Genomic DNA, 55,624 nt, shown 5'->3' with positions numbered 1-55,624 from the left:
ACTCCAGGTTGAACCACTGGGGTTGCTGGTTCTGGTCGAACACCGAACCGTCCGGCAACTTGCCCACATAGCGCACCTGCACCTTGCCATTGGCTTTGGGCTGCGCACCGCTACCACTTTTCAGTTCACTGTAAAGCACGCCTTCAGGCAGCTCGTGCACGCCGGCGCGTGCCCGTTCGTTGGCCATGAAGCGCGTTTCGACGGCCTGCAGTTTTGCCACTTCGGCTTGCTCGGCGGCACTGTTCGCCTGCTCGTCGTGCTGCTGGAGAATGGCCTGCATGCGCGCTTTATCGAGCTTCAAAGGCTCGTTCTGATAAGCCTGGCGTAGGCCGTCGACCAGCGCGTCCAGCTGCAAGCCCGGCACCTCCTGGCGCAGGCGCTCACCCAGGCTGGCGCCAAGGCTGTAGGCCAGATCATGATCGTTGGCGGGGGACGGTTCGGCGGCGGCCTGGGCGAAGGGAACCACCAGGCATAAGCCGAAAACAAGATAACGAGGCATGCTCAACTCCGAACTCAATAGCTGCGAAGTATGCCAGCCTTGCTGGCGTGATTTACCTAAATATCGGCAACGATTTGTTAAGCAACTACACTTGCACGGAGCTGCAAGATAACAACTTTGCCCAGGCATGCAACGCGGCGCTAATGAGACTGTCAACATGCCCTAGCGGCGGTAGCAGCAGAAGCATAGTATGAGCCGCAATCTCGTCAGCCAGGAGGTAAACCATGTCGGCCAAGAAGAAGCCAGTAAGTACGCCGTTACACCTGCTCCAGCAACTTTCGGGCAGCCTGCTCGAACACTTGGAAGATGCCTGCTCGCAAGCGCTGGCTGATGCGGAAAAACTGCTGGCCAAGTTGGAAAAGCAGCGTGGCAAGGCCCAGGAAAAACTGCACAACGGTCGCCTGAAGTTGCAGGACTCGGCCAAGGCAGGCAAAGCCAAGGCACAAGGTAAAGCACAGAAAGCGATTGGTGAGCTTGAGTCGCTGCTGGACTCGCTCAAAGAGCGCCAGACCCAAACCCGCACTTATATCCAGCAACTCAAACGCGATGCTCAGGAAAGCCTGAAACTGGCCCAGGGCGTTGGCAAAGTACGCGAGGCAGCTGGCAAGGCATTGGACCAGCGCGCGGTGACGGCCAAATCGGCCAAAGCGGCCAAGCCTGCTGCCGCAAACGCAAAAGCGCCTGCCAGGACCGCGGCCAAAACTGCTGCGAAGCCAGCCGCAAAACCTGCAGTCAAGGCGCCGGCGAAGGCCGCTGCTGCCAAAGCCCCAGCCCGCGGCGCTGCCGCCAAGCCAGCTACGGCCAAGGCGCCCGCCAAAGCCGCCGCTGCCAAACCAGCCGCTGGCAAGGCCCCGGCAAGAACTGCTGCGGCTAAACCTGCTGCTGCCAAGGCCCCGGCAAAAACTGCTGCGGCTAAACCTGCAGCTGCCAAGGCCCCTGCCAAAGCTGCTGCTGCCAAGCCAGCCGCTGCCAAAGCCCCTGCCAAAGCTGCTGCTGCCAAAGCTCCGGCCAAAGCCGCCGCCAAGCCTGCTGCCAAACCGGCCGCTGCCAAAGCACCGGCTAAAGCAACCGCCGCCAAGCCAGCTGCTGCAAAGCCTGCCGCCAAGGCTCCGGCCAAGGCACCAGCCAAACCTGCTGCCAAGCCAGCCGCCGCCAAGCCGGTCGCCAGCAAGCCAGCTGAAACCAAGCCGGCCGCGCCAGCCACCAGTGCAGCCGTGACCAACTCTGCAGGTCCTGCTACCTCGGCACCCGCAGCACCGGCCAGCGCTCCAGCTCAGTCGCCGTCTTCGGCTTCCTGAAGCGCTGCGGCCGCGACGCGCATCCGTTCTAGCGCGTCGTGGCCACAGGCCTGGTCGGGCGCCAGCCAGGCCAGCCAATCATCTGCGGGCCCGCGCGCGCCTGTAGGCCATTGCTGCGCACAGGCTTCAAGCCGTCGCAGCAACTCTTTCTCCGCTTGCAGTTCCAGGCCTTTCACCTGTTCACGCAATGCCGCCAGGTGTGGGTCTTGCTGCGCCGCCGTGCGCCATTGCCGGCGCAGCTCGCGTAGCGGCGTTACCACTTGGGTTTGCCAAGGCTGCGCGATTGCGTGCAAGGCCTGCGCGCGCTCGGCATCCAGCGCAACCCCACGCCCTTGCAGCCACGTTGCACACAGCAGCAGGCAAACATCGCCGCCCAGCGCTTGCACGCTCAGGCAGGCCTCTTCAACGCCCGGCCTGGCATACAGGGCCAGGGCGTGATTCCACAGGTCGGTGTGCATCATTCCACTCACGCTCCGGGTCGAGGAAGCTGGTAGACTCCGCGACCATCATGATCAGACTATCCAACCTCACTTTACAGCGTGGTCCGCAGCGCTTGCTAGAAGGCGCCGAGATGACCCTGCACGCCGGTCACAAGGCCGGCCTGATCGGCGCCAATGGCGCCGGAAAATCCAGCCTCTTCGCGTTGCTGCGCGGTGAGCTGTCGCCCGACTCCGGCGACTGCCAACTGCCCGGTGACTGGCGCATTGCCCACATGCGGCAGGAGGTCGACACGCTCGACCGCCTGGCGGTGGACTATGTGCTGGATGGCGACGCGCGCCTGCGCAAGGTCCAGGCCGAGCTGGCCGTGGCCGAGACTGCGCACGACGGCACTGCCTTGGCACGCCTGCACAGTGAGCTTGAAAGCGCCGACGGCTATACCGCCGATGCCCGCGCGCGCAAATTGCTGGCCGGCCTTGGTTTCACCAACGAGCAGATGGACCGCCGCGTCGGCGACTTCTCCGGTGGCTGGCGGATGCGCCTGAACCTGGCCCAGGCGCTGATGTGCCCGTCCGACCTGTTGCTGCTCGACGAGCCGACCAACCACCTGGACCTCGATGCGATCCTGTGGCTCGAAGACTGGCTCAAGAGCTACCAGGGCACGTTGTTGCTGATTTCCCACGACCGCGATTTCCTCGATGCCGTGGTCGACCATGTGCTGCATGTCGAGCAGCGCAAGCTCAACCTGTACAAAGGCGGCTACACCGCCTTCGAACGCACCCGCGCAGAGCGCCTGGCGCAGCAGCAGCAAGCCTATGAGAAGCAGCAGGCCCAGCGCGCGCACATGGAAAAATACATTGCCCGCTTCAAGGCCCAGGCCACCAAGGCCCGCCAGGCGCAGAGCCGGATCAAGGCCCTGGAACGCATGGAAGAGCTGTCGGCGGCGCATGTCGATTCGCCGTTCGACTTCGTCTTCCGCGAGTCGCATAAAATCTCCAGCCCGCTGCTGAGCTTGTCCGAAGGCCGTCTCGGCTATGGCGACAAAGCCATCCTCGACAAGGTCAAGCTGCAGCTGGTACCCGGTGCGCGGATCGGCCTGCTCGGCCCCAACGGCGCCGGCAAGTCGACCCTGATCAAGAACCTCGCGGGTGAGCTCGAGCCGTTGTCGGGCCGGTTGGTGCTGGGTGAGAACCTGGCCGTTGGCTACTTCGCCCAGCACCAGCTCGACTCGCTGGATGACAAGGCCAGCCCGCTGTTGCACCTGCAGCGCATCGCGCCGACCGAGCGCGAGCAAACCTTGCGCGACTTCCTGGGCGGGTTCGACTTCCATGGCGACCGCGTCGACGAGCCGGTGGTGAACTTCTCCGGGGGTGAAAAGGCCCGCCTGGCCCTGGCCCTGATCGCCTGGGAACGACCGAACCTGTTGCTGCTCGACGAGCCGACCAACCACCTTGACCTGGAAATGCGCCTGGCGCTGACCATGGCATTGCAGGAGTTTGCCGGGGCAGTTGTGGTGGTTTCCCACGACCGTCACTTGCTCAAGAGCACTACCGACGATTTCCTGCTGGTGGCCGATGGCAAGGTCGACACCTTCGATGGCGACCTGGACGACTACAGTCGCTGGCTGGTCGAGTACCGCCAGCGCAGCGCGCCGGTGAGCAACGCGCCGGTCAACCCGGACAAGACCGACAAGAAGGCCCAGCGCCAGGCCGCAGCAGCCCTGCGCCAGCAACTGGCTCCGCACAAGAAGGCTGCCGACAAGCTTGAGGCCGAGCTCAACCAGGTGCATGCGCAACTGGCCGAGATCGAAACCGCATTGGGCGACAGCGGCCTGTACGACGCGGCGCGCAAGGACGAACTGCGCGATCTGCTGGCACGCCAGACCAAGCTCAAGCAGCGCGAAAGCGAGCTTGAAGAGGGCTGGATGGAGGCGCTGGAGACGTTGGAAAGCATGCAGGCCGAGCTGGAAGCACTGTCCTGATTTGATGTCGCCAGTGCCGGCGCCTTAGCGGGGCAAGCCCGCTCCCACATCACTATGCTTTTGTGGGCGCGGGGTTGCCCCGCGAGGGCGCTGGCGTGGCAACAAAAATCCCACAGAATTTGCTGGTCATTTTTTCGCCAACACTTTAGCTTAACGTTTTGCAACATATGTTCGAGCGAGGTGTGTGATGTCGATGGAAGTGTGGTTAGGCTTCTTTGCCGCGTGTTGGGTGATCAGCCTTTCACCAGGGGCCGGGGCAATCGCCTCGATGTCCAGCGGCCTGCAATATGGTTTCTGGCGCGGTTACTGGAACGCACTAGGCCTGCAGATCGGCCTGATCGTGCAGATCGCCATCATCGCCGCCGGTGTCGGCGCCATCCTCGCGGCTTCCGCCACTGCCTTCACCCTCATCAAGTGGTTTGGTGTCGCCTACCTGGTGTACCTCGCCTACAAGCAATGGCGTGCGTTGCCGATGGACATGACCGAAGAATCCGGCGTGCGCCCCATCGGCAAACCGCTTAGCCTGGTGTTCCGAGGTTTCTTGGTCAACGTCAGCAACCCCAAGGCGCTGGTGTTCATGCTGGCGGTGCTGCCGCAGTTCATCAACCCGCATGCGCCGCTGTTGCCGCAGTATGTCGCGATCACCGTGACCATGATCAGCGTCGACCTGCTGGTGATGGCGGGTTACACCGGCCTGGCTTCTCGGGTGCTGCGCCTGCTGCGTACGCCCAAGCAGCAGAAGCGCCTGAACCGTACCTTTGCCGGTCTGTTCATTGGTGCGGCGACGTTCCTGGCAACGCTTCGCCGCGCGCCGATCTGATGGATTGCAGGGGCCTCGATGAGGCCCCTGTCATTTCGGCCTTTCCATCATCCCCTTGAGCAAATCCAGCGGCATTGGAAACACGATGGTCGAGCTCTTGTCGCCAGCAATAGACCCCAGCGTCTGCATGTAACGCAACTGCATGGCCCCTGGCTCCTTGCTGAGCATCTGCGCGGCCTGCATCAACTTTTCCGATGCCTGCAATTCGCCCTCGGCGTGAATCACCTTTGCCCGGCGTTCACGTTCGGCCTCGGCCTGGCGGGCAATGGCGCGGACCATCGATTCGTTGAGGTCGACGTGCTTGATCTCGACATTGGCCACCTTGATGCCCCAGGCATCGGTCTGCGCGTCCAGTACCTGGCGGATATCCAGGTTCAGCTGTTCACGCTCGGCCAGCAGTTCGTCCAGCTCATGCTTGCCCAACACCGCACGCAGGGTGGTCTGGGCGAGCTGGCTGGTAGCGACCAGAAAGTCCTCGACCTGGATGATCGCCTTCTGCGGGTCGAGCACGCGAAAGTACAGCACCGCATTGACCTTCACTGACACGTTGTCGCGGGTGATCACATCCTGTGGCGGCACATCCAGCACCACGGTACGCAAATCGACCCTGACCATCTGTTGAATCACCGGGATCAGCAGGATCAACCCAGGCCCCTTCACCTGCCAGAAACGCCCCAGCTGGAACACCACGCCGCGCTCGTACTCTCGCAGGATGCGAAATGCCGACAGCAGCAACACGCCCAGCAGCATGAGCAAGGCGCCGAAACCCAATTGCATGAACATCGTCATTCTCCTTGCGCGGAAGGGGCGGCAGCGCTGACTTCCAGCGTCACACCGTGGCGTGCGGTCACCCGCACGTGCTGGCCGAGCTGCAGCGGCGTGGTGCACTGGACCTGCCATTGTTCGCCCTGGGCCTGTACCGAACCGCGGAACGGGTTGTCTGCCACCACCTGGGTAACGCTGACCAGGCTGCCGACCAGGCCAGCGTCGGGGCTCACCAGTGCGCGCCTGCGGGTCTTCAGCGCCATGCCCAGCACGCCGCCGATCAGCAGTGCCGAGAGCAGCGCCAGGCTGCCAATCAGTGCCAGTGGGATGCCGAAGCCGGGGGCGTCGGTGTCCATCAGGATCACTGCGCCCACCACGAACGCCACGATGCCGCCAAAGCCGACCACGCCAAAACTGGGCAGAAACGCCTCGGCGATCATGAAGACGATACCGAGCAGGATCAGCGCCAAGCCGGCGATGCTCACCGGCAGCAGCTGCAGGGCATACAGCGCCAGCAGCAGGCAGATGCCGCCGACCACGCCGCCGACGCTCGAGCCAGGGTTCATGAACTCGAACAGCAGCCCATAGACGCCGATCATGATCAGGATCAGCGCCACGCTGGGGTTGGTGATCACCGCGAGCAGGCGCGTGCGCCAGTCGGGCAGGTGCTCGACCACATTGGCGTCGCGGGTTTGCAGCAGGCGCGGCTGGTCAGCGGCGATCAGGGTCTTGCCGTGGAGCTGGCGCAGCAGGTCTGGCACATCGTTGGCCACCAGGTCGATCACCTTCTGCTTGAGCGCCTCGCTGGCCGACAGGCTTACGGCCTCGCGCACGGCTTTTTCCGCCCAGTCGGCATTACGCCCGCGCAACTGCGCCAGGCCACGGATATACGCGGCGGCATCGTTGACCTGTTTGCGAGCGAGGGTTGCCTCATCGCTGTTCGCTTCGGCCTTGTCATCCTTGGGCGCGCCCGGTGTGCCGCCAATCTGTACCGGTGTGGCTGCGCCCAGGTTGGTGCCGGGCGCCATGGCTGCGACGTGGCTGGCGTAGAGGATGTAGGTGCCGGCGCTGGCGGCACGTGCGCCGCCAGGGGCAACGTAACTGGCAACCGGCACGGGGCTGGCGAGGATCGCCTTGATGATCTGGCGCATGGCGCTGTCCAGGCCGCCGGGGGTGTCCATACGGATCACCACCAGTTGCGCGCCCTGACCCCGGGCCTGGTCCAGGCCACGCAGCACGTAGTCGGCACTGGCAGGGCCGATGGCACCGTCGACGCTCAGTACCCAGACGGCCCCAGGCGCGGCCTGGCCGCCCGGGGCGAGGCCGAGCATCAGCACCAGCAACCACCAGCGCCAGCAGCGAGCGATCACCTGTCGTCACCTGGTTAGCCTCTATACCCCAAGTTTAGTCATGCCTGCCCGGGCACGGCCTAAAATTGCAGAGGGGGGCTAAACCGGAGGTGCATCATGCGTATGGCCAAGACCCTGCAGCAGCGCCTGGACCAGGCCAACTGCGATTACGACATCATTCCCCACCCGCACTCGGCAACCAGCCTCGAGTCGGCGCGCACCGCCGGGGTACCCGCCGAGCGGGTCGCCAAGTCGGTCATGCTCGACGACCGCCATGGCAACTACATCATGGCGGTACTGCCGGCCAATCGGCACCTGGACATGAGCAAGGTGCGCATGTCCGGCGCCTGGCAGCTTACCCGCGAAAGCGGCCTGCCGAGCCTGTTCGGCGATTGCGAACGTGGCGCCATCCCTGCAATGGGTGACGCTTACCAGATAAAGATGCTGCTCGATTCGAGTCTTACCCGCCAGGGCGATGTCTACCTGGAGGCAGGTGATCACGATCACCTTATCCACATGAGCATGGAGCAGTACCTGAAACTGGTACCGCAAGCCGAAGTACGCGAGCTGTGCTGATGTTCTCAAACCAATGCCGGGCTGGCGTCGTGGACGGCTCGCCCGGTACAGAGGAGGATTCATGGAAGCACCTACCCATCACTTTTCCGACCTGTTCAAGCAATTGGGCCTACCCGATGATCCCCAGAGCATCGACCAGTTCATCACCAGTCATTCCCCGTTGAAAAACGAAATCAAGCTGGTGGATGCGCCGTTCTGGACCGACTCCCAGCGGGCTTTTCTCAAGGAAAGCATCATTGAGGACTCCGATTGGGCGGTGCCCTTCGATCAACTCAACGAAGCATTGCGCCGCCCCCGAAAATAAAGCGCCGAGCGGCACCTGACGACTGATTGGCCGTTGCTATGCTCAGGAAAACAATAAGGGGATAGGCGCCATGAAAGATCCCTACGCACCAGGTTTCTGGTGCTCCGTGACGATCCTGGGCACGCTGACGGCTGGTTACTTCTACGGTATCCGCCATACGCACCAGATGAACCAGGCGGTGCAGTTCCTGTATGCCGCTGCCGCGGTCACCGCGGCAGCGGCATTGCTGGCGCTGACCTGGATTGCCTGGCAGCAACTGCACCTGAACAAGCGCGAAGTGATCCAGGGGCGAACGTTGCTCACCATCTGGAACACCAAGGTTGCGCTGCGCCGGGTCGAGACGGTGTTCGACCGCTATTTCTGGGGCAGCTACTGGCACTCCGGGCGCACCTTCGAGGAGGTGATGGGCGAGCTCAAGGGCACGCCGCTGGAGCAGAGCCTGGATGCGTTGAAACGCCAGTGCCGGGTGCTCGACCGCGAGATTCACGACCATCATCACCACTGGCTGGCCAACGCCCGCGACTTGTCCAGCGTGGCCACGGCCATGGCGCGCGAGCGCTACCAGCTCGACCTGTGCGAACCCTCAAGCAATGGCCATGGCAACACGGCGGTGCTCAATCGAGACCTGGAAGTGCTGGTGTACACCTGGTCGGCGCGCCTGCGCAGCTTCGACCATCAGCTGGATGAGCTGGAGCGCGCCTACCACTGAAGCTGATCATTCGCCGCGGATGTATTGCTCCAGCTGCGCAATCAGGTTGGCCTGTTCGGCGATGGTCTCTTTGACCAGGTCGCCAATCGACAGCAGGCCGAGCAGCTCGCCATTGCTGACCACCGGCAGGTGGCGCAGGTGGCGGTTGGTCATGAGGTTCATGCAGTACTCGAGGTTTTGCTTCGGTTCGACCGTGACCACGGGTGCGCTCATGATTTCCCGCACCGGGGTAGCCGCCGAAGAGCGGCCCTTGAGTACCAGTTTACGGGCGTAGTCTCGTTCGCTGACGATCCCCACCACCTGGTTGTTCTCCACAACAGGCAGCGCACCGACGTTTTTCTCCGCCAGCATTTTCAGGGCGTCGAGCACCGAGTCATCAGGGCCGATGGTGTACACGGTCTGGTGCTGGGACTTGGTCTTGAGGATTTGTTCGACGTTCTTCATACAGGCCTCTGCGGGTGGAGAAAACGGGCTCTTTGTGTAAATAAAGCATCCTGCACGCCAGCCTGCACGGCAATGCAGGAAACGGCATCGAGTCGATTGAAAAACGTCATGGACGATTGTCTCTGCCGGCCTCTTCGCGGCTAGCTTAAAGCTTAGGCATTTGCCCGATCCGGGCGACCATCTCGCTCACCACCTGCAAGTCCAGCATGAACTGCTCCACGGTCTTGAACTCGTTGTCGTTGTGCCCGGTGTACTTCACGTCTGGCATGGCCAGGCCGAACTGCACGCCGTTGGGCAAGTCATGTACCGAGGTGGCGCCGGCGGAGGTGCCGAACTCATGTTTCATGCCCAGGTTCTCGCTGGCCACATCGAGCAGGGCCTTGACCCATTCGCCTTCGGGGTTACGGTACATCGGCTCGTCGAGGCTGTAGTCGAAAGCGACCGAGGTGTGGCTCTGGCGTGTCCATTTACCCAGCTTGTCGGCCAGTTCGTCCTTGATCGTGGCCAGCGGCTTGCCTTTGGGAATGCGCAGGTTGACTGCCAGCTTCAGGCCTTTTTCGTTCACGCCGACAAAGGTCAGCGATGCGGTCAGCGGGCCCATGAACTCATCCTTGAAATCCACCCCGAGTTTCTTGCCCAGGTAATCCAGGCCCCAGTTGTCGGCGGCGTAGCGGGCGGCATCGGTGAAGTGGTTGTGCTTGAGCGGCACCTGCTTGCCCAGGCCGTTGATGAAGCCGAGCATGCGTGCCACCGGGTTGACCCCGGACTCGGGCTCGGACGAATGGGCCGAGACGCCAGTTACGGTGAGCAGCACGTTCTTGCCATCGACCTTGGCCGCGATGCTGAAGTCGCCGCCGTTTGCCTTCACGTATTCGGTACCGGCTTTTTCAAGCTGCTTGGCCAATTGTGCTGGATTGTCGCTGACCAGGGTCGCCACCGAGGTGGTCGGGATCTGGTTGGTCGCCAGGCCGCCGGTGAGGTTGACGATCTCTGCGCCCTTGCCGCTGCCCGGGCGTTTGGCGAAGCTCGCCATGACTGTGCCGTAGCCTTTTTCGGCGATCACCACCGGGTAACCGCCATCGAGCGCCAGGTTGTAGGCGGGCGTGGGGTTGCGTTCGAAGTAGTAGGGAATGGCGTCGCCGCTGGTTTCTTCAGTGGTGTCGATCAGCAGCTTGAACTGCCGGGCCAGCGGCAGGTTTTCGTCTTTTGCCACTTTCAGCGCGTACAGCGCTACGACGATGCCGTTCTTGTCGTCCTCAGTGCCGCGGCCGTACATGCGGTCACCTACCAGCGTGACCTTGAACGGGTCGAGTTGGGTGCCGTCATCCAGCTTCCAGTTGTCCGGGTTGACCGGCACGACGTCGGCGTGAGCATGGATGCCGACCACTTCCTGGCCGGCACCTAGCGAGACCTCGTAGACGCGGTTGTCGACGTTGCGGAAAGCCAGGCCAAAGCCCTCGGCCAGCGCTTTGATCTTGTCGGCGATCTTCAGGAACTCGGGGTTCTCGTGCTGGGGTACGCCGTCGACGCTGAAGGTGGGAATCGCCACCAGTTCGCGTAGGGTTTGCGTGGCAGCCTTGCCATATTTGATTCGGGTGTACAGGCCGAGCAGGCGGTTGATTTCGTTCTGCTGCTCGGCGTCGAGCGCTGTGCCAGCCAGGTAAGCGTCGAGGGTCGCGCCAAGGTTGTCGGCCTTGGCCTGTTCGCTACCTTTGAGCTTGCCGAGGAACTGCTTGAAGTCGCTGGGCTCGCTGCCGTCGAAGGCTTTGACGATGGCGGCGGACTGCTGTTGGGTGAGGTTGGCCTGGGCCGGTGCGGTGTAGATCCCCAGGCTGGCCAGCATTAGGGAGGCGGCGCATAACTTTTTCAGGTGCATTTCTGATCGCATTCCATGCAGGTTGTTGAAGGGTGCCCGTTTACGCAAACGGGAAGGCCTTCACGCTAACACCAACGGTATGCTTTCCGGGAGAGGGGCGATCGTGACGACATGCACAACTCAACAGTGCGGTAAGTGCACTCCGATGGGCCTGCTTTACGACAGGCTCTCCCAGAATGGGTCCAGCTTCCAATCTTCAGGGAAGCCCATCGCTTCATGGTTGATGCCGGGGAATTCGGACAACAACGCCTGAAGTCGTATGCCCCAACAGGTATCAGGGCTGACTTTGGCCATCAAGAGGTTGAGAATGCAAAGCACGGTGAACACTCGGGAATGCTGACCAGGCTTCTGCAAATGTTCAGGCCAGGGAAAACTTGCCTTGCGTGGCAGTTCTGGTCGTATGCCAAGCTCGCGGTTCCACAAACGGGCATGATGTGCACAGATATTACGGATTGTGGTCAGGGTATGCAGCCAAGACTGCAACAAGGGGCCGGGAAGGCCCAGCCGACGCGCAATTGCCTTGCGATCGGTGTCTTTAGCCAACCCCTTGAACAGATGCGAGAGGTCCCCGAGCGTAATTTCCTCCATGGCTGCCCAGGCCGGCATCAACTCAGGGTTGTCGTAGCTCAGTGCGTAGTGACGCGCATAGCTTTCCTTGGCACGCAGTTTTTTCAACTGAGCCTTGCGCGAGTCTGAGGCATGAGAGCGCTCGATGCGTTGGCACTCACGAGCGTGATCCTGACGTGCTTTGGTTTGTTTGCCGCGAATGGTGTCGAGCAGGTTGTGATGACGGTAGTCATGCTGGAAAAGCGCCTCCTGCAAGTGCCAATGTGACCCGTGCGCGGGCCCCATGTGATTGCTGACTGCCGCCCGTGTGGCGACCTCTATGCGTTCGATTGCATCGATGGTGAGCAAGCGCAAGCGCCGGTCAAACTCATACAGATGAGTGAGTGCCCGCAGCCGTGTACCTGGCTTGAAACGATGCTCAGCGTCATCAGGTAATTGAAAGGGACGCATGTAGGGCGTGAGGCGAAAGAAACTCACTGCTTCGAGAAAACAGCGCGCTTTGCTTTCATCCTGGATAGTCAGACCGCGATGCAGCAGCAGGTCCAATTGTGCGGGAACATCGATCGCAGGTTTGCAGAATGGCTTCATGCTTGACCCGTTCGGGCAAAAAAAACCCGCTCAATTTGTGCATAGCTGCCGAGGCAGCCATAGGCATGGCGGGTGTGTTGCGCGAGAGAATAGGTAGCACGAGCCAGCTTGGCAAGGTTTTTACCGTCAGCTCCACCCTCGAATATGTAACAAGTCAAATGCGCGCAGAGACGAAAAAGCCCCGGGCATAGGCCCAGGGCTTTTTGAAGATGGCGCACTCGGCGGGATTCGAACCCACGACCCCTGCCTTCGGAGGGCAGTACTCTATCCAGCTGAGCTACGAGTGCAACGCGCACGCATGATACCCATCTCGATCGGCGACGTCCATCGCCTTGATCTGTGGCTGTTTTTCCCCCGGTGCAAGCACCGCCAAAACATCTATCCATATGCAATAACAGTATTTCCCCGCCCATTCTTATGCCGGCTATCCTCTGGTTACAACTTGTTATAACAAGTCACTCATCAGTGAAGAGAACCATGGCCGAACTGCTCCCCCTGTCCCCGGTACCGCTCTATACCCAGCTCAAGGAGCTGCTGCGCGAGCGCATTCTCGACGGCACCTACGCGCCGCACAGCCGCATGCCCTCGGAGAGCGAGCTGGGCAAGGCGTTCGATGTCAGCCGCATCACCGTGCGCCAGGCGCTGGGCGACCTGCAGAAAGAGGGGCTGATCTTCAAGATCCATGGCAAAGGTACCTTCGTTGCCAAACCCAAGGCGTTCCAGAACGTCAGCACCCTGCAGGGCCTGGCCGAGTCGATGACGCAGATGGGCTATGAAGTGTTGAACCGCCTGCGCAGCTTGCGCCATGTGCCGGCCAACGCGCTGGTGGCCACGCGGCTGCAGGTTCAGGAGGGTAGCCTGGTCACCGAGATCCGCCGGGTCCGCCTGATCAACCGCGAGCCGGTGTCGCTGGAGATCACCTGGCTGCCCAAGGCCGTCGGCGAGAAGCTGGAAAAGGCCGACCTGGTTACCCGCGACATCTTCCTGCTGCTGGAAAACGACTGCGGCATCGCGCTCGGCCACGCCGACCTGGCCATCGATGCGGTGCTGGCCGACAGCGACCTGACGCAGGCGCTGGAGGTGGAAGAGGGCTCGCCGATCATGCGCATCGAGCGCCTTACCCATGCTGCCGACGGCACGCCGCTGGACTTCGAACACCTCTATTACCGCGGCGATGCGTTCCAGTACCGCCTGCGCATCGACCGCCAGAAGGGGGGCAAGGCATGATCATCGAGACCCAGGACTACGACATCATCATCATTGGTGGCGGCACCGCCGGCCCAATGGCGGCGATCAAGGCCAAGGAGCAGGACAAAAGCTTGCGCGTCCTGCTGCTGGACAAGGCCAACGTCAAGCGCAGCGGTGCCATCAGCATGGGCATGGACGGCCTGAACAACGCGATCATCCCTGGCCACGCCACGCCCGAGCAGTACACCAAGGAAATTACCGTGGCCAATGACGGCATCGTCAACCAGGCCGCCGTGCACGCCTATGCCACCCACAGTTTCGAAACCATCGAGCAGCTCGACCGCTGGGGTGTGAAGTTCGAGAAGGACGAAACCGGTGACTACGCGGTGAAGAAGGTCCACCACATGGGTGCCTACGTGCTGCCCATGCCCGAAGGCCATGACATCAAGAAGGTGCTCTACCGCCAGCTCAAGCGCGCCCGGGTAGAGATCAGCAACCGCATGGTGTGCACCCGTGTGCTGCTCGATGGCGAAGGCGCCGCCGCAGGTGTACTCGGTTTCGATTGCCGCAGCGGCGAGTTCCGAGTGGTGCGCGCCAAGGCGGTGATCCTCGCCTGTGGCGCAGCAGGGCGCCTGGGCCTGCCGTCGTCGGGTTACCTGATGGGCACCTACGAAAACCCTACCAACGCCGGCGACGGCTATGCCATGGCCTACCACGCGGGGGCAGAACTGGCCAACCTCGAGTGCTTCCAGATCAACCCGCTGATCAAGGACTACAACGGCCCGGCCTGTGCCTATGTGACCGGCCCGCTGGGCGGGTATACCGCCAACAGCAAGGGCGAGCGCTTCATCGAGTGCGACTACTGGAGCGGGCAGATGATGTGGGAGTTCCATCAGGAGCTCGAAGGTGGCAATGGCCCGGTGTTTCTCAAGCTCGATCACCTGGCCGAGGAAACCATCCAGAACATCGAGGAGATCCTGCACAGCAACGAACGCCCCAGCCGCGGCCAGTTTCATGCCGGGCGCGGCACCGATTACCGCCAGCACATGGTCGAGATGCACATCTCCGAAATCGGCTTCTGCTCCGGGCATTCGGCTTCGGGGGTGTGGGTCAACGAGAAGGCCGAGACCAGCGTCAAAGGCCTGTACGCCGCAGGCGACATGGCAGCGGTGCCGCACAACTACATGCTCGGCGCGTTCACCTATGGCTGGTTTGCCGGGGTGAACGCCGCGCACTACGTGGCTGGGCGCGAACTGGCCGAGGTGGATGTTGCCCAGGTCGAGCGCGAGCGTGAACGCGTGTTCGCGCCGTTGCACCGCGAGCACGGCCTGCCGCCGGCGCAGGTCGAGTACAAGCTGCGGCGCATGGTCAACGACTACCTGCAGCCGCCAAAGGTGACCAAGAAGATGGAGATTGGCCTGGTGCGCTTTGCCGAGATCGAGCGCGACCTCGAGCAGATGAAGGCCAACAACCCCCACGAACTGATGCGCGCGATGGAAGTGTCGGTGATCCGCGACTGTGCCGAAATGGCCGCCCGCGCTTCGCTGTTCCGCGAAGAAAGCCGCTGGGGCCTGTACCACCACCGGGTTGATTTCCCCGAGCGTAATGACGGTGAGTGGTTCTGCCATTGCCACCTGAAGAAGGGCGACGACGGCGAGATGACCAGCTTCAAGAAAGCCGTCGAGCCCTACTTGATAGCTTTGGATGCCGATGAGCAGACCGCCTATGACCGGCTACGGGTCAAGGCCGATGCCGCATGAACAACGCAGCTCCCACAGGGGAATGTGGAAACCTCTAGATAAAGGGTGCCTATAAAGGCCCCAAGGAAACCGTGACATGGCCTACCAGCCGCAAGAGATCTTCTTCCGCAGCAGCGCCCCAGTGACCATCGACGAAGACAAGTGCATCGCCGAAAAAGGCTGCACCGTGTGCGTCGAGGTCTGCCCCATGGACCTGCTGGCCATCAACCCGGCCACGCAGAAGGCTTACATGGCCTTCGACGAGTGCTGGTACTGCATGCCCTGCGAGAAGGATTGCCCGACCGGTGCGGTGAAAGTCGACATCCCGTACCTGCTGCGCTGACCCCCAGGCCATCCGGCGAACCACCGGACGCCCTCCTGCACTGCCCCTCGTTTCCCACCACCCAAGCCTGGTGGCGGAGACGATTCCAATACCTGAAACGATTCGAGGGGAACACCCATGCGCCTTGTAGCAACCGTGGCCGGCCTCGCGCTGGCGCTCGCTGGCTTGAACGCCAGCGCCGAGACCATTCGGGTCGCCATCGGCACCCAGGACACCACCATCAACTGCGCCACCGGCGGCCTGCTGATTCGTGAACTGGGCCTGCTGGAGAAATACCTGCCGCATGACGGCAAGTACAAAGATGCGCAGTACCAGATCGAATGGAAGAACTTCACCAGTGGCGCGCCGCTGACCAACGAGATGGTTGCCGGCAAGCTGGACTTCGGCGCCATGGCCGACTTCCCCGGCTCGTTCAATGGCGTTGCCCACCTGGACGCCGGCAAGCGCAGCCTGTTCATCAGTGTGCTGTCGGGCAGCGTGCAGGGCAGCGGCAACGGCATCGTCGTGCCGGCGGCCTCTGCCGTGCAATCGCTGAGCGAGCTCAAGGGCAAGACCATTTCCGTGCCGTTCGCCTCCACCGCTCACGGCATGCTGCTGCGCGCCGTCGCCGCGCAGGGCTGGGACCCGCAGAAAGACGTGCGGATCATCGCCCAGGCCCCGGAAATTGCAGGGTCGGCCCTGCGCAGCAACCGCATCGAAGCGCACGCCGACTTCGTGCCGTTCGCCGAGCTGTTCCCCAACCGAGGCTTCGCCCGCAAGATCTACGATGGCGCCCAGGCCAACGCGCCGACCTTCCATGGCGCCCTGGTCGATGCCGGCTACGCCAAGCAGTACCCCGAAGTGGTCACCGCCTACCTGCGCGCCAGCCTGGAGGCAGACCGCCTGATTGCCGCCGAACCCGAGAAGTACAGCGAGCTGATCGAGAAGGTCACCGGCATCGAAGCCGAGGTCAATTACCTGTTCCACGGCCCACTCGGCCTGCAGACCCGCGACCTGACCTGGAAGCCTGAATACCGCAAGGCGGTCGCGACCTCCATCGACACCCTCAAGCTGCTGAAAAAGACCGACCGCGGGCTCGACACCCAGCAGTTCATCGACGACCAGTACATCCGCGCCGCCTTCAAGCAGGCGGGTGTGGACTACGACAAGGCCCTTGGCAACTACGCGCCGCTGCCGCTCAAGGCGGTTGATGCGCTGACCGGCAAACCGATCACCGATTTCAGCCGGCTGGCGCAGATATGGGTACGCGGTGAAGACAAGGTGCGCCACTACGCATCCCCGGAGGCCGCCCTCGGTGCCCTGGCCCAGCTGGAACAAGAGGGCAAGGACATACGCGCCATCTACGCCCAGGCTGCCGACAGCGGCATCAAGTTGCTGGCCAACCAGGCCTGGTTCGTGCGCAAAGGCAATGGCGAGCTGGCCGCCTTCCTGCTCAAGGACCAGGCCGAACAGTACGCCAAGGCCCACGGCGGTGAGGCGCTGGACTTCGTCAGCGCCAACCAGAAGCTGGTCGCCCAGCGCTGACCCGGAGGCATCGTCATGACCCGCGACCTCAAGCGTTGGCCCGTGCGCCTTGCATCCTTGCTGGCCTGCCTGCTGTTCTGGCAGGTGGCAGCCAATGCCAGGCTCGATTTCGGGCTGTTCACCTTCACCTATGTACCCACGCCCAGCGCGGTGTTGGATGCAGCCTGGCAACTGCTTACCGGCAATGCCCTGCTGGCGCACCTGGGCAGCAGCCTGGCGCGGGTGTTTCTCGGCTATGGCGTCGCGGCACTCCTGGGCGTGGTCCTTGGGCTGCTGATCGGCCGCTCCAGATGGGCCGAGGACACGCTGCTGCCGCCGCTGGAAGTGCTGCGGCCGATCCCGGCAGTGGCCTGGATCCCGCTGGCCATCCTGATGTTCCCGTCGTCCGAGCTGTCGATGGTGTTCATCACCTTCACCGGTGCGCTGTTCCCGATCCTGCTAAACACCGTGCATGGCGTCGAGGCCGTCGACCCGCGCCTGGTCGCCTCGGCGCGCAGCCTGGGGGCAGGGCGTTGGGCGATCCTGCGTGAGGTGGTGTTGCCGGGTGCACTGCCGAGCATCGTCACCGGCCTTGCCATCGGCATGGGCACCTCATGGTTCTGCCTGGTCACCGCCGAGATGATCTCCGGGCAGTTCGGCATCGGCTATTACACCTGGGAGTCGTACACCTTGCAGAACTACCCCGACATCATCGTCGGCATGTTGCTGATCGGCGTGCTGGGCATGGGCAGCAGTGCCCTGGTCAAGCACCTCGGCGCATTGGCAACGCCCTGGTATCGCACGCGGAGGGCTGCCTGATGAGCAGTTATCAACAGGCGCCAGAGCCCGGGCGTATCGAAGGCCGGGGCTTGTCGATCCGCCTGGGGCAGGGCGTCGATGCCTTCGAAGCAGTACAGCGCCTGGACTTTACCGTCGCCCCTGGCGAGTTCGTGTGCATCCTGGGGCCGTCCGGCTGCGGCAAGTCGACCTTGCTCGGCGCATTGGCCGGGCACTTGGTACCCAGCACTGGCCACCTGACCGTAGACGACCAGGTGATAGACGGGCCTTCGCCGCAGCGCGGCATGGTGTTCCAGCATCACACGCTGCTGCCCTGGCGCAGCGTGCTCGATAACGTCGCCTTCGGCCTGAAGATGCAAGGGCTGGGCAAGGCCGATCGGCAGCGCCAAGCCCATGAAATGCTGCAGTTGGTCGGCTTGGCCGACTTCGCCTCGCGCTGGCCGAGCCAGCTGTCCGGCGGCATGCAGCAGCGTGCAGAGATCGCCCGGGTGTTGATCAATCGCCCCCGCCTGTTGCTCATGGACGAACCTTTCGGCGCCCTCGATGCGCAAACCCGCGCGCGGATGCAGGAGCTGCTGCTGGATATCTGGGCGCGCATCCGCACCACCGTGGTGTTTGTCACCCACGACATCGACGAAGCCTTGTTTCTGGCCGACCGCATCCTGGTGATGAGCACGCGCCCGGGTCGCTTCATCGAAGACTTGCGCCTGGACTTCCCACGGCCGCGCCGCGCCAGTTTGCTGACCAGCCCGGCATTCACCCACCTCAAGCGTCACTGCCTGGCATTGCTACGCCACGAAGACGGCCGCGAACTGCCGCGCCTGACGCCGCTAGGCCTGCCGGACACTGACCACCCACCGCTACGGATCGCGCTATGACCGAACGACACACTGACAACCCCGACATCCTTGCCCTGCTGCCTCGCCTTGAAGCCGACGATGCCGGCGTGCGGCGCATCGCCCTGATCGAACTGGCCGACCTGGAAGACCCGCAGGGCTTGCCTTGGTTGACCGATGCGCTGCTGGTCGACGCGGCCGACGAAGTTCGTACAGAAGCCGCGCGGCTGCTGGAAGCCTGGGAACAACCCGAGGTGGTGCAGGCCCTTTGCGCCGCCCTGGCCGATGCCGCCGAGCCGGTACGCCTGGCCGCCGCGCAGAGCCTCAGCGAGCTCAAGAGCCTGGAAGCCGGCCAGTTGATTCTGCCGTGGGTGAAGCACGCCGATGCCTTCGTGCGCGCCAGTGCCCTGCGGGCCTTGCGCGAGTTGCGCCTGGAAGATGCGGCCGCACCGGCGTTGCTTGCGCTGGCGGATGATGATGCGGCTGTGCGACGTGAGGCAGTGGGCATTCTTGGCTGGCTCAAGCACCAGCCCGCGTTGCCGGCGCTGGCAAGGCTCGCCGAGGCTGAGCCGGACACCGAAGTGCGTCGCGCGGCCATTGGCGCGCTGGGCCTTGCCCGTGACAGCGCGGTGCTGCCGGCGCTGGTGGCAGCGTTGAACGATGCGGCCTGGCAAGTACGCGAAGAAGCCGCCACCACCCTGGGCAAAGTGGGCCAGGAGCAGGCGGGCCCGGCGCTGGTGGATGCGCTTGGCGATGGCTTCTGGCAGGTACGTTTGCGGGCGGCTCGTTCGCTGGGCCGACTGCGTTATGCCGCAGCTCTGGATGCACTTGGCGAGCTGCTCGGCCATGGCATCGCCAACTTGCGCAAGGAAGCCGCCCTCGCCTTGGGTGAGCTGGGCCAGGCGCGTGCCTTGCCGGTGCTGCAGGCCGCCGAAGCCGATAGCGACCCCGAGGTGCGCAAGGCCGTGCGTATTGCCCTGGCACAACTGCGCGGGGCAGCGTGATGAACGCCCCGGCGGCAATCCGCAACCTGCGTGGGCCCGGGCAGCTGGTGCTGCAGTGGGAGGATGGCGAGCACAGCATCAGCCATGCCCGCCTGCGTGGTGCCTGCCCCTGTTCGCAATGCCGCGCGGCGCGCTTGTCGGGCGGCATCAGTGTGGTGCGCGATGACGTGCGCATCGAGCGGGTCGAGCCGCAAGGTTATGGCGTGCAACTGGTGTTCAGCGATGGGCATGAGCGGGGTATTTATCCATGGCCGTACCTGCGCGAGCTTGGGTGAATCCACTGGCCCCATCGCCGGCAAGCCGGCTCCCACAGGTAATTCACTGAGCCCTGGAACGGTGCAATACCTGTGGGAGCCGGCTTGCCGGCGATGGGGTCAGTGGGTTTCACAAAGCAATCAGCTCGGGCCGCAACCCTTCCACCCGCCGCGCGGGCGGCGGCAGGTACCCACCATCACCGGTGATCTGGTGCAGCACCTTCTCGCGTAACCCATGCAGCGCCACGCCGGTGCGCAACCGCGGATGCGGCAGGTCGATTTCAACCACCGACTTGATCCGCCCTGGGCGCGGCTCCAGCACCACCACTCGATCAGCCAGGTACGTCGCTTCCTCGGCATCGTGCGTCACCAGCAATGTGGTGATGCCGGCACGTTCGCGGATGGCCAGCAGCTCATCCTGCAGTTGCTGCCGGGTCAATGCATCGAGCGCACCGAATGGCTCGTCCAGCAGCAGGATCCGCGGGCTTGCCACCAGCCCCCGGGCAATCGCCACACGTTGCGCCATGCCCCCGGACAGCTGGTGCGGGTACGCCGATTCGAAGCCCACCAGGCCCACCAGCAGCACGAACTCATGCACCCGGCGGGCACGTTCGCCTTGGGTCAGGTGCTCGTTGACCAGGCCCAGGGCAATGTTCTGTTCCACGGTCAGCCATGGAAACAAGCGGTGCTCCTGGAACACGATGCCACGCTCGCCACCGATGCCGCTGACTGGTTTGCCATCCACGCGGATGCTGCCGCTGTAGTCGGTGTCCAGCCCCACCAGCAGGCGCAGCAGGGTGGACTTGCCGCAGCCGGAGGCGCCGACGATGGCGATGAATTCGCCTTCGTTGATGGCCAGGTTGAAGTTGCGGATCGCTTCGAAGGGCTGGCCATCGACGCTGAACACCTTGCCTACCGCTTCGAAGCTGACCAGCGCTGGCGTGGTGTCGGGTTGGTTGGCCGCCAGCAGGTGAGACGTGTTGAAAGCGTTCATGCGGTTCTCCAGCGCGTGGCGCGCGATTCGAGGCGTTGTCCAAGGGTGCCGAGCAGGGCGCCGACCAGGCCGATCAGCAGCATGGCGGCCATGACCTGGTCCATGCGGAAAAGCTGTTGCGCGCCGATCATCAGGCTGGCGATGCCGCCATCCGAAGGCATGAAGTACTCGGCACCGATGGTGCCTAGCCAGGCGTAGATCAGCGACAGGCGCAGGCCTGCGAAAATGGCCGGGGCCGCGCCGGGCAGTACCAGCAGGCGCAGGCGCTGCCACAGGTTCAGGCGCAGCGTGCGGGCGGCCTCTCCCAGTTGCGGCGGCAGGCTGGCGATGCCGCGCTGGGTAGCGATCAGCAGCGGGAAGAAGGCGGCCAGGCCGACGAACACATTCTTGGCGCCTTCGCCCAGGCCGAACCAGGCGGTCAGCAACGGCACCCAGGCGAACAGTGCCACCTGGCGCAACGCCGACAAGCTGGGCCCGAAAACCCGCTCGGCGTTGCGTGACAGGCCCAGCAACAGGCCCGTCAGCAAGCCTGCACCGCCGCCCAGCACGAGGCCGGTCAGGGTGCGTTGCAGGCTGAGCAGCATGGCTTCTGGCAGTGAGCCATCGGTAAGGCCTGCGAACAGGGTGTGCACCACGCCCAGCGGCGAGGTCAGGATGTTCTGGTCGACCCAGCCCAGGCTGCTGCTGGCTTGCCACAGCGCAAGCAGTGCTGCCGGCAGCAGCAGGCTTTGCCAGCCCTTGGGTACGGGCCCGCGTTGCTGCTCGCCGGTGGCCGGTTGTGGCCAGTACAGCAGGCGTTTTTCCAGAGCTGAAAAGCCGCGCTCCATCAGCGCGCCGACCAGGCCGATGATCAGGATGCACAGCACCACCAGGTCAAGCATGAACAGCTGCCGGCCCCACACCATCAGGTAGCCGATCCCTTCGCTGGAGGCCAGCAGCTCGACCGCCAGTAATGACGTCCAGCCGGTGGCCAATGCCAGGCGCACGCCGGTGAGGAAGGCGGGCAGGGCGGCCGGCAGCAGCAGGCGCAGGAACAGCAAGTGACGTGGCAGGCGCAAGGCCGCGGCGGCTTCGCGCAGCTTGGGCTGGGCATCGCGTACGCCGACCAGGGTATGCAGGGTGACGGGTACCACCACGGCTTTCACCAGCACCACCAGCTTGAGCAGTTCACCAATGCCGAAAAACAGCATGAACAGCGGGATCCACGCCAGGGTCGGGATCTGGGCCAGCGCGACGAAGGTTGGCAGCACCAGCGTTTGCGCATTGCGCGAAGTTCCCAGCCAGGCCCCCAGCAGCAAACCGCTGGCAATCCCTGCCAGCAACCCCCACCACAGCCGCTGCAAACTTATCCACAAGTGCCCCCAAAGCTCGCCGGAGCCGAACTCCACTGCGCTGTCCCACACCCGCGAGGGTGCCGGCAGGATCTGCTCGCTCATCCAGTGCTGCCGGCTCGCCACGGCCCACAGCAGCGCGATCAGCACTGGCAACACCCAGGGCAGAGCGCGCTCGCCGATGTGGGGGCGGCCTTGGGTCGCGAAAGGGCCGCGTAGGGGCCCCAGAAGCCCACCCCGACCTTTGCTCAGAATTCCATTCATCGGCCATCTCTCGAAGCGTTTCAAGGTTATGCACTTATGGAATTAAAAATTCTCATATGTGGCTTTCAAGAGATAAGAGCATGCACGCCTTGCATGCGGAAGCCTCCAGCCGTTGCGTTTTCCTCATATTTTCGATGCGTATTGCGCAAGCTTGCCGGGGGGCCGCGTGATGCGTGGTTTATGCCTTCTGGTTACTAAAAAATGAAGTTTTGATCTTTGTAGGTTCTAACCAGACCAGCCTAGCTTCTGGCCATAGCGCCGGCCATCGCCGGTGGCGGCCTGCCAAGGAGCCTTGCCATGAAAACCCAGTTGCGCCATCTGATTACCGCCCTTGGGCTATTCACTTTTTTCGCCCTCAGCGCCCAGGCGGCCGAATCGGCAAAGCCCGAGAGCATTCGCATTGCCGTGCCTGACCTGAGTGCTGGCAGCAAGCACAGCGCCGGTGGCGTGGTCGACGTGCTGCGCGACCAGCAATCGCTTGAAAAGGAATTCGCCAAAGATGGCATCCGCATCGACTGGCAGTTCTTCAAGGGTGCAGGCCCGGTGGTCAACGAAGCGTTGGCCAACGGCCAGGCAGATTTCGCCTACCTGGGCGACCTGGCGGCCATCGTCGGCAAGGCCAACGGCCTCGACACCCGCGTGCTTTCGGCCGGCGTGCGAGGGGTGAAAAGCTACCTGGGTGTGGTGCCGGGCTCTGGCATCAAGACCCTGCACGACCTCAAGGGCAAGCGCGTGGCGGTGTTCCGCGGTACCGCCAACCAGCTGTCGTTTGCCAGCGCGTTGGCGAGCCAAGGGTTGTCCGAGCGCGACCTGAAGGTGATCAACCTGGATTTCAACGCGGCCAACGCGGCACTGGCCGCCAAGCAGATCGACGCCACCTGGGGGCTGTCCAGCCTGCTCTCGCTGCGCGAGCGCGGCCTGGTCGAATTGCCGGTCAACTCACGCGACCTGGAAGGCGCAGGCAGCACCCAGGCAGTGTTGCTGGGCACTGGGGATTTCATTCGCAAGTACCCCGAGCTGGTCCAGCGCGTGGTCAATGCGCAGCAGCAGGCCACCCACTGGCTGCGCGACGAGCACAACCGCGATGCCTACCTCGACCTGGTAGCGAGCAACGCCAACTGGCCGCGCAGCATTCTCAGCGACGACCTGGCCAAGGAAGACCTCGCCCATTACTTCGACCCGCGCCTGGACGCCGACTTTGTCGCCCAGTTGCAGCAAGGCGTCGACCTGGCCGCCAAAGAGCGCCTGATCCGCCGGGACTTCAAGGTCGCCGACTGGATCGAACCGCGCTTCCTGGATGCCGCCTTGAAGCAGGAACAAGCCGTACAAGCCGCCCGTTGAACCTCAACCCCCGACAATCACCGCAAGGACCACGACCATGAGCAATGCCGCACTGGCCGCCGCGCCGCAAACTCTCGAACTCGATATCCACCCCGTCGCCGGCCGCATTGGCGCAGAAATCCGCGGGGTGAAACTGTCCGCCGACCTGGATGCCGCCACAATCGACGCGATCCAGGCCGCCCTGGTGCAGCACAAGGTGATCTTCTTCCGCGGCCAGGGCCACCTGGATGATCAAAGCCAGGAAGGCTTCGCCAAGCTGCTCGGCGAGCCGGTCGCTCACCCGACCGTGCCGGTGGTTGATGGCAGCAGTTACCTGCTGCAGCTCGACGGTGCTGAAGGCCAGCGGGCCAACTCCTGGCACACCGACGTGACCTTCGTCGACGCCTACCCCAAGGCCTCGATCCTGCGTAGCGTGGTTGCCCCGGCTTCCGGTGGCGATACCGTGTGGGCCAACACGGCTGCGGCTTATCAGGAGTTGCCCGAGCCCCTGCGCGAACTGGCCGACAAGCTGTGGGCAGTGCACAGCAACGAATACGACTACGCCAGCATCAAGCCGGATGTCGACCCGGCGAAGCTTGAGCGTTACCGCAAGGTGTTCACGTCGACGGTGTACGAGACAGAGCACCCGGTGGTGCGGGTGCACCCAGTCAGCGGTGAGCGGGCGTTGCAGCTGGGGCATTTCGTCAAACGCATCAAGGGCTATTCGCTGGCCGATTCACAGCACCTGTTCGCGGTGCTGCAAGGGCACGTGACGCGCCTGGAGAACACCGTGCGCTGGCGCTGGGAGGCGGGTGATGTGGCGATCTGGGATAACCGTGCGACGCAGCATTATGCGGTGGATGACTACGGCACCCAGCCGCGCATCGTGCGCCGGGTTACCTTGGCGGGTGAGGTGCCGGTTGGCGTGGATGGCCAACTGAGCCGGACTACGCGCAAGGGCTGAAATCGCATCGCCGGCAAGCCGGCTCCCACAGGTATTGCGCAACTGTAGGCTCAGCGCTGTACTTGTGGCCGCCAGCTTGCCGGCGATTCGGGGGTAATGCCCCCGCCAGTCACGCCTCGGCATCACAGGCGATCAACTGCCTGACCATTCCCTGCGCCAACGGCGACAAGCCATACCCCACCCGGCTCACCACCCCATAGCGGGTATAGAACGATTCTTCCTGCTCGGGCGCCAGGTCCGCCAGTTGCAGCGCCACCAGGCCTGACTGATACGGCCGCAAATTGGCGCTGCAGGCGATGCCGATGGTGTCCGAGTGCATCACCACGTTGAGCAGCGCGTAGCCGTGCTCGCATTCCACCGTCGGCAAGAAGTCCTGCCGGCCGCTGAGGTCGCTGAGGATCTTGCGGATGTTTGGCGGGCGGAAGGTGGTCGCCAGCGGGTAGTCAAATACATCCCGTGCATTCACCTGGGCCAGTTCGGCCAGCGGGTGCCCCGCGCGGCAGCAGAAATGCCAGCGTTGTGGCGCCAGCTTGTGCACGCGGTAATCCGGGTCGGATTCGAACTGGCGGGTATCGGCCACGAAGAACTCGATCTCCTCGGCAATCAGTTTGCGGTTCAGCGCCTGCCAGTTATCCACCTGAAAACACGTGCGCGCCGCCGGGTATTCAGCGACGAAACGCGCCACCGCTCGCGGCACCAGCCCGCCAGCGGGCGCAGGGCCGGAGCCGAAGCGCACCACCCCGGTGGTAGCGCCATTGAACTGGTGGATCTCGTTCACCAGGTTATGCGCGCCATGCACCAGCCGACGCGAATGCTCCAGCACCAGCAGCCCCTGGCGGGTGGGCGCGAGCTCCTTGCTGGCGCGGTCGACCAGACGGCAGCCGATGTTGTGCTCCAGGGTCTGGATGCTGCGGCTGAAGGCCGATTGCGACAGGTTCACCGCCGCCGCAGCAGCGACAAAACTGCGGTGCTCGACAAGGGCAATGAAGTGGCGGAGCTGGCGGAGGTCGATATGCATTTTTTACATGGAAACTTTCGGTGGAATGCAATTGATGAAGAGGGTGAGCCCCCTTATAAAGGGTGTTACTTATTCCACAAAATATGAATTGAACATATTTATATCTCTTAAAAGAATATAAGCCCACGTCACCGCGATTCGGTTCCGTCAACGGAAATGCTCGCCAGGGCCAATGCCTCAAGGAGCATTTGCATGTCCCGACTTTCCCGTTGGCCTGCGCGCGCGTCGCGTTTTACCTTGCAACCTCTAGCCGCTGGCGTACTGCTGGCAGCTTCCAGCGGCAGCTTTGCCGAAGAGCCGGCCAGCACAACCCCAGCCGTGGAGCAGGACGCCAAGCTCGGCACCGTTACCGTCAATGCCCGCCGCCGTGAAGAAACCGCGCAGAGCGTGCCCACGCCGATCAGCGTGCTGAACAGTGAAACCCTGGAAACCCAGCGCATCTACCGCGTGCAAGACCTGCAACAGCTGGTGCCCAGTACCAATGTGGCCTACGTGCATGCCCGCCAGTCGAGCATCTCGATCCGCGGCTTGGGCAACAACCCGGCCAGCGATGGCCTGGAGGGCAGCGTCGGCATCTACCTGGACAACGTCTACCTCGGCCGCCCGGGCATGGCGGTGTTCGACCTGCTCGATGTCGAGCAGCTGGAGGTGCTACGCGGCCCGCAAGGCACGCTGTTCGGCAAGAACACCACGGCGGGGGTGCTGAACATTACCTCGCGCAAGCCGACCTTCCACCGCGAAGGCAGCATCCAGCAGTCCATCGGTGAGGATGGCTACCTGCAGACCCAAGGCAGTTTCTCCGGGCCGATCAGCGAGACCCTGGCCGGGCGCATCAGCGCCTACCGCACCGAAGACGATGGTTATGTGAAGAACATCCACAACGGCGATGACCTGAACGGCGGCAAGCGCCAGGGTTTTCGCACCCAGTTGTTGTTCCAGCCCAGCGAAACTTTCAACCTGCGCTGGATCGGCGAGTACAACGAAGAGGACTCCAACAACGGCATCCTCAGCCTGTACAGCACCGGGCCGACCCTCAATGGTGTCAACCGTTATGAAAGCCTGGCCGCCCAGGCCGGTGCCACGCTGGTGTCGGGCAAGGACCGCAAGGTCAACTTCGATGCCGACCAGCAGGTGACGGTGTTCCAGGGCGGTACATCGGTGGAGGCCAACTGGACCCTGCCCAACGACTTCACCCTGACCTCGATCACCGCCTACCGCTGGTGGGACTTCACCCCGCGCAACGACGATGGCCTGGATGTGCCGGTGTTCTACAGCGCCGGGGTGTCGGTGCGCGACAAGCAATATTCCCAGGAGATCCGCCTGGCCTCGCCCACCGGGGGCGCGTTCGACTATGTGCTGGGTGCCTATTACTTCAAGCAGGACCTGGACAACAAATCCTTCACCTATTACGGCCCCCAGGCAGACGTCTGGAACCTCACCCCGGCTGGCGCGCTGAACAACGTCAACACCATCGGTGACGGGCACATCGATACCGACAGCTATGCGCTGTTTGCCCAAGGCACCTGGCACCTCACCGATCGCCTCGACTTCACAGCCGGTGTCCGCGGCACCTATGAAGAAAAGAGCGCCTGGGTGACCCGCGATGCGCCATCGGGCGGTGCAGCAGTGACCGGCGCCGCTGCCGCCGCACGCCAGGGCAGGGTGGGCGCCTACGATTCGGGGGACCTCAACCAGTACAGCTTCAGCCCCTCCGGCCTGCTTGGCCTGAGCTACCGCTTCAACGAGCAGTTGCTGGGCTATGCCACCCTGACCCACGGCGAAAAGTCCGGCGGCATCAACCTCACTGTCGGCGCGGCGCCACGGCTGGGCACCGATTCGCTGCTGGTTGGCACCGAGCGGGTCAACAACGCCGAAGTGGGCCTCAAGAGCACCCTGTTCGACGACCGCCTGCAGCTCAACGCCAACCTGTTCTGGGCTGAGGTACATGGCTATCAGGCCAACGTCTACGACCAGGTCAACCGCGTGCAGTACCTGGCCAACGCCGGCCGTGTGCGCTCGCGGGGCCTGGAGTTCGAGGCCACGGCGCTGCCGATCCGCGGCTTGACGGTCAATTTCAACGGTTCGTGGAACGACGTGCGCTACACCGAGTACGACGACGCGCCGTGCCCGCCTGAGGTAAGCCTGGCCAATGCCAACGCCACCTGCGACTTGTCCGGCCATCAGGTGGTCGGCGCTTCCAAGTACATCGCCAACCTCAACGGCCAGTACAAGTGGCAGCTGACCGAGCACGTCGAGCCTTACGTCACCGCCAGCTATGCCTTCCGCTCCAAGGCGGTCGGCACCATCGACGACTCCGACTTCGGCCAGATCCCCAGCTACGCGCTGGTCAACCTGTCCACCGGCGTGCGCCTGGACCAGGGCGACGGCGTGCTCGACCTGTCGCTGTGGGTGAAGAACGCCGGCGACAAGACCTATTTCACCAGCCTGTGGAATTCCGCCAACGGTGGCTATGCCGGCGTGCTTGGCACCCCGCGCACCTTCGGCGCCACCGCCCGTTATGACTTCTGAGCACAAGGAGCTTTGCCATGAATGCCAAGACCGAAACCCCCGCCCTGCCTGAAGGCGCTTGCCTGACGGCCAAGGTCCCCGAGCGTGATGAAGCGCTGCTCGGTGATGTAGTGGTCAACCCTTACCGCCTGGCGCCGCTGACCGCGATCATTCGCGATGGTGGGCGCACCTTGAGCGCCGCCCATGTGCGCGTGCTGGGGCGTGGCGAGCGCGGGGTGGATATCGCCTACGACGTTTCCGACCGTTCGCTGTGGACCTACGGCGGCATTCCGGTGTTCGGGCTGTATCCGGATCATGTCAACCAAGTAGAGGTGACCTACAAGCTGGACGGCGAGCGTATCCGTGAGCGCTACCAGATCTACGCCCCAGCCGTGCGCCTGCCGGTGGTGGCCAAACAAACCGCCGCGCTGCCGCAAGTGCAGCCAGTCAAGGTGGCGTCGGGCTTCGAAAACCGCCTGTATCTGTTCAACCACCTGCAAGGCGATATTCCGGGTGCCCGTGCCTTCAAGTGGAATGGGCTGGGCGGTGCCGCCGAATGGGACCAGGTCGGCAACAACTGGATTGCCGACACCAACGGCGACGTGCGCTGGTACCTGGACATCGAGCAGATCCACGACTCCAACCGCCGTGACGGCCTGGGCGGCACCATGGGTTTCCAGCAGACCCGCGACGGCAAGTTGATCTGGGGCCAGGGCCAGACCTACTCCAAGTACGACCTGTTGGGCCGGCGCATCTGGCAGCGCAGCCTGCCTGACAAGTTCGCTGACTTCTCCCACGAAATCCGCGAGACGGCCAACGGCACCTACCTGCTGCGCGTCGGCACCAGCGACTACCGCCGCCCCGATGGCAAACGCGTGCGCTCGATTCGCGACCACATCATCGAGGTCAATGAAGCCGGTGACGTGCTGGACTTCTGGGACCTGAACCAGATCCTCGACCCGTATCGCGGCGACCTGCTCGAAACCCTCGGCAAGGCGGCCGTTCAATTGCCGGACGGCGTACAGAAGCAGGAGGATCGCCTGGCCAATGAGCTGGCCGAAGGCAACCTGCCGTTCGGTGACACCCCGGGCGTTGGCACCGGGCGTAACTGGGCGCACGTCAATGCCATCGACTACGACGCCGATGACGACAGCATTATCGTTTCAGCTCGCCACCAGGGCGTCGTGAAGATCGGTCGGGACAAAACCGTGAGGTGGATTCTGGCCTCGCCACAGGGCTGGCCGCAGCGCCTGCAGGGCAAGGTACTCAAGCCGGTTGCGGGTGAAGGCTTCGACTGGTCCTGGACCCAGCACACCGCCTGGCTGACCGGCAAAGGGACGCTGACTGTGTTCGACAATGGCTGGGGGCGTGACTTTGCCCCGACCAAGCTGACCGGCAACTACAGCCGTGCAGTGGAGTACAAGATCGACGAGGCCAAAGGTACGGTCGAGCAGGTCTGGGAGTACGGCAAGGAGCGCGGCGACGAGTGGTACAGCCCGGTGACGTCGGTGGTGGCTTACCGGCCCGAGACCGACACCCAGTTCATCTATTCGGCCTCGGTGAATTTCCTGACCCCCGAGAAACTCACCACCACGGTGCTCAATGAAGTGCGCCGGGGTAGCCAGGAGGTGCTGGTGGAGCTGAAGGTGCATAGCCGTCAGCCTGGCAGTGTCGGCTACCGGGCTTTGGTCATTGATCTGGGGGCCGCGTTCTGAATTTGGGTTGATCGGGGTGTACGCCTTGAGGTTTGAGGTGGGGCGTAAATCGAGCGCCGCCCGCGCGGCGCTCGATTTACGCCACCCTGCACCTCGCACGTCAAACCCCTAAAAGCCCCACCGACGGTCCCCCTTCACATTTCTCTCACCCCGTTCGTCTACCCTATACCGGCCTGCGCACCGCAATTCCGGATAGGCTGTTCAACCATTCGTTCTTTTTTTCGAACAGCCTATTGTCCTATACCCCAGCAGCCGCTTAGCATTCGTTTGAGATTTCAAACGCTCGATGCCCTGCCTTGGGCGCTTTTCAACAATCAACAATTCGGGAAGCCGACATGCAGCTCAAAGACGCTCAGTTGTTCCGCCAGCAAGCCTTCATCAACGGTGAATGGCTGGATGCGGACAGCGGCCAGACCATCAATGTGACCAACCCGGCCACAGGTGAAGTCATCGGTACCGTGCCAAAGATGGGCACCGCGGAAACCCGCCGCGCCATCGAAGCTGCCGACAAGGCCCTGCCGGCCTGGCGTGCACTGACCGCCAAAGAGCGTTCGACCAAGCTGCGTCGCTGGTTCGAACTGATGATCGAAAACCAGGACGACCTGGCTCGCCTGATGACCACCGAGCAAGGCAAGCCACTGGCTGAAGCCAAGGGCGAAATCGCCTACGCTGCCTCGTTCATCGAGTGGTTCGCTGAAGAAGCCAAGCGCGTTTACGGCGACACCATCCCAGGCCACCAGCCTGACAAGCGCCTGATCGTCATCAAGCAGCCGATCGGCGTTACCGCGGCCATCACCCCGTGGAACTTCCCGGCCGCGATGATCACCCGTAAAGCCGGCCCGGCCCTGGCCGCTGGTTGCACCATGGTGCTCAAGCCTGCTTCGCAAACCCCGTACTCGGCCCTGGCTCTGGTCGAGCTGGCTACCCGTGCCGGCATCCCGGCTGGCGTGCTGAGCGTGGTGACCGGCAGCGCTGGCGAAGTTGGCGGCGAGCTGACCGGCAACTCCCTGGTACGCAAGCTGTCGTTCACTGGCTCGACCGAAATCGGTCGCCAGCTGATGCAGGAATGCGCCAAGGACATCAAGAAGGTTTCCCTGGAGCTGGGTGGCAACGCCCCGTTCATCGTGTTCGACGATGCCGACCTGGACAAGGCGGTTGAAGGCGCGATCATCTCCAAGTACCGCAACAACGGCCAGACCTGCGTTTGCGCCAACCGTATCTACGTACAGGACGGCGTCTACGACGCGTTCGCCGAGAAGCTCAAAGCCGCTGTGGCCAAGCTGAAGATCGGTAACGGCCTGGAAGACGGCACCACCACTGGCCCGCTGATCGACGGCAAGGCTGTCGCCAAGGTTCAGGAACACATCGAAGACGCCGTCTCCAAAGGCGCCAAGGTGCTGTCCGGTGGCAAGCTGATCGAAGGCAACTTCTTCGAGCCGACCATCCTGGTCGATGTGCCGAAGAGCGCTGCCGTCGCCAAGGAAGAGACCTTCGGCCCACTGGCGCCGCTGTTCCGCTTCAAAGACGAAGCCGAAGTCATCGCCATGTCCAACGACACCGAGTTCGGCCTGGCCTCGTACTTCTACGCCCGTGACATGAGCCGTGTGTTCCGCGTTGCCGAGGCCCTGGAATACGGCATGGTCGGCATCAACACCGGTCTGATCTCCAACGAAGTCGCGCCGTTCGGCGGCATCAAGGCTTCGGGCCTGGGCCGTGAAGGTTCCAAGTACGGTATCGAGGACTACCTCGAGATCAAGTACCTGTGCATCAGCGTTTGATGCGCTAAAGGTTTTACCTCTGCCAGCGGGGCGCGAGAGCGACGTCTCGCTGGCCTTTTTTGACATTGCAGCACCTGGTGGCCAGGGCGTTCACGGCAGTCGATCAACGAATACTGTTCGCGAGCACTCCCAGCCACCCCCGAATAAAAGCGCCGCTGATCGGCGCAAATGAGGGCATTATGAGCAAGACCAACGAATCCTTGATGCAACGTCGTATCGCCGCCGTCCCACGTGGCGTTGGCCAGATCCACCCGATCTTCGTTGAAAGCGCGAAGAACTCGACCGTGATCGACGTTGAAGGCCGCGAACTGATCGACTTCGCTGGCGGCATCGCAGTACTGAACACCGGCCACCTGCACCCGAAAGTGGTTGCCGCCGTTCAAGAGCAGCTGACCAAAGTCAGCCACACCTGCTTCCAGGTGCTGGCCTACGAACCCTACGTAGAGCTGTGCGAAAAGATCAACAAGCTGGTCCCAGGCGACTTCGACAAGAAGACCCTGCTGGTCACCTCCGGCTCCGAAGCTGTTGAAAACGCCATCAAGATCGCCCGTGCCGCCACTGGCCGTGCCGGCGTGATCGCCTTCACCGGCGGCTACCACGGCCGTACCATGATGACCCTGGGCCTGACCGGCAAGGTCGTGCCGTACTCCGCTGGCATGGGCCTGATGCCAGGCGGCATCTTCCGCGCCCTGTTCCCGAGCGAACTGCACGGTGTGAGCGTTGACGATGCCATCGCTTCGATCGAGCGCATCTTCAAGAACGACGCCGAGCCGCGTGACATCGCTGCCATCATCCTCGAGCCAGTACAAGGCGAAGGCGGCTTCCTGCCAGCGCCGAAAGAGCTGATGAAGCGCCTGCGCGAGCTGTGCGACAAGCACGGCATCCTGCTGATCGCCGACGAAGTACAAACGGGCGCTGGCCGTACCGGTACCTTCTTCGCCATGGAACAGATGGGCGTCGCGCCTGACCTGACCACCTTCGCCAAATCCATCGCTGGCGGCTTCCCGCTGGCCGGTGTTTGCGGCAAGACCGAGTACATGGACGCCATCGCTCCGGGCGGCCTGGGCGGCACCTACGCTGGTTCGCCGATCGCCTGCGCTGCGGCCCTGGCCGTTATTCAGGTGTTCGAGGAAGAGAAACTGCTGGACCGCAGCAAGGCTGTCGGTGAGCGCCTGACCGCTGGCCTGCGCCAGATCCAGGAAAAGCACCCGATCATCGGTGACGTTCGTGGTATGGGCTCGATGATCGCTGTGGAAGTCTTCGAAAAAGGCACCCACACCCCGAACGCAGCCGCCGTTGCCCAAGTGGTAGCGAAGGCGCGCGACAAGGGTCTGATCCTGCTGTCCTGCGGCACCTACGGCAACGTTCTGCGTATCCTGGTTCCGCTGACCGCCGAAGACGCACTGCTGGACAAAGGCCTGGCGATCATCGAAGAGTGCTTCGCTGAACTCGCTTGATGTGACGCGCTTCATAAAAAAACCCGCCTAGGCGGGTTTTTTTTGTGCCCAACAAAGGCGCGTGGCGCTATGGTTGTGGGAGGACTTGCCTTGGAAGCTGCAACGGATTTGCGTGTCAGGATATTCAGGAGTTGGCCATGAGCGCTGCAGACCCCGCCCCACCTTGCGTACTGATTGCCGAAGGCGACCCCTGGGTACGCGACATGTTGCGTGAGATGTTGCTCAGCGTGCGCTGCGATGCCCGGCTGCAGGTGTGCGCCGACGGCTCCGAGGCGTTGACGGCATTGGCCAGCAAGCCCGACCTGATCATCGCCGCCCGCGAGCTGACGGGCCTCGATGGCCTGGACCTGTTGCGCAAGGTGCGCGCCAAAGGCCCGGGGTTGCCGTTCATTCTCATGAGCAGCCGCAGCGACAGCGCCAGCGTGCGCGAGGCGTTGCCGCTGCACCCCACGGCTTACCTGAGCAAGCCGCTGGATCTGGACAACCTGCGCAAGCGCCTGAAAGAGCTGCTGCTGGCGGTGGGCGAGCAGATCGCTTGCCCGGTGCCGCCACTGCAGCCAGGCGCCAGCCTGCCAGCCTTCCTTGAGCAGCGCCGGGCCACCGCTGATGGCGGGCCTCTGTTCGCCGACGTACAAGTGGCGATCAAGCGCGCGCTCAACCCGCAGGGGCTGAACCTCAAGGTGCTGGAAGAGGAAGTGCGCAGCGACCCGCAGGTCACCGCCGTGCTGATCGCTGCCGCCAACAGCGCCGCCCTGCACCGTGAGGCGCCGGTGCAAACCTTGCTGCAGGCGCTGAACAAGCTGGGCAGTACGCAGAGCATGAACCTCATCCTGGGCCTGACCCTCAAGCGCAGTGCGCGCCTGACCGACCCCTTGCTGGCGCAGCACGCGGCGCACTTCTGGAACTTGTCGCTGCACACCGCCGAATACGCGCGTTCGTTGGCACGCATGCTCGACCTGGACGAAGAGCGTTGCTACTGCGCGGGCCTGCTGCATTGCCTGGGTGACCTGGCTGTGCTGCGTTGCCTGCAAGAGTGGCGGCTGGCCGGTGGCGAGCTGGACGAAGGCCACGTGCACACCTCGCTGAAGGACTTCGGCGCGGCGTTCGGCTCGGCGTTGCGTACCCGCTGGCGCTTGCCGCTGAGCCTGCGTGAGCTGATTGCGGCGATCTACCAGCTGGGGGGTGGGGTGTACTCGCGGGAGATTCTGGCCATGAACCTGGCCGGTCAACTGGCGCGGTTGCCCGCGGATCAGGGGCTGGAGAAGGTGGCTGAAAACAAGACCGCGCGTTTGCTAAAAGTTGGGCTGGCGCAGTTGAGCCGCTTGCGCAAGGTGGACAACCCCGAGGTCAAACCGCGGGAGGATGCAAAGGCGCAGGTCGTCGAGATCAAGGGTGAAGAGCCGCCGGCACCAGATGAAGCAACGCCGTCCTGAAGAGTGCGCGGTCCCTGTGGGAGCCCCGCTCAAGACCTGGGTCATCCCCGCACTATCTGATTCTTCCCCTGCCGCTTGGCCTGGTACATGGCCGCATCCGCTCGGGCGAACAGGCTATCCAGTGACTCATCCTCATCGGTAAGCCCAGTCAGCCCCTGGCTGACCGTCACCCCATACACCTGTTCCCCATGGCTGAAACTCAGCCGCTGGATCTCCCGCTGCAGCCGTTCGGCAATCTGCTCGGCAACCTGCGCGTTACAGCCTGGGAACACCGCCGCAAATTCCTCGCCGCCGATGCGCCCGAACAGGTCGCCGCGCCGCAGCACGGCCTTGCCGCTGTCGGCGATGCGTTGCAGCACCTGGTCACCTTCCTGGTGGCCGTAGCTGTCGTTGATCTGCTTGAAGTCATCGATATCCAACAGCAGGAAGGCCAACGGGGTGCCGTCCTCACGAGCGCTGTCGAACGCCTGCTGGGCGCATTCGAAGAAATGCCGGCGGTTGCTGCTCTGGGTCAGCACGTCGGTCGTGGCCAGGCGCTGCAGTTCGCCTTCGAGCTGCTTCTTTTCGGTGATGTCTTCGGCAATACCGACGACGATCACGCGGTCGCCTTCGCGTTGCTGGTTGATGTAGCACTTGTCACTCAACCAGCGCACCTGGCCGCTGGCTGTGATGATGCGGTATTCGCGGTCTTCCACTGCGCCTTTGAGCAGCACCTGAGCCAGGCTGCGTTCGGCGTATTCCAGGTCGTCCGGGTAGATGCTGTCGCGCCATTCGTTGAAGTCGGCCAGTACCAGGCTGGCGGGCCGGCCGAAGATGCGCTCATAGGCGGGGCTGACGTAAAGCACCTGGCGGTTTTCCCAGTCGAATGCCCACAGCACCGCGTTGACGCTGTCCAGCAGTGAGCTGTAGAGCTGCTCCCGCTCGCTCAGACGCGCGACTTCACCTTGGGCGTGCAGCAAGGCCAGCAAGGTCTGGGCGGCTTCAGGGGGGGCGTTGCCGGGCAGGAGTGAAGGGATGTTCTTGGCCATGTGCACGAAGCGTTTCTCGACGGGTGAGCGTGCGGCCACAGACCGGCCCGCCACGCGGGCGATGTGCCGAGTTTGAGTGGATTTTCAGGGGGGAAGTTCCGGCTGGCACGCCCTATTGCGGGGCGTGCCGATCAACGGCGGTCAGGCGCCGGTTGGGCGCAGGGAGTAGGTTTTAAGCTGCGCTGCAAAGTCGTGAAGGGCATGAATACCACTGGCTTCGGCTTCGTGCACCCAGTCTTTCATCGCAGCCAGCATGTCGTGGCCGTTGGCGCTGGTACGCGCCCAGATCTGCTGCAGCGCCAGGCGTTTTTCGTAGATGGTCTTCAGCGCCTGGCTGTGCGCGAGCATGGACTCGATGCGCACATGGTGGCGGTCTTCGAGCAGGCTGGTTTCGCGCGACAGCAGGCGTTTTGCGCGGCGGAAACGGTGGCGAACCGAAGCGTCGACCTTGGCCAGTTCCTGTTGCACCAGCGGGGCGATCACCAGTTTGCGGTACTGGGCCATGATCTGGAAGCGGTTGTTGAGGATGGCCATGGCGGTGTCCATGTCCAGGCTCGCCTTGCCTTCGACCCGGTGAGCGATGGGCGCCACACGTTGCACCTTGGCCAGGTGCAGCAGGGAGAGCACGCGTATCCAGGCCCAGCCCATGTCGAATTCCCAGCGCTTGACCGACAGCTTGGCCGAGTTGGGGTAGGTGTGGTGGTTGTTGTGCAGTTCTTCGCCACCGATGACGATACCCCACGGCACCAGGTTGGTGGCGGCATCGCGGCATTCGAAGTTGCGGTAGCCCACCGCATGGCCCAGGCCGTTGACCACGCCGGCTGCCCAGAACGGAATCCACATCATCTGCACCGCCCAGATGGTGATGCCGATGGTGCCGAACAGCAGCAGGTCGAGTACCGCCATGAGCACGATACCGCCCAGCTTGTAGCGCGAGTAGACGTTGCGCTCGACCCAGTCATCCGGGCAGTTCTTGCCGTAGATGCGCAGGGTTTCGGGGTTGCGCGCCTCTTCGCGGTACAGCTCGGCACCTTTGCGCAGCACGGTGCTCAAGCCCTTGTGCACCGGGCTGTGGGGGTCGTCCGGGGTTTCGCATTTGGCGTGGTGTTTGCGGTGGACGGCCGTCCACTCGCGGGTGTTCTGCGCCGTGGTCAGCCACAGCCAGAAGCGGAAGAAATGCTTGAGCGCGCCATTGAGCTCCAGCGCACGGTGGGCAGAGTAGCGGTGCAGGTAGATGGTGACGCTGACGATGGTCACGTGAGTCATCAGCAGGGTGACGCCAACCAGTTGCCAGGCCGACAAGTCGAGCAGACCGTTGTACCACATAGGTGTAAAAACCCTCGAAGACACAGGGGAAAGGTCTGATTATCCCTTGGTGAGGAAATAAAACCAGTCACCCTTTCAGATAGGACGTCACGGCATGTTTCTACCTTTATAATGTCCCATCATTTTTCATGGGCTTTCCCCCTCGACATGTCTGTTTCCGTTCGCGACGCCTTGCGCATGGCAGCGCTCTACGTGGTGCTCTCGATCCTCTGGCTGGTGCTGTCAGAGCTGGTGCTGCGCACCCTGTCCGAAGACCCCCTGGCGCTGACCGTGGGCCGGCAGATCAATGTGGTGCTGTGGGTGCTGGTCAGTGCCGTACTTATTTTCGTGTCCCGCGCACGTCTGCTCAACTTCATCGGCATCGGCGCACAGCTGCGCAGCGAAGACCGCGAGCGCCTGCGCATGGCCGCAGCGGTTTTCGACAGCACGCTGGAAGGCGTGCTGGTCACCGACCGCCAAGGGCTGATCGTGCACGTCAACCGCGCCTTCATGCGCATCACCGGTTATCAGCAGGATGAAGTGCTCGGCCATCGCCCCAGCAAGTTCAAGTCTGGCCGCCACGGTGTACCGTTCTATCAACAGATCTATTCCACCCTGGCCGAGAAAGGCGAATGGAGCGGAGAAATCTGGAACCGGCGCAAGAGTGGTGAAATCTATCCGCAGTGGCAGACGATCTGCGCCATTCGCGACGACAGCGGCGAACTGACCCATTATGTAGCGGTGTTCAGCGACGTCAGCGCCATCAAGCACACCGAGCAGGAGCTGGCCTTCCTGGCCCACCACGACCCGTTGACCGGTTTGCCCAACCGGCTGTTGTTCAACGACCGCCTCGAGCAGGCTTTGGCCTCGGCGCAGGCCAACAAACGTGGCTGCGCCTTGTTGCTGCTGGATCTGGACCACTTTCAGAGCATCAACGACGGGCTGGGCCACACCATCGGTGACCAGCTGCTCAAACTGGTGGGCGAACGCCTGGGCGAAGCGCTGGGCAATGGCGTGACCCTGGCGCGCCTGGGCGGCGACGAGTTCGGCGTGCTGGCGGAGAACTGCCAACAGGTTGGCCAGGCCGGCAAGCTGGCGCAGGCGCTCATCGAACGCATGCGTGACCCGTTCGAGTTCGAAGGGCATCGGCTGTTCATCGGCGTGAGTGTTGGCATCAGCCTGTTCCCCAGTGATGCGTTGGGTGCCGAGCAACTGCTGCGCAACGCCGACTCGGCGCTGTTCAAGGCCAAGCACAACGGCCGCGCCTGCTACGCGCTGTACACCGAAGAGCTGACGGCGCACGCCCAGCAACGTGTGGAAACGGCCGGTGAGCTGCGCCATGCACTGGAGCAGGACGAGCTGCGGGTGTTCTTTCAGCCGGTGCATGACCTGTTCACATCGAAGATGGTCGGGGTGGAAGCCTTGGTACGCTGGCAGCATCCGCTGCGCGGCCTGGTGCCACCGAGCGAATTCATCCCCATCGCCGAGCGGACCGGCCTGATTGCCGAAATCGATGCCTGGGTGCTGCGCGAGTCGTGCCGGCAGATGGTCCGCTGGCAAGCTGAAGGGCGTGGGCTGGCGTTTGTTGCGGTGAACATCTCCAGCCGCCTGTTCGGCCAGCGAGCGCTGTACCGGCAGGTGGCCGAGGTGTTGCACGAAACCGGCCTGGCCCCGGCATTGCTGGAACTTGAGGTGACCGAGAGCGCAGTGATGGAAGACCCGGAAGTCGCATTGGAGCAGTTGCACCGCCTGCGCGAGCTGGGCCTGAGCCTGGCCATCGATGACTTTGGTACGGGGTATTCGTCGCTGCTGCGGCTCAAGCGTTTGCCGGTGCAGAAGCTCAAGATCGACCAGGGCTTCGTCGCGGGGTTGCCCATGGATGACGATGACGTCGCCATCGTGCGGGTGATCATCGCCCTGGCGCACAGCATGGGCATGAACGTGCATGCCGAAGGGATCGAGGAGGCCGAGCAGGCGAGGTTCTTGCTGGAGCAGCAATGCCAGCTGGGGCAGGGGTACTGGTTCGGGCGGCCGGTGCCGGCTCAGGATCTGCGCTGGGGGTGAGGGGCTTGGCCTGGTTTCTGTGGTGTTACGTGGATCGAGCGCCGCCCGCGCGGCGCATCGCGGGCAAGCCCGCTCCTACGGTTTACCTACGGCCAGTGCTGTCAGTTGCATCTCCACTGCAGCCTTGGTGCATGGCTTGAGATTTAGGTCGGGCACACAAGGCGGACAGTGAAGAGGCCATAGGCATAATTGGCCGAAGGTATACCGTAGGAGCGGGCTTGCCCGCGATGCGCCGCGCGGGCGGCGCTCGATATGTGCATCACCACAGCACTCAAGCCATGCTCACCGCTTGTTCAAGCCTTTCGCCAGCCGATCCCCTCCCACCTGAATCACCGCCACCAGCGCCACCAGCATGGCAATCACGGTCAGCATGATCTGGCTGTCGAAACGCTGATACCCGTACCGGTAGGCAATGTCTCCCAACCCACCCGCACCTATCGCCCCGGCCATGGCCGAGGAGTTGATCAGCGTCACCAGGGTAATGGTGAAGCCGCCGACGATCCCCGGCAGCGCTTCGGGCAACAGCACATGCCAGACGATGTGCCAGCGCCGGCAGCCCATGGCCTGTGCCGCTTCCACCAGGCCATGGTCGACCTCGCGCAGGCTCACCTCGGCAATCCGGGCGAAGAACGGGGTGGCGGCGATGGTCAGCGGTACTACCGCGGCCCACACGCCATAGGTGGTGCCGACTACCAGGCGGGTGAAGGGGATCAACGCGACCATCAGGATCAGGAACGGGATCGACCTGAACAGGTTGACGAAGGCACCGAGCACCCGGTTCAGCAGGGGCGCTTCGAAAATGCCGCCCTTGTCGCTGGTGACCAGCAGCACCGCCATCGGCACACCCACCAGCAGCGCGATCAGCGACGACACACCCACCATCAGCAGGGTATCGAGCAAACCTTCGAGCAAGCGATCAAACCACATGGCCCAGTACCTCCACGTCTTCGGCCCAGCGACGGGCGCGCTCCAGCAATTGATAGGTGTCGTGCGGCGAGCCCTGCACCGACAGGATCAGCTGCCCCAAGGCATGCTCGCCGATGGTTTCCACGCCGCCCTGCAGCAGGCGCACGCGCCCGCCCAGATCACTGAACAGGTCGGACAACGCCGGTTCGCCGAGCACCGTCAGCTTGAGCACCACCGCGCTGTCACGGCCTACCGGGCTGGCCCGCAGATTTGCCTGCAAGGCTGCGGGCAGTTTGGCTTGCAACGGCGCCAACAGGGTACGGGTGACTTCATGGCGTGGTGAGCCGAACACCCGCCACACCTCGCCCTGCTCGACGACTTCGCCACGCTCCAGTACCACCACCCGGTGGCAGATATCGCGGATCACGGCCATCTCGTGGGTAATCAGCACGACCGTCAGGCCCAGACGCTGGTTGATGTCACGCAGCAGTTCCAGGATCGATGCGGTCGTTTCAGGGTCCAGCGCCGAGGTGGCTTCGTCGCACAGCAGGATTTCGGGGTCATGGACCAGAGCCCGGGCGATCCCGACGCGCTGCTTCTGCCCACCCGACAACTGCGCCGGGTAGACGTGGTGCTTGTCCTGCAGGCCGACCAGCTGCAACAGCGCGCGCACCTTGCGCTGGCGTTCGGGCTTGGCCACGCCGGCCACCTTCAGCGGCAGCTCGACGTTCTGCCAGACGGTCTTGGCCGACATCAGGTTGAAGTGCTGGAAGATCATGCCGATGCGCCGGCGCAGGGCCACCAGGCGATCTTCTTCGAACGGTGCGATGTCGACCTGGTCGATGAGCACCCGGCCCTGGCTGGGCTGCTCAAGACGGTTGATGGTGCGCAGCAGCGACGATTTGCCCGCGCCGCTACGGCCGATGATGCCGAAGATCTCGCCGCGGCGGATGTTCAGGTCGATGCCTTGCAGCGCCGGCTGCTCCTGGCCCGGGTAGGTCTTGCCGAGGCCGACGAAGCGCACATGGGCTTCGTTCACCTCCGGGCGCAAGGCCTGCTCCCGAACCGGTGGCGGCGCGGTTTGAGCGGTGGGCGCCTTGAGAGCGCTGGCCTGGCCCACGTCAGCCTTCCCAACCGGCTTGGTAGAGGCTGCCATGGGCTTTGTTCAGGGCTTCGCGCACGGCGGGCGAGTGCTGGTAGATATCGACGAACTTGGCCAGGCGCGGGTCGTCCTTGCTCTGTGGGCGGATGACGAACTGGATCACGTATTCCTTGTTTTCCAGGCCGTCGAACAGCAGCGCCGAGGTGGCGTCGAAGGTCTTGGCCAGGCGGATATAAGCCGGGTAGCCCTGCACCAGATCGGCGTCATCGTAGGCGCGCACCAGCTGCACGGCTTCTACCTGGAGGATTTTCAGCTTCTTCGGGTTGGCGACGATGTCGTCCTCGGTAGCCTTGTAGCCGACACCCGGCTTTAGCGTGATCAGCCCGGCCTTGGCCAGCAACTGCAAACCTCGGCCACTGTTGATAGGGTCGTTGGCGATCGCCACGCTGGCGCCCTCGGGCAGCTCGGCGAAGCTTTTGTACCGCTTCGAGTAGAGGCCGACGTTGTTGATGATGCCGGGCGCGAAGGGCACCAGGTTGAACCCGGCAGCAGCCTTGGCGTTCTCCAGGAAGGGGATGTGCTGGAAGTAGTTCACGTCGATGTCGCCGCTGTTGAGGCTGACGTTGGGGGCAATCCAGTCACTGAACTCGATCAGCTTCACTTCCAGCCCTTGCTTGTGCGCTTCTGCCACGGCGGCTTCCAGCGGGATCGCGAAGGCGGCGGTGGTGCCGATTTTCAGCGGCTCGGCAGCGCAGGCGCCGCCGGCCAGGCCGAGGGTGAGGGCGATGGCCGCGACGGGCCGGAACAGTTTCTCAAGCATGGTGCGCAACTCCAGTCGTGGCAGGGGTAGAGGTGTGGCGGTAAGCCGAGCCGGGGTGGTCGGCCGGCAGGTGCGGGTGGTCACGTTGGAACAGCTTCTCGCGCAGCGTGCCTTCGGCGTAGGCAGTCTTGTAGCGGCCACGCTGTTGCAGTTGCGGCACCACCAGGTCGATGAAGTCTTCGAAGCTTTCCGGGGTGACGGTGCGGGTCAGGTTGAAGCCGTCCAGGCCGGTTTCATCGATCCAGGCGATCAGTTGCTCGGCGACCTGTTCGGGCGCGCCAACCAGGGTCACGTAGCGCCCGCCCAGTGCGTGCTGCTCCAGCAGGCGGCGGCGGGTCCAGGCGTTCTCCTGCAGCTGGCGGGTGGCCGACTGGATGGCGTTGCCCTTGCTGGCGCCGATCGGCTCGTCCAGCGCATAGGCGGCAAAGTCGATGCCGGTAGAGGCGGCGAAGTGCGCCACGCCCGCTTCCGGGCTGGCATGGCGCAGGTACTCTGCGTACTTGGCCTGGGCCTGCTGCTCGGTGGGGGCGACGATCACCGTGATACCCATGAACACCTTGACCGCCTGCGGATCGCGGCCGGCAGCCTCGGCGGCCGCGCGTACCTTGTCGACCTGGGCGCGGGTTGCCGTCTTGTCGTGGCCACTGATGAATACGCATTCGGCATGGTTGCCGGCGAAAGCCAGGCCCCGTGGCGAGCTGCCGGCCTGGAACAGCACCGGGGTGCGCTGCGGCGAGGGCTCGCACAGGTGATACCCCTCGACCTTGTAGAACTCGCCCCGGTGGTGGACCTTGCGCACTTTCTCGGGCTCGGCATACACCCGTCGTTCGCGGTCTTCGACCACGGCATCGTCGGCCCAGCTGCCTTCGAGCAGCTTGTACAGCACTTGAAGGTACTCATCGGCCTGGTCATAGCGGCGGTCGTGTTCCGGCTGCTGCTCCAGGCCCATGGCGCGGGCGGCGCTGTCGAGGTAGCCGGTGACGATGTTCCAGCCGACCCGGCCGTTGCTCAGGTGGTCGAGGGTAGAGAGGCGCCGGGCAAACAGGTAGGGCGCCTCGTAGGTGAGGTTGGCAGTAAGGCCGAAGCCCAGGTTGCGGGTGACGGCGGCCATGGCCGAGACCAGCAGCAGGGGGTCGTTGACCGGCAACTGGATCGACTCTTTCAACGTGACGTCCAGCGACTTGCCGTAGACGTCATAGGTACCGACGATGTCGGCGATGAACAGGCCATCGAACAAACCGCGTTCAAGCAAACGCGCCAGGTCGGTCCAGTAGGCAAGGGACTTGTACTGCGTCGAGGTGTCCCGTGGGTGAGTCCACAGGCCGTGGTTGATATGCCCGATGCAGTTCATGTTGAAAGCGTTGAGGAGGATTTCCTTTGCCATCAGATGGTCCCCCGGCGCGGTGGGTTTTCGGCGTTGAGGTAGTAGTTGCCGATGGCGTGGTACTTCCAGCGCACCGGGTCGTGCAGGGTGTGCACTCGGGCGTTGCGCCAGTGGCGGTCGAGGTTGTGCTCGGCCAGGGTGGCCTGGCTGCCGGCCAGCTCGAACAGCATGGTGCCGGCGGCGAGGGCAATCTCGGTGCTGATGGCCCGGGCTTCGGCGACGGCGATGGAGGCGGCGGCGACGCTATCGGCGTTGCTGTCGGCCTGGGCGCGGTCGAGGTACTCACCTGCGCGTTCGAGCAGCGCTTCGGCGGCGTGCAGGCGGATCGCCAGGTGGCCGAAGCTCTTCAGGGTCAGCGGGTCTTCGCTGGCCTTGTCCAGGCCGGAGTCGACCCACGGGCGGCTGCGCGTGCGTACGAAGTGCAAGGCATCTTCATAGGCCGCGCGGGCGATGCCGGTGTCGATGGCCGCGTGGAGGATCTGCGCCAGCGGGCCGACCGGAGTGGGGCGCTCGAAGGCCGACTGGAACGGCACCACATCCTCGCTGCGCACGAACACGTTGTCGAAGACTACCGAGCCGCTGCCGGTGGTGCGCTGGCCAAACCCGCTCCAGTCGTCGATCACCTGCAGGCCTGGGCTGTCGGCCGGTACGAAAACCAGTTGCTGCACGCCGTCTTCATCGACCACCGAGGTCGGGATGCGCTGGGCGTAGAGCGCACCGGTGGCGTAGAACTTGCGGCCATTGATGCGGTAGCCGTCGCCTTCGCGGGTCAGGCGGGTGGTGCGGTCGTGGGCGGTCTTCGTGCCGAGTTCGGCCAGGGCGTTGCCAAAGCGTTGGCCAGCGAGTACGTCGGCATAGAGGCGTTGCTGCTGCTCGGGGCTGCCGTTTACCCGCAGTACTTCCAACGCGTAGAAGTGGTTTTGCGGGATTTGCCCGAGGGAGGCGTCGGCCTGGGCGATGCGGGCGATGACCTTGGCCAGGGTGACGTTGGACACACCGGCGCCGCCGAAAGCCTTGGGCACGCTGATGGCCCACAGGCCGGCGCGGGTGAACAGCTCCAGTTCGGCGTGCGGGAGGCGGCGTTCGCGGTCGCGCAAGGCGCTGTCGCGGCGCAGTTGCTGGGCGATTTCTTCAGCGACGGCCAGGGCTTGGATATCGCTGGTGATAACAGATGTTGTCATGGTGTTCTCCGGGCCACTAGGCTCCGCTTTGCGGCCCAATCGCCGGCAAGCCGGCTCCCACAGGTTTGGCGGTGTCGCTTTGAATGTGGAAGCCGACTTGCCGGCGATCAGGCTGCAAAGCAGCCCCAGAGGCTAAAAATCAGATCCAGGAATGCCGCGCAGGCAGGGTGCCGTTCAGGTGGTACGCGCCGACTGCGTGATACTTCCAGCGCACCGGGTCGTGCAGCGTGTGCACCCGGGCATTGCGCCAGTGGCGGTCGAGGTTGAATTCGGCAAGGGTGGCGCGGCTGCCAGCCAGCTCGAACAGCTTTTCGCTGGCCTGTAGCGAAATCTCGGTGGTCAGCACCTTGGCTTCGGCTACCGCAATCGAAGCCCGCGCGGCGGCGGCAGCATCGATCGGCGCGGCATTGACCTCGTCGAGCACCCGCGCAGCCCTGCGCAGCAGAGCCTCGGCGGCATGCAGCTCGAGTTTCAGGCGGCCGATGTCGGCAATCACGTAGGGGTCGTCGCTGGCGCGCTCGACCTTGGCCTCGATCCACGGCCGCGATTTTTCGCGCACGAAGTGGATGGCATCTTCAATCGCGGCCTCGGCGATACCGGCATCGATGGCGGCCTGGATCAGCTGCGAGCCGGCGCCCTGGATATTCGGGGTATCGCGCTGGCGCCAGTTGTCGATCACAAGGTCTGCATCGACCGGCACCTGGTCGAGCAGCACAGTGCCGCTGGCGGTGGTGCGCTGGCCGAAACCGGACCAGTCATCAACGATGCGCAGGCCAGGCGAGCCGCGGCGCACGAACGCCAGGCGCTGGCGGCCTTGGTCGTCCAGTGCCTTGACCGCGACCCAGTGGGCGAACAGCGCACCGGTGGAGTAGAACTTCTCACCGCTGATGCGATAGCCGTCGCCCTCGTGGGTGATCCTGGCCTTGAGCGTCAGGGTGTCCTTGGTGCCGCGTTCGGGCCCGGCGTTGCCGATGCGCCAGCCGTCGAGCACGCTGCGGAAGATCAGCGCCTGTTGCGCCTCGGTGGCGGTCAGGCGCAGCAGCTGCAGCATGCCGAACTGGTTCTGCGGAATCTGCCCCAGGGCCGGGTCGGCGGCGCTGATGAGGCGGAACACTTCGGCGATGGTTTCGAACGAGACGTCGGGGCCGCCATGGGCCTTGGGCACGCTGATGCTGCCCAGGCCGCTGCGGGTGAACTGTTCAATTTCTGCCCAAGGCAACTTGCGTTGCTGATCGCGGCGGGCAGCTTGCTCGCGGGCGGTCTGGGCGAACTCGCGGGCCGCTTGCAGGGCTTCGGCGTCGTTGCGCAGTATTTTGGCCGGCAGCAGCAGGGGCGAGCTGTCGAGGTCGCTGTGGAGCGGGGTATTTAGCTGGGTGGTCATCAGAACCGAACCTCACAAAGGGATGCGTCGCTTCAGCTGATGGCGACAAACGTTTGCTGGTCCGGTGGTCCGGTTCATATACCCTAAAGGCTTATCAAAATATTATGAACTAACCTTTTGGAATATATATAGAAGTGCGGATTTGTGGGGTGTGTGCTGGCCTCATCGCGGGCAAGCCCGCTCCTACAAGCGATGAGGCCAGTCAATCCAATGAAGATTATTCGGACGCCGCAGTCCCGAGAAACTTGCGCAAGAACTGCCGGGTCCGCTCTTCCTTCGGGCTGGCGAACAATGCTTTGGCCTCGCCCTGTTCGACGATCACGCCTTTGTCGAAGAAGATCACCCGGTTCGCCACATCACGTGCAAAGCTCATCTCGTGGGTGACGATGACCATGGTGCGCTTCTCTTCGGCCAGGCCGCGGATGGTCGCCAGCACTTCGCCGACCAGCTCCGGGTCAAGCGCCGAGGTGGGTTCGTCGAACAGGATCACCTCGGGCTCCATGGCCAGTGCCCGGGCGATAGCCACGCGTTGCTGCTGGCCGCCGGAGAGGCGCCGGGGGTAGGCGTCTTCCTTGCCCGCCAGGCCGACCTTGGCCAGCAGCTTGCGGCCCAGTTCGATGGCCTGGGCGCGTGGCGTCTTCTTCACCACCACCGGCCCTTCGATGACGTTCTCCAGGGCGGTGCGGTGAGGGAACAGGTTGAAACTCTGGAACACGAACCCCGCCTGCTGGCGCAAACGGCGAATCGCGCTTTGCTGGCCGCCGAGCGGGCGGTTGGCATCGATGCTGATGGCGCCGATCTGAATGCGCCCGGCATCGGGCGTTTCCAGCAGGTTGAGGCAGCGCAGGAAGGTGGTCTTGCCCGAGCCGCTGGGGCCGATGATGGCCACCACTTCGCCGGGTTGCACGGTCAGGTCGATGCCGTTGAGCACGGTCTGGCCCTTGAACTGCTTGGTCAGGCCTTCTACTACGATCATCTTCAGTGCTCCTGGTCGTGCTGGTTGACCCGCGCTTCCATGCGGTTCTGGAAGTGCGCGAGGATGCTGCAGAGGACCCAGTACACCACCGCAACCGCAAGGTACATGGTGAACACTTCAAAGGTGCGTGCGGTAATCAGCTGCGCCTGGCGGAACAGCTCGGGCACCTGGATTGTCGCCGCCAGGGCGGTGTCCTTGACCAGCGAGATGAAGCTGTTGCCCAGCGGGGGCAGCGCGGTGCGCAAGGCCTGCGGCAGGATCGCCCGGCGCATGGCCTGGGTGCGGGTCATGCCGATGCTGGCGGCGGCCTCCCACTGGCCACGGTCGATGGAGGAGATCGCCGCCCGCAGGATTTCGCAGATGTACGCGGCCATGTTCAACGACAGGCCGATCAGCGACGCCGGGATCGGGTCGAGCTCGATGCCGATCTGCGGCATGCCGAAGTAGATGACGAACAGCTGCACCAGCAGCGGCGTGCCGCGGAAGAACGAAACATAGATACGTGCCAGCCAGTTCAGCGGCAGGATCTTCGACAGCCGCATCAGCGCCAGGGCAAAGCCCAGCACCAGGCCGAAGAACATGCCGCCGACACTCAGCAGCACTGTGTAACCCGCGCCCTTGAGCAGGAAGGGCGCGGAATCGACAACGAGTTGCAGGCTTTCAGCGATCATTTGGTGACATCGGCACCGAAGTATTTCTCGGACAGCTTGGCCAGGGTGCCATCGGCCTTGAGCTTGTCGATGGCTTTGTTAAGGGCCGCCAACAGCTCAGGTTCGCCTTTGCGCAGGGCCACACCGCTTTCCAGGCGCGAGAAGGCGTCGCCGGCAAGCTCGGTGTCCTTGGCTTTTTGCGCATACTCCAGCGCGGCCAGGCGGTCGATCAGGATGGCGTCGATACGGCCGTTGCGCAGGTCGGCGAACTTGGAAGGGTCGTCTTCATAGGTGCGCACTTCGGCCTTCGGCACGTCCTGCTTCACCCACTGTTCGTAGTTGGTGCCCAGGCCTACGCCGACTTTCTTGCCGGCCAGGTCCTGCGCAGTCTTGATGTTCAGGTCTGCAGCTTTCTTCTTCAGCACCAGCGCCTGGATGCCGGAGATGGTGTAGGGCTCGGAGAAATCGTACTTCTTCTTGCGCTCCTCGGAGATGGTCACCTGGTTGACCACAACGTCCAGGCGTTTGGACTCCAGCGCCGCGAGGATGCCATCCCATTTGGTCGGCTGGATCTTGGCCTTGACCCCCAGCTCTTTGGCCAGCAGTTCCGAAAGCTCCACCTCGAAACCGGCCAGTTTGCCGTTTTCGTCCTGGAAGCTGAACGGTGGGTAGGTGCCTTCCAGGCCGACGTTGATCACGCCTTTTTCCTGGATGGTCTTCAGCTGCTCGCCGGCGAAGGCCTGGCCGAGCAGGCCGGCACCGAGCACGATGGCCAGGCTGGCATTGATAAAGGGTTTGGCGAATTTCGACATGTCAGGCCCCGCGCTTGTTGTGGAAGTGGTGGGTGGCGACTATAGGGTTGGCTTCATAGGCCAGGAAATAATAAAAACTTATTTTCTTATGCGTTTTTTGCGTTATGTCATGCTTAAGCTGCATTGAGGGTAGGCCACGAAAGCGATCCCCGTCATCGCGGCTTATGCCCGACTTAGCGCAGGATGGAATAAAGCGTTGTTTTTTCCAAGGGGCGGATTTGCCGTAAAGTGGTTTGCAAAATGTCTGATTGGCCCTGGCAGGAGATCACCGTGAGCGAACAACCCTCATCCGCGCATTGGCAATTACACAGCATCGTCAGCGGCCTGCGCGGCGCCCGTGAGCAGTGGCGCAGCCGCAATGGCCGAAGCATTGGCGAGCAAGGCGGGCGCGAGCTGCCTTCGCGCGAGGCGATGCGCCAAGTGCTCGAGCAACTGTGCGGTGCGCTGTTCCCGATGCGCCTGGGCCCGGTCGACCTGCGCGAGGAGAGCGAGGACTTCTACGTTGGCCACACCCTCGATGCTGCCCTGACTGCGCTGTTGGCCCAGGCGCGGCTGGAACTGCGTTACGCCGCACGCCAGACCAACGCCGACCTGGCTGGCGTCGATGCCCAGGCGCTGCGCCTGATCCAGGACTTCGCTGCAGCACTGCCAGGGCTGCGCGTGCTGCTCGACACCGACGTGCTGGCGGCATATCACGGTGACCCGGCAGCGCGCAGCGTCGATGAAGTGCTGCTGTGTTACCCCGGCATTCTGGCCATCATCCATCACCGCCTGGCCCATCACCTGTACCAGGCCGGCTTGCCGCTGCTGGCGCGGATCAGTTCGGAACTCGCGCATTCGGCTACGGGCATCGACATCCACCCGGGGGCGCAGATTGGCCAGAGCTTCTTCATCGACCACGGGACGGGTGTGGTGATTGGTGAAACCGCGATCATCGGTGAGCGTGTGCGTATCTACCAGGCCGTGACGCTTGGGGCCAAACGCTTCCCCAGCGATGAGTCGGGGACCCTGCACAAAGGCCTGGCGCGCCACCCGATCGTCGAGGACGACGTGGTGATTTACGCCGGCGCGACCATTCTGGGAAGGATCACCATCGGCAAGGGGTCGACCATTGGTGGCAACGTGTGGCTGACCCGCAGCGTGCCGGCGCAAAGCAACATCACCCAGGCCAATCTACAGTTGGATTGCCAGGACAAGAACTGACTCGCAACAGCGCTGCCTGTAGCGGCGTTATCGCGGCACAGGCAGGCGCCGATCAGCGCCCAGGTTCGCATTGAAATTCGATCCATGTTTAACTTGAACGCTTGTTCAACGAAAACAACGCTGGTCCGCTGCCGGTGTTCAACAGGAGGATTCCTTTGCTGAACCCGTTCATTCCGAACCTCACGTCATTCGACGAGGTGCATGCCCCATGAGTGCACCGACCCCTTCCAACAGCACGATCCGCATGAACCCCCCGGTGTTCTACTTCGCGGCAAGTTTCATCCTCATCTTCGGCCTGGTGGTCATCGCCCAACCGCAAGCGGCGGGCGAATGGTTGCTGGCGGCACAGAACTGGGCGGCCAACACGGTCGGCTGGTACTACATGCTGGCCATGACCCTGTACCTGGTCTTCGTGGTGGTCACCGCCTTGTCTGGTTACGGCAAGATCAAGCTCGGTGCCGACCACGACGAGCCCGAGTTCAGCTACCTGTCATGGGCCGGCATGCTGTTCGCCGCCGGTATCAGCATCACGCTGTTCTTCTTCTGCGTTTCCGAACCCCTGACCCACATGCTGCAGCCCCCGCAGGGCGAAGCGGGCACGGCCGAGGCCGGGCGCCAGGCGATGCAGATCCTGTTCCTGCATTGGGGCCTGCATGGCTGGGGCGTGTTCGCCTTCGTCGGCATGGCACTGGCGTACTTCGCCTATCGCCACAACCTGCCACTGGCCCTGCGTTCGGCGCTGTACCCGCTGATCGGCAAGCGCATCAATGGGCCGATCGGCTATGCGGTGGACGGCTTCGGCATCATCGCCACGGTGTTCGGCCTGGGCGCCGACATGGGCTTCGGCGTGCTGCACCTGAACGCAGGCCTCGACTACCTGTTCGGCATCAGCCATAGCCAGTGGGTGCAGGTCATCCTCATCGCCTTGATGATGGGCGCGGCGGTGGCAGTGGCGGTCGCCGGGGTGGAGAAGGGCGTGCGGGTGATGAGTGACATCAACCTGTTCCTGGCCTGCGCGCTGCTGCTGTTCGTGCTGTTCGCCGGGCCTACACAGCACCTGTTCAACACCCTGATCCAGAACCTCGGCGATTACCTGGGCGCCTTGCCACGCAAAAGCTTCGATGTTTACGCTTATGGCGACAACCGCGACTGGCTGGGTGGCTGGACGGTGTTCTATTGGGCGTGGTGGATTGCCTGGGCGCCGTTCGTGGGGCTGTTCATCGCCCGTATTTCGCGTGGCCGCACCATCCGCGAGTTCGTCTTCGGGGTGCTGTTGATTCCGTTGGGCTTCACCCTGGCGTGGATGTCGATCTTCGGCAACAGCGCGCTGGACCAGGTCATCAACCACGGCATGACCGCCCTTGGCCAGTCGGCCCTGGACGACCCGTCGATGACCTTGTACCTGCTGCTGGAAACCTACCCGTGGAGCAAGACGGTGATCGCCGTCACGGTGTTCATCAGCTTCGTGTTCTTCGTCACCTCGGCCGACTCGGGCACGGTGGTGCTGTCGACCTTGTCGGCCAAGGATGGTGGCGCTGACGAGGACGGCCCGAACTGGCTGCGGATCTTCTGGGGCGCGATGACGGCGCTGATCACCAGCAGCCTGCTGTTCGCCGGCAGCATCGATTCGCTCAAGTCGGCGGTGGTGCTGACCTCATTGCCGTTCTCGCTGATCTTGCTGTGCATGATGTGGGGCCTGCATAAGGCGTTCTACCTGGAGTCGCAGCGCCAGATCGCGCAGATGCACTCGTTGGCACCGTTCGCGCAATCGCGCCGCGGCCGTGGTGGCTGGCGCCAGCGCCTGAGCCAGGCCGTGCACTTCCCGTCACGCGATGAGGTGTACCGCTTCATGGACGACGTGGTGCGCCCGGCGATTGCCGAGGTGCGTGAAGTGTTCGAGCAGAAGGGCTTGGTGCTGGTGACCCAGGATGATCCGAGCCATGACAATGTCAGCCTGAAGGTGGGCCATGGCGAGGAGCAGCCGTTCATCTACCAGGTGCAGATGCGTGGCTACTTCACGCCGTCGTTCGCCCTGGGTGGGTTGGGCACGCAGGATCTGAAGAACCGCCGCTATTACCGGGCGGAAGTGTACCTGAGCGAGGGCAGCCAGAATTACGACCTGGTGGGCTACAGCAAGGAGCAGATCATCAACGACATCCTCGACCAGTACGAGCGGCATATGCAGTATCTGCATCTGGTCCGTTAGATCGCCGGGGCCGCTTTGCGGCCCTTTCGCCGGCAAGCCGGCTCCCACAGGGTTTGCAGCGCTGCGGTCTCTGTGGGAGCCGGCTTGCCGGCGATTCGAGGCCAACGGCCTCGCCCGCCATCATCAGAACGGCGCATCCCCCAGGATGGTCGCCCGGTGCATCACCCGCCGGTTCGGCCGGTAATCATCCACCGCAAAATGCTGGGTCACGCGGTTGTCCCAGAACGCCACGTCATTCTCCTGCCAACGCCAGCGGATGCTGAACTCCGGCCGCGTCGCGTGAGCGAACAGCAGCTTCAGCAGCGCCTCGCTTTCCAGCTCGCTCAGCTCGTTGATCCGCGTGGTGAACCCTTCATTGACGAACAGCGCCTTGCGCCCGCTCACCGGGTGGGTGCGGATTACCGGGTGCGACAGCGGCGGGTTGTTGCGCCGGGTCGCTTCCCAGCGCGCCAGGTCTTGCGGCGTGGTGCCGAAACGCTCCAGCGGGAACGACTTGGTGAAGTCGTGTGTGGCGGTGAGGCCATCGAGCATTTCGCGCAGCGGCGCCGAAAGGGCTTCAAAAGCCGCAATCCCGCTGGCCCACAAGGTATCACCGCCATAGGCCGGCAACTGCTTGGCGCTGAGTACGGCGCCCAGCGCCGGGGTCGGCAGGAAGGTCACATCGGTGTGCCACACGGCGTTGTCGCGCACGTCGGTGACTGCGGTGTCGAGTATCAGCACCTGCGGGGTTTCCGGCACATTGGGGTAGATCGGGTGAATGTGCAGGTCGCCGAAGCGAGCGGCAAAACGTGCTTGTTGTTCAGGCGTGATCGGTTGATCGCGGAAGAACAGCACCTGGTGCTTGAGCAGCGCCTGCTCGATGGCGTCGCGCTGCTCGGCAGTGATCTCGCGGCTGATGTCCACGCCGCTGATCTGCGCGCCGAGGGCCGGGCTGAGTGGGGTAACGGTCAGGCTCATGTCTTTTCTCGTTCCAGGCGCCGGGTTGCCGGCGTAGTCAGTCAGCAATCAGTGGCTTTGCCCGTGCCAGGGCACCAGCTTGCGTTGCAGGGCGCGCAGGCCCATCTCCAGGGCGAAGGCGATCAGCGCGATGAGCAGGATGCCCAGCACCACCACATCGGTGACCAGGAACTGCGACGCCGATTGCACCATGAAGCCCAGGCCGCTGGTGGCGGCGATCAGTTCGGCAGCCACCAGGGTCGACCAGCCGACCCCCAGGCCGATGCGGATACCGGTAAGGATGTCGGGCAGGGCGCTGGGCAGGATCACGTGGCGGATCAACTGCGCCCTGGTTGCGCCCAGTGACTGCGCGGCGCGCAGTTTGGTCGGGTCGACAGTGCGCACGCCGGTGGCGGTGGCGATGGCAATTGGGGCGAAGATCGCCAGGTAGATCAACAGCACCTTGGACAGCTCGCCGATACCGCACCAGATGACGATCAGCGGCAGGTAGGCCAGTGGCGGGATTGGCCGGTAGAACTCGATCAGCGGGTCGAGGATGCCGCGGGCGATGCGGTTGTAGCCGATGGCGATCCCGACCGGGATGGCGGTCAAGGTCGCGGCGCCCAGGGCCAGGCCGATGCGGCCCAGGCTTGCGCCCAGGTGCTGCCACAGGCTGGCATCCATATAGCCTTGGGTCAGCAAGGTCCAGGCCCGGGCCACGATGTCACCGGGCGAGGGCAGGAACAGCGGCTCGATCCAGCCGACGGCCGTTACCAGCCACCACGCCAGCAGCAGGCTGGCCAGGGTCAGGGTGCTGATCCAGCGGGTGGACAGCTGCCGGCGTGCTTTGACCACAGGCCGGGGTGCAGTGTCGTGTTTGCCGGCGACCGGCAGATCCAGGCTGCTCATGCGCGCTCCTGCAGGTTTTGGCGTTGGGAGAACACCCGCGCCAGCACATGCTCGCGGGTTTCGATGAAGCGCGGGTCGGACTTGATCGCCCGGGCCGATTCACCGGCGGCATAACGTTGGCCGAAATCCAGTTGCAGGCGCTCGACCACGCGGCCCGGGTTGGGCGCCAGCAGCACCAGCTCGGTGGCAAGGAAGACGGCTTCTTCGATGTCGTGGGTAATCAGGAACACTGGCTTGGCGGTGCGCTGCCAGACCTGCAGCAGCAGTTCCTGCATCTGCTCGCGGGTGAACGCGTCGAGTGCGCCGAACGGTTCGTCCATCAGCAGTACCCGGGGGTCGGCCGCCAGGGCGCGGGCCAGGCCTACACGTTGCTTCTGGCCACCGGACAATTGCCAGATACGCCGCTCGCCAAAGCCTTCCAGGTCAACCAGCGCCAGCATCTCGCGGGCCTTGGCCTCACGCTGGGCACGGGGCACACCGGCCAGTTCGAGGCCGAAGGCGACATTGCCCATCACGTTCTGCCAGGGCAGCAGGGCATCGTCCTGGAACACCACGCCGCGCTCCGCACCGGGGCCTTGCACGGGCGCGCCGTCGAGGGTGATGCGCCCGCCGCTGGGGGCGACGAAGCCGGCAATCAGGTTGAGCAGCGAGGTCTTGCCGCTGCCCGACGGCCCAAGGGCCACCAGCAGCTGGCGTGGCCCCAGGCTCAGGTTGATGTCGGCCAGCACCGGGGTGCTGGCGCCAGGGTACTGTGCGCTGATGCGCTCCAGTTCAAGCAAGGCCATGACGGGCTCCGGATCAGTTTGGAAGGAACTTGTCGCTGACGTACGGCGAGTAGTCCGGCAGCACGGCTTCGACCTTGCCTTGCTGCTTGAGGAATGTGGCGGTATCGGTCAGTGCCTGGGTAGTGGGCGCACCCAGGGCGTTGGCCTGGTCGGCAGCCAGCGGGTACACGTTGCCTTCAAGCAGCACCGGAATGTCGCTGGCCTTGGCGCCAGACAACTTGACCAGCTTGTCTACGTTGCCCTTGTCGGCCAGCCAGGCTTTCGGGTCCTTGCGGTAGTCGGCGTACGCATCGAGGGTGACCTTGGCAAAGGCCTTGACCACTTCCGGGTGCTTCTCGGCGAAGTCCTTGCGCACGATCCAGGCGTCGAAGGTCGGTGCGCCTTTCTTGGCCAGGTCGCCCGAAGTGATCAGTACCTTGCCGTTTTCCTTGGCCACGCCCAGGGCCGGGTCCCAGACGTAGGTGGCGTCGATGTCACCGCGCTTCCAGGCAGCGATGATCGCCGGTGGCGCGAGGTTGAGGATCTGTACCTTGGACGGGTCGATGTTCCAGCTCTTCAGCGCGGCCAGCAGGCTGTAGTGGCCGGTGGAAACGAATGGCACGGCGACCTTCTTGCCGATCAGGTCTTGCGGGGTCTTGATGCTGTCGCGGGCTACCAGCGCCTCGCCAGCGCCAATCTGAGTAGCGATGAGGAAGGTTTCGACCGGCAGTTTGCGGGTGGCGGCAGCGGCCAGCGGGCTGGAGCCGAGGTAACCGATCTGCACATCGCCGCTGGCCACGGCGGTGATCACATCTGCGCCGTTATCGAACTTGCGCCAGTCGATGCTGGCGTTGCTGGCTTTTTCGTAGTCGCCATCGACCTGGGCCACCTTGGCCGGGTCGACCGTGGTCTGGTAGGCAACGGTCAGGTCTGCGGCCTGGGCGAACCAGCTGGTGCCGGCGAGGGTCAGGGCAGCGAACAGGCGCAGCGGAGCATGCGGGATCATGGTTGAACCTCTCGTCAGGCAAAGAGTGTGGTGGATGGCGAGAAGACTAGATGATCTAAGAAATCGAAAATAAATAACTTTTTAGAATTAGCTTAGGAGCCAAATGCTTTAAGCCCTCTAGACCTTGGCGGGCAGTGGCGAAACCCGAAGCGGCTGCTAGGCTTTTTCCGTTTTACAGAACGATGAGGAATAAGGTTATGAGCAAACGTTTGCAAATAACCTAAAGCTATGAAGGATGCATGCCGATACAGCTTTTGGCAGTAAAGGTTCAGGCCATATTCCGTAAAAATCTTACGAATTAATAAAACGGTCATTTTGGATTTATAGGAT

At 63.5% G+C, this 55,624-nt stretch carries 49 protein-coding genes and 1 tRNA gene (1 of these 50 running past the window's edge); 24 read left to right on the top strand and 26 right to left on the bottom strand.

Going from position 1 to position 55,624, the window contains the following annotated elements; genetic code table 11:
- Positions 1-499, bottom strand: the 5' portion of a protein-coding gene (locus ACNQPL_RS16190) for an FKBP-type peptidyl-prolyl cis-trans isomerase (RefSeq protein WP_416467240.1). The gene continues 167 nt to the left of window position 1, outside the view; the window shows 499 of its 666 coding nt (coding positions 1-499); it begins with the start codon at positions 497-499; the stop codon falls past the left edge of the window.
- Between the two features lie 224 nt (positions 500-723).
- Between ACNQPL_RS16190 and ACNQPL_RS16185 the strand changes: the two genes are divergently transcribed.
- Positions 724-1,797: an AlgP family protein gene (locus tag ACNQPL_RS16185; protein WP_416467239.1), complete on the top strand. Its 1,074-nt coding sequence runs from the start codon at positions 724-726 to the stop codon at positions 1,795-1,797.
- Here the strand turns inward: ACNQPL_RS16185 and ACNQPL_RS16180 are convergent.
- The gene (locus ACNQPL_RS16180; RefSeq protein WP_416467255.1) at positions 1,773-2,255 is read right to left on the bottom strand and encodes a TIGR02444 family protein; all 483 of its coding nucleotides are present in this window, start codon (positions 2,253-2,255) and stop codon (positions 1,773-1,775) included. The genes ACNQPL_RS16185 and ACNQPL_RS16180 overlap by 25 nt on opposite strands.
- Positions 2,256-2,305: 50 nt before the next feature.
- On the opposite strand from ACNQPL_RS16180, the gene ACNQPL_RS16175 reads away from it, so the two are divergent.
- Positions 2,306-4,216, top strand: a complete 1,911-nt coding sequence (locus tag ACNQPL_RS16175) for an ATP-binding cassette domain-containing protein (protein WP_346612578.1) — start codon at positions 2,306-2,308, stop codon at positions 4,214-4,216.
- Positions 4,217-4,403: 187 nt separating this feature from the next.
- Positions 4,404-5,036 carry a LysE family transporter gene (locus ACNQPL_RS16170; RefSeq protein WP_346612577.1) on the top strand — a complete coding sequence of 211 codons (633 nt, stop codon included), beginning with the start codon at positions 4,404-4,406 and terminating at the stop codon, positions 5,034-5,036.
- 30 nt (positions 5,037-5,066) lie between these two features.
- Here the strand turns inward: ACNQPL_RS16170 and ACNQPL_RS16165 are convergent, their stop codons facing one another.
- Both ACNQPL_RS16165 and ACNQPL_RS16160 read right to left on the bottom strand, forming a co-directional pair.
- On the bottom strand, positions 5,067-5,819 hold the full coding sequence (locus ACNQPL_RS16165) for a slipin family protein (protein WP_346612576.1): 753 nt from the start codon (positions 5,817-5,819) through the stop codon (positions 5,067-5,069).
- A 2-nt stretch (positions 5,820-5,821) separates the two neighbouring features.
- Positions 5,822-7,171, bottom strand: a complete 1,350-nt coding sequence (locus tag ACNQPL_RS16160) for an NfeD family protein (RefSeq protein ID WP_416467238.1) — start codon at positions 7,169-7,171, stop codon at positions 5,822-5,824.
- Positions 7,172-7,267: 96 nt separating this feature from the next.
- Between ACNQPL_RS16160 and ACNQPL_RS16155 the strand changes: the two genes are divergently transcribed.
- From ACNQPL_RS16155 to ACNQPL_RS16145, 3 genes are all read left to right on the top strand, one after another.
- Positions 7,268-7,726, top strand: coding sequence for an aminoacyl-tRNA deacylase (locus ACNQPL_RS16155; RefSeq protein ID WP_039601719.1), 459 nt, complete (start codon positions 7,268-7,270; stop codon positions 7,724-7,726).
- Between the two features lie 61 nt (positions 7,727-7,787).
- A complete protein-coding gene (locus tag ACNQPL_RS16150; RefSeq protein WP_346612574.1) occupies positions 7,788-8,030 on the top strand; it encodes a DUF2789 domain-containing protein in 243 nt (80 codons plus the stop codon).
- Positions 8,031-8,100: 70 nt separating this feature from the next.
- On the top strand, positions 8,101-8,739 hold the full coding sequence (locus ACNQPL_RS16145) for an NADH:ubiquinone oxidoreductase subunit N (RefSeq protein WP_346612573.1): 639 nt from the start codon (positions 8,101-8,103) through the stop codon (positions 8,737-8,739).
- Positions 8,740-8,745: 6 nt separating this feature from the next.
- Here the strand turns inward: ACNQPL_RS16145 and ACNQPL_RS16140 are convergent, their stop codons facing one another.
- The 4 genes from ACNQPL_RS16140 to ACNQPL_RS16125 form a co-directional block, all read right to left on the bottom strand.
- The gene (locus ACNQPL_RS16140) at positions 8,746-9,183 is read right to left on the bottom strand and encodes a CBS domain-containing protein (protein WP_346612572.1); all 438 of its coding nucleotides are present in this window, start codon (positions 9,181-9,183) and stop codon (positions 8,746-8,748) included.
- A gap of 145 nt (positions 9,184-9,328) precedes the next feature.
- Positions 9,329-11,059, bottom strand: a complete 1,731-nt coding sequence (locus tag ACNQPL_RS16135; RefSeq protein ID WP_346612571.1) for a dipeptidase — start codon at positions 11,057-11,059, stop codon at positions 9,329-9,331.
- 156 nt (positions 11,060-11,215) lie between these two features.
- Complete coding sequence (locus ACNQPL_RS16130) at positions 11,216-12,214, bottom strand: Abi family protein (RefSeq protein WP_346612570.1); 999 nt, start codon at positions 12,212-12,214, stop codon at positions 11,216-11,218.
- A gap of 210 nt (positions 12,215-12,424) precedes the next feature.
- Positions 12,425-12,501, bottom strand: a tRNA-Arg gene (locus ACNQPL_RS16125).
- 190 nt (positions 12,502-12,691) lie between these two features.
- On the opposite strand from ACNQPL_RS16125, the gene ACNQPL_RS16120 reads away from it, so the two are divergent.
- The 8 genes from ACNQPL_RS16120 to ACNQPL_RS16085 all read left to right on the top strand — a co-directional run bounded on the left by ACNQPL_RS16120 (position 12,692) and on the right by ACNQPL_RS16085 (position 19,900).
- Positions 12,692-13,441: a GntR family transcriptional regulator gene (locus ACNQPL_RS16120; RefSeq protein ID WP_346612569.1), complete on the top strand. Its 750-nt coding sequence runs from the start codon at positions 12,692-12,694 to the stop codon at positions 13,439-13,441.
- Positions 13,438-15,162, top strand: a complete 1,725-nt coding sequence (locus tag ACNQPL_RS16115) for a fumarate reductase/succinate dehydrogenase flavoprotein subunit (protein ID WP_346612568.1) — start codon at positions 13,438-13,440, stop codon at positions 15,160-15,162. Before ACNQPL_RS16120 ends, ACNQPL_RS16115 begins: the two co-directional genes overlap by 4 nt.
- A gap of 76 nt (positions 15,163-15,238) precedes the next feature.
- The gene (locus ACNQPL_RS16110; RefSeq protein WP_008096634.1) at positions 15,239-15,484 is read left to right on the top strand and encodes a 4Fe-4S dicluster domain-containing protein; all 246 of its coding nucleotides are present in this window, start codon (positions 15,239-15,241) and stop codon (positions 15,482-15,484) included.
- Positions 15,485-15,601: 117 nt separating this feature from the next.
- A complete protein-coding gene (locus tag ACNQPL_RS16105) occupies positions 15,602-17,008 on the top strand; it encodes an ABC transporter substrate-binding protein (RefSeq protein ID WP_346612567.1) in 1,407 nt (468 codons plus the stop codon).
- A gap of 15 nt (positions 17,009-17,023) precedes the next feature.
- Positions 17,024-17,806: an ABC transporter permease gene (locus ACNQPL_RS16100; protein ID WP_346612566.1), complete on the top strand. Its 783-nt coding sequence runs from the start codon at positions 17,024-17,026 to the stop codon at positions 17,804-17,806.
- The gene (locus ACNQPL_RS16095) at positions 17,806-18,663 is read left to right on the top strand and encodes an ABC transporter ATP-binding protein (RefSeq protein WP_346612565.1); all 858 of its coding nucleotides are present in this window, start codon (positions 17,806-17,808) and stop codon (positions 18,661-18,663) included. Before ACNQPL_RS16100 ends, ACNQPL_RS16095 begins: the two co-directional genes overlap by 1 nt.
- Positions 18,660-19,625, top strand: a complete 966-nt coding sequence (locus ACNQPL_RS16090) for a HEAT repeat domain-containing protein (protein WP_346612564.1) — start codon at positions 18,660-18,662, stop codon at positions 19,623-19,625. Before ACNQPL_RS16095 ends, ACNQPL_RS16090 begins: the two co-directional genes overlap by 4 nt.
- Positions 19,625-19,900, top strand: a complete 276-nt coding sequence (locus ACNQPL_RS16085) for a DUF971 domain-containing protein (protein WP_387523512.1) — start codon at positions 19,625-19,627, stop codon at positions 19,898-19,900. Before ACNQPL_RS16090 ends, ACNQPL_RS16085 begins: the two co-directional genes overlap by 1 nt.
- Before the next feature lie 109 nt (positions 19,901-20,009).
- On the opposite strand, the gene ACNQPL_RS16080 is transcribed toward ACNQPL_RS16085, so the two are convergent.
- Both ACNQPL_RS16080 and ACNQPL_RS16075 read right to left on the bottom strand, forming a co-directional pair.
- On the bottom strand, positions 20,010-20,873 hold the full coding sequence (locus ACNQPL_RS16080) for an ABC transporter ATP-binding protein (RefSeq protein WP_346612562.1): 864 nt from the start codon (positions 20,871-20,873) through the stop codon (positions 20,010-20,012).
- The gene (locus tag ACNQPL_RS16075) at positions 20,870-22,468 is read right to left on the bottom strand and encodes an ABC transporter permease (RefSeq protein WP_346612561.1); all 1,599 of its coding nucleotides are present in this window, start codon (positions 22,466-22,468) and stop codon (positions 20,870-20,872) included. Before ACNQPL_RS16075 ends, ACNQPL_RS16080 begins: the two co-directional genes overlap by 4 nt.
- A gap of 297 nt (positions 22,469-22,765) precedes the next feature.
- On the opposite strand from ACNQPL_RS16075, the gene ACNQPL_RS16070 reads away from it, so the two are divergent.
- Positions 22,766-23,809, top strand: coding sequence for an ABC transporter substrate-binding protein (locus ACNQPL_RS16070; protein ID WP_416467237.1), 1,044 nt, complete (start codon positions 22,766-22,768; stop codon positions 23,807-23,809).
- A gap of 37 nt (positions 23,810-23,846) precedes the next feature.
- On the top strand, positions 23,847-24,752 hold the full coding sequence (locus ACNQPL_RS16065) for a TauD/TfdA family dioxygenase (RefSeq protein ID WP_346612559.1): 906 nt from the start codon (positions 23,847-23,849) through the stop codon (positions 24,750-24,752).
- Between the two features lie 109 nt (positions 24,753-24,861).
- Here the strand turns inward: ACNQPL_RS16065 and ACNQPL_RS16060 are convergent, their stop codons facing one another.
- The gene (locus tag ACNQPL_RS16060; protein WP_346612558.1) at positions 24,862-25,770 is read right to left on the bottom strand and encodes a LysR family transcriptional regulator; all 909 of its coding nucleotides are present in this window, start codon (positions 25,768-25,770) and stop codon (positions 24,862-24,864) included.
- Between the two features lie 192 nt (positions 25,771-25,962).
- On the opposite strand from ACNQPL_RS16060, the gene ACNQPL_RS16055 reads away from it, so the two are divergent.
- The 5 genes from ACNQPL_RS16055 (at position 25,963) to ACNQPL_RS16035 (ending at position 34,661) form a co-directional block, all read left to right on the top strand.
- Positions 25,963-28,299, top strand: coding sequence for a TonB-dependent receptor (locus ACNQPL_RS16055; protein WP_416467236.1), 2,337 nt, complete (start codon positions 25,963-25,965; stop codon positions 28,297-28,299).
- Positions 28,300-28,316: 17 nt separating this feature from the next.
- On the top strand, positions 28,317-29,993 hold the full coding sequence (locus ACNQPL_RS16050; protein ID WP_346612556.1) for an aryl-sulfate sulfotransferase: 1,677 nt from the start codon (positions 28,317-28,319) through the stop codon (positions 29,991-29,993).
- Between the two features lie 335 nt (positions 29,994-30,328).
- Positions 30,329-31,771, top strand: coding sequence for an NADP-dependent succinate-semialdehyde dehydrogenase (gene gabD, locus ACNQPL_RS16045; protein WP_346612555.1), 1,443 nt, complete (start codon positions 30,329-30,331; stop codon positions 31,769-31,771).
- A gap of 179 nt (positions 31,772-31,950) precedes the next feature.
- Positions 31,951-33,228: a 4-aminobutyrate--2-oxoglutarate transaminase gene (gene gabT / locus ACNQPL_RS16040; RefSeq protein WP_346612554.1), complete on the top strand. Its 1,278-nt coding sequence runs from the start codon at positions 31,951-31,953 to the stop codon at positions 33,226-33,228.
- A 137-nt stretch (positions 33,229-33,365) separates the two neighbouring features.
- Positions 33,366-34,661: an HDOD domain-containing protein gene (locus tag ACNQPL_RS16035; protein ID WP_416467235.1), complete on the top strand. Its 1,296-nt coding sequence runs from the start codon at positions 33,366-33,368 to the stop codon at positions 34,659-34,661.
- Between the two features lie 41 nt (positions 34,662-34,702).
- Here ACNQPL_RS16035 and ACNQPL_RS16030 read toward each other — a convergent pair whose 3' ends face one another.
- Positions 34,703-35,689: a sensor domain-containing diguanylate cyclase gene (locus tag ACNQPL_RS16030; RefSeq protein WP_346612854.1), complete on the bottom strand. Its 987-nt coding sequence runs from the start codon at positions 35,687-35,689 to the stop codon at positions 34,703-34,705.
- A 141-nt stretch (positions 35,690-35,830) separates the two neighbouring features.
- Complete coding sequence (gene desA, locus ACNQPL_RS16025) at positions 35,831-37,015, bottom strand: delta-9 fatty acid desaturase DesA (RefSeq protein WP_416467234.1); 1,185 nt, start codon at positions 37,013-37,015, stop codon at positions 35,831-35,833.
- 147 nt (positions 37,016-37,162) lie between these two features.
- On the opposite strand from desA, the gene dibA reads away from it, so the two are divergent.
- The gene (gene dibA, locus ACNQPL_RS16020) at positions 37,163-39,058 is read left to right on the top strand and encodes a phosphodiesterase DibA (RefSeq protein ID WP_416467233.1); all 1,896 of its coding nucleotides are present in this window, start codon (positions 37,163-37,165) and stop codon (positions 39,056-39,058) included.
- A 282-nt stretch (positions 39,059-39,340) separates the two neighbouring features.
- On the opposite strand, the gene ACNQPL_RS16015 is transcribed toward dibA, so the two are convergent.
- The 9 genes from ACNQPL_RS16015 to tcyJ all read right to left on the bottom strand — a co-directional run bounded on the left by ACNQPL_RS16015 (position 39,341) and on the right by tcyJ (position 48,270).
- Complete coding sequence (locus tag ACNQPL_RS16015; protein ID WP_054903149.1) at positions 39,341-39,985, bottom strand: methionine ABC transporter permease; 645 nt, start codon at positions 39,983-39,985, stop codon at positions 39,341-39,343.
- Positions 39,975-41,084: a methionine ABC transporter ATP-binding protein gene (locus tag ACNQPL_RS16010; protein WP_416467254.1), complete on the bottom strand. Its 1,110-nt coding sequence runs from the start codon at positions 41,082-41,084 to the stop codon at positions 39,975-39,977. The genes ACNQPL_RS16015 and ACNQPL_RS16010 overlap by 11 nt, the downstream gene beginning before the upstream one ends.
- 1 nt (position 41,085) lies before the next feature.
- Positions 41,086-41,886: a MetQ/NlpA family ABC transporter substrate-binding protein gene (locus tag ACNQPL_RS16005; RefSeq protein WP_387523552.1), complete on the bottom strand. Its 801-nt coding sequence runs from the start codon at positions 41,884-41,886 to the stop codon at positions 41,086-41,088.
- Positions 41,879-43,270, bottom strand: a complete 1,392-nt coding sequence (locus ACNQPL_RS16000; RefSeq protein ID WP_416467232.1) for an LLM class flavin-dependent oxidoreductase — start codon at positions 43,268-43,270, stop codon at positions 41,879-41,881. The genes ACNQPL_RS16005 and ACNQPL_RS16000 overlap by 8 nt, the downstream gene beginning before the upstream one ends.
- Positions 43,270-44,451: an SfnB family sulfur acquisition oxidoreductase gene (locus tag ACNQPL_RS15995; RefSeq protein WP_416467231.1), complete on the bottom strand. Its 1,182-nt coding sequence runs from the start codon at positions 44,449-44,451 to the stop codon at positions 43,270-43,272. Before ACNQPL_RS15995 ends, ACNQPL_RS16000 begins: the two co-directional genes overlap by 1 nt.
- 139 nt (positions 44,452-44,590) lie before the next feature.
- Positions 44,591-45,832 carry an SfnB family sulfur acquisition oxidoreductase gene (locus ACNQPL_RS15990; protein ID WP_416467230.1) on the bottom strand — a complete coding sequence of 414 codons (1,242 nt, stop codon included), beginning with the start codon at positions 45,830-45,832 and terminating at the stop codon, positions 44,591-44,593.
- 217 nt (positions 45,833-46,049) lie between these two features.
- Positions 46,050-46,808, bottom strand: a complete 759-nt coding sequence (gene tcyN / locus ACNQPL_RS15985) for an L-cystine ABC transporter ATP-binding protein TcyN (RefSeq protein ID WP_346612545.1) — start codon at positions 46,806-46,808, stop codon at positions 46,050-46,052.
- 2 nt (positions 46,809-46,810) lie between these two features.
- Positions 46,811-47,479, bottom strand: a complete 669-nt coding sequence (tcyL, locus tag ACNQPL_RS15980) for a cystine ABC transporter permease (RefSeq protein ID WP_387523566.1) — start codon at positions 47,477-47,479, stop codon at positions 46,811-46,813.
- Positions 47,476-48,270, bottom strand: coding sequence for a cystine ABC transporter substrate-binding protein (tcyJ, locus tag ACNQPL_RS15975; RefSeq protein ID WP_346612543.1), 795 nt, complete (start codon positions 48,268-48,270; stop codon positions 47,476-47,478). Before tcyJ ends, tcyL begins: the two co-directional genes overlap by 4 nt.
- A 270-nt stretch (positions 48,271-48,540) precedes the next feature.
- On the opposite strand from tcyJ, the gene epsC reads away from it, so the two are divergent.
- Positions 48,541-49,473 carry a serine O-acetyltransferase EpsC gene (gene epsC, locus ACNQPL_RS15970; RefSeq protein WP_387523570.1) on the top strand — a complete coding sequence of 311 codons (933 nt, stop codon included), beginning with the start codon at positions 48,541-48,543 and terminating at the stop codon, positions 49,471-49,473.
- 244 nt (positions 49,474-49,717) lie between these two features.
- Positions 49,718-51,679: a choline transporter BetT gene (gene betT, locus ACNQPL_RS15965; protein WP_346612853.1), complete on the top strand. Its 1,962-nt coding sequence runs from the start codon at positions 49,718-49,720 to the stop codon at positions 51,677-51,679.
- Between the two features lie 123 nt (positions 51,680-51,802).
- On the opposite strand, the gene tauD is transcribed toward betT, so the two are convergent.
- From tauD to tauA, 4 genes are read right to left on the bottom strand one after another with little or no spacing between them, the layout of a single operon-like run.
- A complete protein-coding gene (gene tauD, locus ACNQPL_RS15960) occupies positions 51,803-52,636 on the bottom strand; it encodes a taurine dioxygenase (RefSeq protein WP_346612541.1) in 834 nt (277 codons plus the stop codon).
- Between the two features lie 48 nt (positions 52,637-52,684).
- The gene (gene tauC / locus ACNQPL_RS15955; protein WP_346612540.1) at positions 52,685-53,524 is read right to left on the bottom strand and encodes a taurine ABC transporter permease TauC; all 840 of its coding nucleotides are present in this window, start codon (positions 53,522-53,524) and stop codon (positions 52,685-52,687) included.
- Positions 53,521-54,309, bottom strand: coding sequence for a taurine ABC transporter ATP-binding subunit (tauB, locus tag ACNQPL_RS15950; protein ID WP_416467229.1), 789 nt, complete (start codon positions 54,307-54,309; stop codon positions 53,521-53,523). Before tauB ends, tauC begins: the two co-directional genes overlap by 4 nt.
- A gap of 13 nt (positions 54,310-54,322) precedes the next feature.
- Entirely contained in the window at positions 54,323-55,294 is a 972-nt protein-coding gene (gene tauA, locus ACNQPL_RS15945) for a taurine ABC transporter substrate-binding protein (RefSeq protein WP_346612538.1), read from the bottom strand.
- Between the last annotated feature and the right edge of the window lie 330 nt (positions 55,295-55,624).

The organism is Pseudomonas sp. LFS044 (genome assembly GCF_047978245.1).
Lineage (GTDB): Bacteria > Pseudomonadota > Gammaproteobacteria > Pseudomonadales > Pseudomonadaceae > Aquipseudomonas.
The sequence above is the reverse complement of the archived record's forward strand: the minus strand, read 5'-3'. Positions and strand labels throughout refer to the sequence as shown.

Excerpts from the sequence above, each read along its gene's own strand:
- ACNQPL_RS16140 (WP_346612572.1), bottom strand. The coding sequence starts at position 9,183 with ATGAAGAACGTCGAACAAATCCTCAAGACCAAGTCCCAGCACCAGACC.
- ACNQPL_RS16015 (WP_054903149.1), bottom strand. The coding sequence starts at position 39,985 with ATGTGGTTTGATCGCTTGCTCGAAGGTTTGCTCGATACCCTGCTGATG.
- ACNQPL_RS16095 (WP_346612565.1), top strand. The coding sequence starts at position 17,806 with ATGAGCAGTTATCAACAGGCGCCAGAGCCCGGGCGTATCGAAGGCCGG.
- ACNQPL_RS16005 (WP_387523552.1), bottom strand. The coding sequence starts at position 41,886 with ATGCTTGAGAAACTGTTCCGGCCCGTCGCGGCCATCGCCCTCACCCTC.
- ACNQPL_RS15995 (WP_416467231.1), bottom strand. The coding sequence starts at position 44,451 with ATGACAACATCTGTTATCACCAGCGATATCCAAGCCCTGGCCGTCGCT.
- ACNQPL_RS16065 (WP_346612559.1), top strand. The coding sequence starts at position 23,847 with ATGAGCAATGCCGCACTGGCCGCCGCGCCGCAAACTCTCGAACTCGAT.
- ACNQPL_RS16135 (WP_346612571.1), bottom strand. The coding sequence starts at position 11,059 with ATGCACCTGAAAAAGTTATGCGCCGCCTCCCTAATGCTGGCCAGCCTG.
- ACNQPL_RS16175 (WP_346612578.1), top strand. The coding sequence starts at position 2,306 with ATGATCAGACTATCCAACCTCACTTTACAGCGTGGTCCGCAGCGCTTG.
- ACNQPL_RS16080 (WP_346612562.1), bottom strand. The coding sequence starts at position 20,873 with ATGAACGCTTTCAACACGTCTCACCTGCTGGCGGCCAACCAACCCGAC.
- gabD (WP_346612555.1), top strand. The coding sequence starts at position 30,329 with ATGCAGCTCAAAGACGCTCAGTTGTTCCGCCAGCAAGCCTTCATCAAC.
- ACNQPL_RS16060 (WP_346612558.1), bottom strand. The coding sequence starts at position 25,770 with ATGCATATCGACCTCCGCCAGCTCCGCCACTTCATTGCCCTTGTCGAG.
- desA (WP_416467234.1), bottom strand. The coding sequence starts at position 37,015 with ATGTGGTACAACGGTCTGCTCGACTTGTCGGCCTGGCAACTGGTTGGC.
- ACNQPL_RS16110 (WP_008096634.1), top strand. The coding sequence starts at position 15,239 with ATGGCCTACCAGCCGCAAGAGATCTTCTTCCGCAGCAGCGCCCCAGTG.
- ACNQPL_RS16120 (WP_346612569.1), top strand. The coding sequence starts at position 12,692 with ATGGCCGAACTGCTCCCCCTGTCCCCGGTACCGCTCTATACCCAGCTC.
- ACNQPL_RS16100 (WP_346612566.1), top strand. The coding sequence starts at position 17,024 with ATGACCCGCGACCTCAAGCGTTGGCCCGTGCGCCTTGCATCCTTGCTG.
- ACNQPL_RS15990 (WP_416467230.1), bottom strand. The coding sequence starts at position 45,832 with ATGACCACCCAGCTAAATACCCCGCTCCACAGCGACCTCGACAGCTCG.
- ACNQPL_RS16075 (WP_346612561.1), bottom strand. The coding sequence starts at position 22,468 with ATGAATGGAATTCTGAGCAAAGGTCGGGGTGGGCTTCTGGGGCCCCTA.
- ACNQPL_RS16130 (WP_346612570.1), bottom strand. The coding sequence starts at position 12,214 with ATGAAGCCATTCTGCAAACCTGCGATCGATGTTCCCGCACAATTGGAC.
- ACNQPL_RS16170 (WP_346612577.1), top strand. The coding sequence starts at position 4,404 with ATGTCGATGGAAGTGTGGTTAGGCTTCTTTGCCGCGTGTTGGGTGATC.
- tauB (WP_416467229.1), bottom strand. The coding sequence starts at position 54,309 with ATGGCCTTGCTTGAACTGGAGCGCATCAGCGCACAGTACCCTGGCGCC.
- ACNQPL_RS16070 (WP_416467237.1), top strand. The coding sequence starts at position 22,766 with ATGAAAACCCAGTTGCGCCATCTGATTACCGCCCTTGGGCTATTCACT.
- ACNQPL_RS16145 (WP_346612573.1), top strand. The coding sequence starts at position 8,101 with ATGAAAGATCCCTACGCACCAGGTTTCTGGTGCTCCGTGACGATCCTG.
- ACNQPL_RS16150 (WP_346612574.1), top strand. The coding sequence starts at position 7,788 with ATGGAAGCACCTACCCATCACTTTTCCGACCTGTTCAAGCAATTGGGC.
- ACNQPL_RS16115 (WP_346612568.1), top strand. The coding sequence starts at position 13,438 with ATGATCATCGAGACCCAGGACTACGACATCATCATCATTGGTGGCGGC.
- ACNQPL_RS16165 (WP_346612576.1), bottom strand. The coding sequence starts at position 5,819 with ATGTTCATGCAATTGGGTTTCGGCGCCTTGCTCATGCTGCTGGGCGTG.
- ACNQPL_RS16030 (WP_346612854.1), bottom strand. The coding sequence starts at position 35,689 with ATGGCCAAGAACATCCCTTCACTCCTGCCCGGCAACGCCCCCCCTGAA.
- dibA (WP_416467233.1), top strand. The coding sequence starts at position 37,163 with ATGTCTGTTTCCGTTCGCGACGCCTTGCGCATGGCAGCGCTCTACGTG.
- betT (WP_346612853.1), top strand. The coding sequence starts at position 49,718 with ATGAACCCCCCGGTGTTCTACTTCGCGGCAAGTTTCATCCTCATCTTC.
- ACNQPL_RS16055 (WP_416467236.1), top strand. The coding sequence starts at position 25,963 with ATGTCCCGACTTTCCCGTTGGCCTGCGCGCGCGTCGCGTTTTACCTTG.
- tauD (WP_346612541.1), bottom strand. The coding sequence starts at position 52,636 with ATGAGCCTGACCGTTACCCCACTCAGCCCGGCCCTCGGCGCGCAGATC.
- ACNQPL_RS16035 (WP_416467235.1), top strand. The coding sequence starts at position 33,366 with ATGAGCGCTGCAGACCCCGCCCCACCTTGCGTACTGATTGCCGAAGGC.
- ACNQPL_RS16155 (WP_039601719.1), top strand. The coding sequence starts at position 7,268 with ATGCGTATGGCCAAGACCCTGCAGCAGCGCCTGGACCAGGCCAACTGC.
- ACNQPL_RS16105 (WP_346612567.1), top strand. The coding sequence starts at position 15,602 with ATGCGCCTTGTAGCAACCGTGGCCGGCCTCGCGCTGGCGCTCGCTGGC.
- ACNQPL_RS16050 (WP_346612556.1), top strand. The coding sequence starts at position 28,317 with ATGAATGCCAAGACCGAAACCCCCGCCCTGCCTGAAGGCGCTTGCCTG.
- ACNQPL_RS16085 (WP_387523512.1), top strand. The coding sequence starts at position 19,625 with ATGAACGCCCCGGCGGCAATCCGCAACCTGCGTGGGCCCGGGCAGCTG.
- tcyL (WP_387523566.1), bottom strand. The coding sequence starts at position 47,479 with ATGATCGCTGAAAGCCTGCAACTCGTTGTCGATTCCGCGCCCTTCCTG.
- tcyJ (WP_346612543.1), bottom strand. The coding sequence starts at position 48,270 with ATGTCGAAATTCGCCAAACCCTTTATCAATGCCAGCCTGGCCATCGTG.
- ACNQPL_RS16180 (WP_416467255.1), bottom strand. The coding sequence starts at position 2,255 with ATGCACACCGACCTGTGGAATCACGCCCTGGCCCTGTATGCCAGGCCG.
- tauC (WP_346612540.1), bottom strand. The coding sequence starts at position 53,524 with ATGAGCAGCCTGGATCTGCCGGTCGCCGGCAAACACGACACTGCACCC.
- tauA (WP_346612538.1), bottom strand. The coding sequence starts at position 55,294 with ATGATCCCGCATGCTCCGCTGCGCCTGTTCGCTGCCCTGACCCTCGCC.
- tcyN (WP_346612545.1), bottom strand. The coding sequence starts at position 46,808 with ATGATCGTAGTAGAAGGCCTGACCAAGCAGTTCAAGGGCCAGACCGTG.
- ACNQPL_RS16000 (WP_416467232.1), bottom strand. The coding sequence starts at position 43,270 with ATGGCAAAGGAAATCCTCCTCAACGCTTTCAACATGAACTGCATCGGG.
- ACNQPL_RS16090 (WP_346612564.1), top strand. The coding sequence starts at position 18,660 with ATGACCGAACGACACACTGACAACCCCGACATCCTTGCCCTGCTGCCT.
- ACNQPL_RS16185 (WP_416467239.1), top strand. The coding sequence starts at position 724 with ATGTCGGCCAAGAAGAAGCCAGTAAGTACGCCGTTACACCTGCTCCAG.
- gabT (WP_346612554.1), top strand. The coding sequence starts at position 31,951 with ATGAGCAAGACCAACGAATCCTTGATGCAACGTCGTATCGCCGCCGTC.